Here is a 57391-nt window from a genome sequence, read left to right as displayed (position 1 = left end):
GGCGCAGCCATTTATCCGGGCTTTGATCAGAAATCATGATCTCGCAGGTAATGGCTTTTGCCACAGGCTGGGGTAATCTTTGCTGATACAAAAAGGGAGTGAACACCATGATGGCATTTCGTGGTTTACTGATCGTTCTGTTTCTGACCATACTGGTCTATACGGGAAGCGTTATTTCCAATCATGGTATTGGGCTTATTCCCGTTTTCTTTGGCGATATGGCAAAGATGGCCTGGCCGGGCCAGTTCAATCTGGATTTCATGTGCTTTCTTGTTCTGTCGGCGACATGGCTTGCTTGGCGTCATCATTTCTCTGCGATTGGTTTGCTGCTTGCCGTGATGGGTGCATTTGGTGGAATGCTGTTCCTGAGCGCCTATCTTTTGTGGCTGACATTCCAGACCAACGGAAACATACGGGAAATCATGCTTGGTGCACAGCGCGCGTGAACGTCCTTACAGATACTGACTGGCAATGCTGTTGACATCCACCCGGGCTTTCAAGCGACTGGCCAGCAGATAAGTACCGCCAAATTTACGGTGTAGATAAAGCGAATCGATTGGCGGTAAGTGCGCAAAATCCCGGTCCTTGCGCACTTCCAGGCCTTTCTCGCGTAATCGCTCTGCAAGGTCTGTGCTGCCGAAATCGAAAGGGCCAGTCTGACGCTGTGGCTCAAGGCCAATCTCGAAAACTTCTGCCATCAGTTGTTGATGTGCCAAATCTGTTGCTTCATCGAAAAAACCGATATCAATGGCAGCCCTTTTGATGGCTTCATGGTCACGATCGTGACCTGCGACCATAAGCTGCCGATATTTCCCGGCAAAAGCAGGATCAATCTCGCGTGTTGCGCCAAAATCCAGAAGGACAAGTTGTCTTGACTCCCGGTCATAACGGTAATTGGCAAAATTCGGATCAGTCTGCATCAGGTTGAAGTCGAACATCTCCCGGAAGACCAGGTTGATCAGTAGTGTGACGACATGGTCGCGCTCTTCTTGCGGGGCGTCAGTCAGGCTTTCCACGGGCACTCCCCCAACATAGTCCATGGACAAAACGTTTTGTGTTGTGAGATCTGCGTGGAAGGTTGGCACCTGATAATCCTGCGCGCCTTCCAGAAGGTCGCCATATCGTTTCAGGTATGCGCCTTCGCAAATATAATCCGCCTCTTCTTTCAACTGGCGTTTTGCCTCCGTCAGGAGCGGTGCAACATTTACGCCCTGTGGCAGAACACCAGCCATCCGGATAAGGGTTGCCAGGTTGTCCACATCGCTGTCGATGCTTTCACGAACCCCCGGATATTGAACTTTTACGGCCAGATCGCGGCCATCGCGGGTCTTGGCCCTGTGTACCTGGCCAATGGATGCAGCAGCAACGGGCTTCACATCAAACCGCGAAAAATTTCGTAACCAGTCCCGGCCCCAACTGTCGCTCATCACGCGGCGCAGCTGCGCGGCGGGCATTGGTTCAGCAGAGGCGCGCAGGCGAGACAGGACGTCCGCAAGTTCTGGCGGTAGCAGCTCACCGGCATCCATAGAGAGAAGCTGGCCAACTTTCATCGCGGCCCCGCGCAAATTTGCCAGCTGGTCGGCGACCTTTCGGGCATTTGCAGGTGTGAGCAACAGATCGGACATGGCAGGGCGGTCCCCGCGGGCCAGTTGCTTCGCCCCTTCAACAGCCATGTTGCCAGCTATGCTGCCGGCAAGGCCGGTAAACCGGGCAAGACGTGACAACCGGTGGCTGGGCACTGCACTGCCGTTATCTTCATCATGCTCTGCCATGGGGAAATATCCTGCTCTGCTTCAAGGATGATATAGTTATGGACGCGAATAATGACAGCCTGGCGTCAAACCCGGGGCCTGACCCTAGCCAACGGGGCAAACTGTCGTAAAATGGAAAAATTCAACAGGGAGAGTTTAATGATCCGTTTTTGCGTGATTATGGCCAGTGCACTGATGGCATTTTGTCATGTTGCTGCAGCGCAGGTTGCCCGACCGCTGAGCGACGCTGACGCACAAGCCTATTCCCGTATCTTTGAGGTGCAGGAAACCGGGCAGTGGCTGGAAGCGGATCGGTTGATCGGGCAGCTCTCTGACAAGAGCTTGATGGGGCATGTACTCTATCAACGCTATATGCATCCCACGGCCTATCGTTCTTCCTTTGCAGAGCTCAAGCGCTGGCTTGATGCTTATGCTGACCACCCGGGGGCTGACGCGATTTACACGCTGGCGACAAAACGTCGCCCGTCCGGCGCAGCGCGTCCTTTGCGCCCGACACCGCGCCGCTGGCGCACGCAGGATGATGAAGAGCGCTGGCTCCACCCGACAGTGAAGCAGGATTATGCGACAGCAGCAAATCTGGCGGAGGTCAGGCGGATAGAAAATTATATCCGCTTCCTGAACAAGGATGACAGGCCAACACAAGCGCTGAATTATATCAATGCGGGCAGATACAGGAGCCAGCTTTCCACAGCACAATATGATCGTATCCGCTCATGGATTGCAGCATCCTATTTCTACAATGAAAAAACCGGCAAGGCGAAACAGATTGCCACCGATGTTGCACAGCGCAATGGCGATGTCGCTGTTCTAGCCTACTGGATTGCAGGCCTTACCCATTGGCGTGATGGCGATCATGCCGTTGCTGCAGACTTTTTCGCGCGCATGGCATCCGTACCATATCAGGAGCCGGAACTGCGCTCTGCTGCAGGTTTTTGGGCAGCGCGCGGGGCGTTGAAAACAGGGCAGGTTGATAGCGTTATACCGAATTTGGAGATCGCAGCACAATATCCGTACACATTCTATGGACAGCTTGCCCTGGCTCAACTCGGCCGGAAGGCCAGTATCAACTGGGCCTCACCAGCATTGACACCGTCTGACTGGGCAGACCTCTCGCGGCGAAATGATCGTGTAAGACGGGCTGCTGCGCTAGCGCAGGCCGGGCAATACAGCAAGGCGCAGGAGGAGTTGCGCTGGGCCCATGGTGAGTTGAGTGATACGGATGATGTCGCGCTGATGGCTGTCGCATTCGATTTGAACTTATGGGCGGCACAAGTTACAATGGCATTGGCTTCGGATGCTGAACGGCCTGAAAATTTCCAACTACAACCAGGGCTTTATCCAGTACCTGATTTTGTCCCCAATGGCGGTTTTACCATTGACCGGGCTTTGCTGTTTGGTTTGATCCGCCAGGAAAGCAAATTCATGACAGATGCGCGCAGTCGCGTTGGGGCCGTTGGTCTGATGCAGTTGATGCCACGTACAGCAAGCTATGTTTCCGGTGATCAATCGTTGCAATATCGATCAGGGCGCAGCCGCCTGGCAGATCCCGGCTATAATATGCAGCTGGGTCAATCCTATGTGGAGAGCTTGCTGACGCGGTACACGGACGGGGATCTTTTCGATATGGCACTTTCCTATAACTGGGGCCCGGGAAATCTGCGTCGGTTCAAAGCGTCTTCCGGTATTACGGATCAACTCCTGCTGCTTGAATCAATCCCCAACCCTGAAGCGCGTGACTTCGTCGAGCATGTCATGACCAATATGTGGATTTACCGGGATCGTTTCGGTCAGCCAGCACCCAGCCGGGATGCGGCGGCGGCTGGACAACAGCCATTCTATCAGCGTCTGGATTAGTATAATTCCATTGTGAAGCTGATGAAACTCATAGCAGGGCTTCAATGGCGCCGGTCAGCGTTTCTGACATGGGTTCGACTGAAGAAGTGAAAGCCTCTACCGGATGACCATCACGCCCGATCAGATATTTGTGGAAGTTCCAGCGCGGGGCACCCTTTTGTGAGCTGATCCATTGATAGAACGGGTGTGCGTTGCTGCCAGTGACGACGGTCTTCTCGGTCATTGGGAAATTGATGCCGAAGTTTGCTTCACAGAATTTTTTGATTTCCTGTTCTGAGCCTGGTTCCTGCCCGCCGAAATCATTCGAGGGTATGCCGATGACGACCAATCCATCATCTTGATATGTTTCCCAAAGTGTTTGCAGCGCGTCATACTGATGCGTGAAGCCGCAACGTGAGGCGGTGTTGACAAGCAGCAATACTTTGCCTTCGTATTGAGCCAGGGGCATATCTTCCCCATACAGACTGACAAAGGAAAAGCCATAGGCGTTGCTTTCGCTTTCAGCTGAAACAGGACCGACTGTCACCGGGATCACGCAGGCCATCATGATAGCGATCCATTTTCTCAGCATGGTCAATCTCCTTTGGTTGGGTATGAGTATAGGCGGTTGTCCTGCCCTCGGCTATCCCGCTTTCGGTTTCTCCGGACTGCGATTTGTGCATGACATTGCGCCGGGCACAGCCCAGTCTGATAATCAAACAAGGTATGTCTGAGTGAACCCACGTCTTTATATCCTGCCGCTGGCACCTTTCGCTTTTGGGACCAGCGCATATGTTTTTACTGGTCTGTTGGAGCCGATGGCGTCAGACTTGGATGTCAGTATCGCTGCTGCCGGGCAGTTGCAGACCGCTTTTGCCGTGGCCTGTGCCATCGGTGGGCCGATGCTGGCAAGAATGACAGGTCAATATGATCGGCGCCTGTTGCTGGTGACGGTCATGGGCATTGTCTTGTTGACAAATATCGCTTCGGCGCTGGCGCCCGGGTTTTCCTTTCTTGTTGCCGCTCGCATTGCTGCCGGCTTTCTGGGGGCGTTAACGGTGCCGTTGGCGTCGATGATTGCCGTCGGGCTCGTCGCGCCAGAAAAACGGGCGAGCGCTCTTGCGATTATTTTTGCGGGCAACACGATGGCGTTCCTTTTAGGCGTACCACTGGGCAGTGTGATTGGTGATCTGTTTGGCTGGCGTGGTTCATTTTGGTTTGCGGCCTGCATATCGGCGATTGTTCTGGCAGCTATAGCGGCTTTTGCCCCGAGGGTGCCGTTACCGCCGCCGCCGCCTGCGGGTGCTTTCAGGATGGCACTCTCTGGTGCCAATTCGAAACTGATGCTTCTGACCCTTCTTGCTTTTATTGCGACTTTTACAACTGTTGCCTTTGTTGGGCCGGTTGTGACCCTGAGTACAGGGCTGACAGGTGGGGCGATTGCGGCAATGCAGGTGTTTGTTGGGCTCGGTAGTATCGCTGGCCTTGCCTTGGGCGCGCGGCTTGCCGGGATGGCAGCCCGGAAGACCATCGCCGTTCTTGCAGCTGTTATAATCGCGACACAGATGATTTATGTCATGGGGATGAGGGCAGATTTGGGTGTCATCGACATCCCGCTTTTCGCACTGGTTACCGTGTTCAGCGCCGGGGCGCTGTTTGCCATGGCGCCAATCACGCAGGTTCGCCTTGCCGCGGCGGCCGGCCCGGCGGCAACTGTCGCCTTTGCGCTAAATGGTTCAATGATTTTCCTCGGCCAGGGACTGGGAGCAGCCCTTGGCGGTAGCGTCATCGCCTTCTCGAGTCTGCCAGCAGTAGGATATGCTGGTGCGCTGGTTGCGTTTTCGGCCCTTTGTCTGGCGCTGACATTATCGAATGACGCTGATCGTACCTAAAAAACTTGCCCGCATGTATCGGGAGAAATTGGCTCACAACAGGAATGAGGAATGACCAGAACAGCTTTATCCCAACAACAGGAAAAATTCTTCACCGCTTTGCGCAACGGCCAGTGGGAGATGCCACCGCGGTTGAAAAATCTCGGTATTCGACCGGATTTGTGGCTCAAGGAAGTAAGTTACGGACGTACACTGTATGAATGGCCCAATGAGGGGCAACGCGATATTGAAGGCGCGCGTGTTTTTGGTGGCTGGATCGCAGGCTTCTCTGACCATATTGTATCCATGACCATGGCAAGTGCCCTGGAAGATGGGGAATGGTTCACAACAACAGAACTAACAACACGGATGTTTCGCCCCATGAAGCGCGGATTGATCCGCATCGAAGGGCGGCTCATCAGTCGTGGGCGCACGACCGGGTTTGTTGAGGCGGACTGGATAGACGAGGAAGGGCGCTTGGTGGCAAAAGCGGCTGCCGCAAAGGCCATCCGCAAGATGGAAGAATTGGGTGCGGATCAGTTCCTGAAGCAGTAAAATGCCATGATCTGAATACCAACATGAAGAGTTGAATATGAGTGACGACATGAAAGATGCTTTTAACCAGATGGCGCCGCCTTTCGCGAAATTGCTTGGAATGAAAGTGACCAACGCAACCAGGGAAAGGGTAGTGGCAGAATTGTTCGTCTCTGACGAGCTGACGACCGCAACGCCGATTCTTCATGGTGGTGCGATTATGGCGCTTGCGGATAACCTGGGCGCAATGGGCACGATCCTGAATCTGCCAAGTGGTGCCACGACAACCACGATCGAAAGTAAAACGAATTTAATGGGAAGTGTGCCTGCCGGTGAAATCGCTTATGCTGACGCTACGCCTTTACATATTGGGCGCTCGACCCAAGTATGGCAGACCCGGGTTACGCGTGAAAACGGTAAGCTCGCTGCTATTGTCACTCAGACCCAGATGGTTAAGTTGCTGGGGTAGTCAATTGGTTTGGCCAAGCGTTGCCAAGGCACCCGACAAAAGCACTTTATAATTTTCATTGCTGCTTACATCCGCATTCACATAGATTGCCATGGCAAAGCCGCGTAGGTTATGTCTCTTGGCAAGACCCTCCTGAGAAAAGAAGACATCCCCCCAACTGTCGAACGGCGCAGGTGCTGTAATAGTTTCAAACCATGCCGTCCATTCTGTTTCGGTGATCAGTCCGCGGCGTGCGGCAAAAAGGATTGGCCGCGCCAGTCGTTCCGGCTCCCCGTATAGGTAAAAATGCTCGTTTGAAGCCATAATCTGGGCACCGATAGTATCGCGTATCTGCAGAATCTGTTTCCGGTCCAGCGCGTCATTGAGGGTCAGTTGCATCAACAGGTCTGCGCCGTGGGCGACACCATGTCGCCAGCCTTCGTCTTCATCAAACCCGCGATAGTCTGTGATGTCACTGATATAGGCAGTGGCCTCATCAATCAGAACCTGGCGCTGACCCGCTGTCAGGATATCGTCTATTCGGTCTGCACGAGCCACTTCAGATAATACCAGTGCGGCGAATGGTCGTAAAAATCCGTCTGTATCCGGCTCATTTATCTTCTCGATCAGTGTCTTGCCGACATCAACAATCTGCGCAGCTGAAATGCGTTTTTCGCGCATGAGCTTTGACAGTCCTTCATATCCGATCTTGTCACGCAGATCAGGGTCCGGGTGGCCAAGGCAGGCGATGAGATCCATAGCCAGAGTTTGATATTTCGCTTCATTCTCAAGGGTGAATTCGGCTTCACGCAATGCCATCACGGATGTTTTATCCATCCCCAGAGGAGAGCAGGCAGGCGCTTCTGTGGCCATTGCGGGTGAAAATGTGCAGGCAGCCAGCGTTATGGAGGCGAGATATTTTTTCATTTTTTCCCTCATTTCCTCATCAGTTTAGCTGAGGGGGGTGAAGCCGCGTAGTTACAGAGAGGCAAGGCTTATTGTTGACAAAGAAACAGTTGCTAGGTAAACAAAATATATGGGAATTGAAAAAAGCGACTGGATGCAAGCGTGGGTCAACCTTATCCATGCCGGGACCTATCTGCGTCAGGGGCTTGAGAGAGCCTTCAGAGAGGAACTCGGTATCAGTCTCTCCGAGCAGGATTTGCTCAAGCAACTGAGTGTCAATGACGGAGTGTTGATGTTGTCTGAGCTTGGCGACCGGATCTATTTTTCCAAAGCTGGCATCACGCGAATGCTCGACAGACTGGAGAAAAGAGGTCTGGTCAGACGCCAGGAAGTGCCCGGCAACAGGCGTTCATTAAGTGCGGTGCTGACGCCAGCGGGCAGGAAAACATTCGAACAGTCCAGAGAAATACTGTCTGTCTACGTAGAGAAGTCTCTATATGATAAGCTGGACGATGAGGAGATTATTTCTCTGAAAAATAACCTCACAAGTTTGCTGAAAGCACATGGCGTTTTTGATGGGCAACAACGTCACCTGAAAGGTGAGAAGCAGAACAAGCCATGAGCATACGTATTTTAACGCTGACTTTTGCGCTGTTACTCGTGATGGTAGGGCTCCTGCGGTTATCTGCATACGCACCTTCAATTCTGAGTGCTTATGCAGAGTATGCCACTTTCCTCTACATCGCCGGCACCATTTTCTTTGCCGTTGCGTTGGGTCGGCCAGGTGTTTCCATGCAGCGGGTCGGGTTTTTTCGCCCACCTGAACTGCGTGATATTGGATTGGCGGTACTTGGCGTCCTCATATTACAGGCCAGCGGCGCATGGCTGGGGCCTGTATGGGGGGAGCTTTTTGGCGCAGGGCGTGATCTGGGCCGCTTTGATACTGTGAGTGGAGACCTCGGGGTATTGCTGTCTGTATTGTTGCTAAGCTGGACTGTCGCAGCTTTTGGGGAAGAAATTACCTTTCGTGTGGTGCTTATGCGGGGCATAGCGGCGTCGCTTGGGAAAGGGCGCGTGGCGATGCTGCTGGCGCTTGTCCTGCAGGCAGTCGTGTTCGGATTCGTGCACATCTATCAGGGCCCCGCAGGTGTTGCGAGTTCAACCATCAGTGGTTTGGTCTTCGGTGCATTGGTGCTTGCGCCACGCGGCGCGATCTGGCCGGCTGCGCTGGCACATGGGTTTAATAACACAATCGGCCTGCTTGCCCTTTACCACGCGCCGTAAGGTCGGCCTGTAACCTGAGTAGAGCCAGACTCTACTCAGTGACATCGACCCGACGCAGATTGTCATCGGAGTTCCGTTCCACCAGCTTGTTGTAAGGGTCAACACCAGCATAAAGCGGCCTTTCCGATACGGTAAACCTGAACTCGTTGGTGCCTGAGACGATACGCTGTTTCTCGAAGGTCAGAATGTGATCTGTGCCGTCATAGACGTCACGCAGGTTTTCTGAGAACAAGCCAACATCAATCATCATGTCGAGCGGGACTTCTTCTTCCTGACCCTGATCATCGGCTTCAAGTTTGCGCGCTTCGATTGTCAGTATCACGTCCCAGTTGCCATCAGCTTTTTGCGTTGCACTGGCTGCATCAACGCGCATGTCCCATAGCATGATTTTCTCAAAAAGGTCTGTGATGAGCTGTTCATGCTCAGGCCCTGCTTCCTCGCGCAGGATTTTCAGATAATCGACAGATCGGGGGTAGGGATCGGATTTGTAGGCCCATTCCTCAAGCATCCGGGCGAGAGAACGATTGACCACGTCTTCGCCGATATAGTCTTTCAGAGCATACATCACCAGCGAGCCCTTGCGGTAATGGATATAGCCCTGATTTTCGACACGATAGAGCGGCAGTTCGGCGCGTGCTTCTACACCACGGTTGCGCAGATAGGAATCCAGCTCCCATTTCAGGAATCGGCGCATATGTTCTTCGCCATAAGCCTTTTCCATCACCATCAGGGCTGAATACTGAGCAAATGTCTCAATGAGCATGGTAATGCCCTGCACATTTGCACCAGACAGCTGATGCCCCCACCATTGGTGAGCCATTTCGTGTGACGTGACATAATAAACATAATCTATGTTTCGCGGGTCACGCAGATCGGCGATGAAGCCGATACTCTCTGAATACGGTACAGTATTCGGGAATGATTGTGCAAAGGTGGCGTATGCTGGAAATTCCAGAATGCGCATCTGTTTGTACTGATAATCGGAGAACGCGTCGGTGAAGTAGTCGAAGGAGTCCTTCATGGATTCCATCATACGCTCGACATTATAGCCATGTTCCGGGTGATACAGTACCTGCAGGTCTACATCGCGCCAACTGTCCTCGGCAACCTCATATCGTGCGGATAGGAACGAATAGAAATTCTGTATTGGCGCATCCATGACATAACGGAAATAGCGACGACCATTTTCCGTCCACTCTCGCTCAAGATAGCCGGGGGCCATCGCGATCTGGTCCGGCACAGTGGAAACTGTTGCCGCAAAGCTCACCCAGTCACTGTCGCCGCGCAAGGCATTGGTTGACCATTGGCTTTCATCCTCAAGTTTCGGAATCCGGTCCTGATCCGGTAAGCCGCGCTGGCGACGCTGTTGCCGGTTACCCAGAAACTTGCCCGGATTGATGCCAATGCCTGGCAGGCTCTCCCCGCTGGGGATGAAGGTGCCATTATAGTTTGTTGTCGTCTGGTTGCCAGCATTACGGAAACCCGGATTGCGATTCTGGATTTCTGCCATAAAGGTCAGCTGCTCGCCGAGTTGCATTGGCCTGTCGGTTGTGAACACATAATGGTTCATACCGCGATCATCTGTCGTCAGGCGCGCACCCTGCATCTCCTGCGAGATAACTCTTGCGCCCCAGGCATAATCAATATGGATTTCATTGATCGGTGCGTCGGTTTTGTTCTCAAGCACATATTCCATGCGGACATCATATCCGCGCTGATACGGGAAGATATCTAGCGCCACATCCACATCTGTGATCTTTGGCTGTGCTGATGTATCAACACTGCCCCAGGCTCGTTCATAGGCTTCTGCCCGGTCTCGACCCATCTCCGATGTGACATACGCGTTTCTGATATGCGTGTTGTTGTAAATCCAGGCACCTGTAGCAACAAATCCGACCAGCGCCAGTCCACCGAAAATTGCTGCACCGCCCCGGAACTGACCGGGCAAACCGGCAACGCGCTTGCCGATGGTTTCAAGGGCACCGCGACTCCACAACATGTAAGTCAGCACAATGAGAAAGACCGAAAAGAAACCCCAATAGAGGGTCCACCACGCTGTGATGCCGAGGTAATGACCATAGGCATTCATATCGGAGTAAGGCCCACCGGGGATCGCACCCGGAATGTAGAGATTGTCCTCGAATCCGAGATTGAACAGAACCAGCGTACCGATGAGATATACCAGCATGGCGATCATACCGGCCCAGCGATTGTTGAAAAACACCTGTGCAAAAATGGCGATGACCGCAAGAATGGTGAAGCCAGCCATGAAGTCCACGCCAAGGCGCAGGGCATACTGACCAATCTCAAGATTATCATACCCCATGCTGAGTTGCACCAGAATGGCCGTCAGCATACTGGTGATGACCAGCGCTGCGAGCACGAGTACCATTGCCAGAAATTTGGACAGAACGAAGACCCAGTTGGGGGCCGGGGTTGCGTCTATGATTTCCGAAAATTTGACAGAACGCTCGCGCCATACCAGTTCGGCTGCATAGTAAATGGCGATAATCAGGGGCACGATGGAAAAAGCGCCCAGCAGTACATCGACCATTACCCGGGTGATCGGATAGGAGGGGGTACCGTAAATAGCGCTTAGGTTCATCAGGCCGCCCAGGCTGTTGAAAATGCCAAGGGCCAGCAGCACCCAGAACGCAATGTTCCGCACAACGCCCATCGTTTCGAAGCGGGTCCGTCGCCAGAACTGGTAGCGTGAGGTGCCAGCGGAAAAAGCAGGTGTCAGGGTCGGTAGATGGACGGCAGTCGGTACAAACAGTTCCTCTGCACTGCCGGGCTTGCCCTTGCGCTTGATCAGGGAGCCGGAAAAGCCATTGGGAAAGGCAAAGACATTCAGCAGTAAAAGCGCAATGCCGACTGTTATCCACAGCAGGCGGTTCTCCAGCATGATGCCTTCAAGAGCAGGCACCTGTGTGTTCCGCTCAAACGCCGTCCAGTAGCGCGTTACTTCGCCGAATGCCTGAAGTCCCAGCGGGTCCAGCAGGGCGGTGATGCGCACCAGTTCCGGATCATTCACCAGAGCATTGCCGACAAAGTAAACGATCAGAACACCGACCAGTGCCACATAAGTGGCGATGGTTGAGCGCGTGAAATTCGCCACAGAAAACAGGATCATGCCGACAATCAGCATATTCGGCACACCGAAGAGCAGGAAGATATAGAAGACCTGACCCGGATTGAACGGGCCGACTGTTTCTGGGTCAAGCCAGGGCATGACTGAGCCGAGCAGAAAGAAGACCGGGACGGCAGCAAAGGCGAGCATTGTCACAATGTAGCCGCCGACAAACCGTGCCAGCATGAAAGTGCGCCGGTTCACGGGAGTGGCACCAAACATTTCCTCTGTCACGAAACCCTTGTCACGCAAGATGCCTGAGGAAAGGAACGCGGTTGGAATAATCATCCCGAACAGGCTCCAGATGAGCATGTTCAGTGAAGCCGCATAAGGCGAGTTGACATTGACTGCCCCGGTGCCGCCGACAGAGACATTATCCAGCGTCACGCCACCGAATGTCAGCAGGCCGAAGATCAGAAAGATTGCGATGAAAACCGGGCCACGCATCTGGTAGCCCAGTTCGAAGCGGAGGATGGATCCAAACATGGTTGCGCCCCCCGACCTAACGGCCCGCCGGGGCAACAGGCTCTATCGCACCGCGGATGATCGCGAAATAAACATCTTCCAGTGTCGCGGGAACCTGTTCGAAGCCGTCACCGGGGTCACCCTCTGCAAAGACATGGATCACGGTATTGCCGGACATGAGCCTGGTGGAGATCACGGCATACCGCTCCTGATAGGACGGCAGGTCAGCTTTCTTGATGACCTTGCGCCAGATGTTTCCATCCACGTCGGCAATCCACTCTGCCGGTGTCCCTTCAATCATGATACGGCCCTTGTTCATGATCGCCATGCGCTGACACAGGTCCGCCACATCTTCAACAATATGGGTAGAGAGAATAACAACAACATTCTCACCGATTTCCGACAGAAGATTGTGGAAGCGATTGCGCTCTTCCGGGTCGAGACCGGCTGTGGGTTCGTCTACAATAATCAGCTTGGGGTCACCGATCAGTGCCTGCGCAATACCGAAGCGCTGGCGCATACCGCCGGAATAGCTGGACGGCGCTTTCTTGCGCACATCATAAAGGTTGGTCTGCCGCAGCAGCTCCAGCACAAGTTCTTTGCGCTCTTTGGCGTTTGTAATGCCTTTGAGGGCGGCCAGATGGTCGAGCAGCGCCACTGCTGAAATACGCGGATAGACACCGAAATCCTGTGGTAGATAGCCGAGTTTCTGCCGCAGGCCTTCCGGGTTTTGCAGCACGTTCAAGCTATCGAACCCGATAGCGCCGCTATCAGGTTTCTGAAGGGTGGCGATTGTACGCATCAGGGTAGACTTGCCGGCGCCGTTCGGTCCCAGGAGGCCATACATGCCTTTCGGGATGGACAGATTGACACCATCCAGCGCCCGCACACCATTGCCATACGTCTTCGTCAGTCCGGAAATTTCAAGCATCCCGCCAGCCCCTCAACAATTCTTAAACGCCCCAAGTAGCTGATTACGATATAGTGTCGGCTCCCGGGTGACAAGCAGGAAGCCGTCTGGACAGCCAAAAGTTAATGTTTGCGAGGGTTTTGCAGGGCTTTGTCATCGAATATGCGCCAGCAAACGACATTTCATCGCAGTGCAGCAAACGGCAGTTGCCCCTTGTGATAACCCGTGCTAGACCCCGCGGAAATTCAGGCGCGGCGTTGCTGACAGGCAAGGCCGCGTTTTTGAAAGATGTGAAGTTTCAGTGGGTTAGCTCTTTTTGGGGGCGATGCATTGAAGCGGATATTCAGATAGCCCAGTGCGCTTTATTCTGGCGCACACCACACTAAATAAGACGATACGGCCACCCCGGCTGTGATTGGACGAACAAAAGATGGCAGGCAAAACAAGTTCAGCCGGAGCGGAGATAGGCGGGCGATACGCTGCAGCCCTGTTTGATCTGGCTGCTGACGAAAAAGCCCTCGACACAGTCGAGAAAGACCTTGTTGATCTCTCCACTGCGATAGATCAGTCAGACGATCTGCAGAACCTCATCAGCAATCCGCTATTTGCGCGTGAAGACAAGCAGAAAGCAATCATGAGCCTTCTGGACGCCGGCAAGGCGCACGCCTTCATCAGGAATGTGGCAGGGCTGATGGCTTATAATGGGCGCCTTTTCGCGTTGCCGGCCATGATCAAGGCTTTTCGCAAACTGGCAGCTGATGCCCGCGGTGAGGTCAGTGCCGAAGCGATAACGGCAGTGCCTCTCTCTGATGAGCAGGTGAAGCGCCTGCGCAGCGAAATTGAGGCCAGTATCGGCAAGGGCGTCAATCTTGAAACCAGAACTGACGAAAGCCTGCTCGGCGGTCTTGTCGTCAAAGTCGGGTCGCGCATGGTGGACACATCCCTGCGCACCAAACTCACACAACTCAAAATGTCCATGAAAGAGGCGTAGAAACAAATGGAACTCGCAGCAGCAGAAATTTCCTCGATCCTGAAGCAGCAGATCAAGAATTTTGATCAGGATGCGCAGGTTTCAGAAATCGGTCAGGTGCTCTCCGTCGGTGACGGTATTGCCCGTGTATATGGCCTTGATAATGTTCAGGCCGGTGAAATGGTCGAGTTCGCCAATGGCGTAAAAGGCATGGCGCTGAACCTCGAGACAGATAATGTCGGTGTCGTGATCTTCGGTGAAGACCGGGATATTAAAGAAGGCGATACAGTCAAGCGGACTGAAACCATTGTGGAAGTGCCGGTTGGCAAGGGCCTGCTTGGCCGCGTGGTTGACCCGCTGGGTAATCCGATTGATGGCAAGGGGCCGATTGAGGCTGCTGAGCGCCGTCTCGTGGATGTGAAGGCGCCTGGCATCCTGCCGCGTAAATCAGTGCACGAGCCTGTTCAGACAGGCATTAAGGCGATTGACGGCATGATCCCTGTGGGTCGTGGGCAGCGGGAATTGGTTATTGGTGACCGTCAGACAGGCAAAACAGCCATCTGTGTCGATACTATCCTGAACCAGAAAGATGTGAATGCGTCTGCTGCAGATGACTCAGGCAAGCTGTTCTGTGTTTATGTGGCGATCGGCCAGAAGCGTTCCACGGTTGCCCAGATTGTGAAAACGCTGGAAGACAATGGCGCGCTGGAATATACCATCGTTGTAGCGGCGACGGCTTCCGAGCCTGCACCTTTGCAGTTCCTCGCCCCTTTTGCCGGTTGTGCCATGGGTGAATTCTTCCGCGATAATGGCATGCACTCACTGATCATCTATGATGATCTCTCGAAGCAGGCTGTGTCTTATCGTCAGATGTCCCTCTTGTTGCGTCGTCCTCCAGGGCGTGAAGCTTATCCGGGTGACGTTTTCTATCTGCATTCCCGCTTGCTGGAGCGTGCAGCGAAACTGAACGAGGATAATGGTCTTGGCTCAATGACGGCTTTGCCGATCATTGAGACGCAGGCGAACGATGTGTCTGCCTATATTCCAACCAACGTGATCTCTATTACAGACGGTCAGATATTCCTCGAAACCGATCTGTTCTATCAGGGCATCCGCCCGGCTGTGAATGTTGGCCTTTCCGTGTCGCGTGTTGGTTCTGCCGCGCAAACAAAGGCGATGAAACAAGTGGCTGGCAAGATTAAGGGTGAGCTTGCCCAGTATCGTGAGCTTGCGGCTTTCGCCCAGTTTGGCTCGGATCTTGATGCCGCGACCCAGGCGACATTGAACCGTGGTGCTCGCCTGACGGAACTGCTTAAGCAACCGCAATATTCTCCGTTGCAAATGGAAGAGCAGGTCGTTGTCATTTATGCCGGCACGGCAGGTTATCTGGATGGTATTGCTGTAAAGAACGTAGGACGTTTCGAAGAGGAACTGCTGCGTCACGTACATGGCGACCACGCCGACTTGCTCGCAACAATCCGTGATGAGAAGAAAATGTCAGATGAGTCTGAAGCCAAGCTGAAGGACATCCTGACCAACTTCACGAAGAACTTTGCGTAAGGAAGCCAGATGGCGAACCTCAACGAACTGAAAATCCGGATCCGGTCGGTCAAGTCGACGCAGAAGATCACCAAAGCCAAGCAAATGGTTGCCGCAGCCAAGCTGCGCAAGGCAGAGGAAGCGGCCACCATGGCGCGTCCCTATGCTGAGCGTATGGAGGCGGTGCTGGCTAATCTTGCCAGTGGAGTTGGTGACCTTTCAAATGCGCCAAAGCTTCTGGCAGGTAATGGGTCAGACAAAGTCAATCTCTTGATCGTGGCAACAGCTGACCGTGGTCTTTGTGGTGCCTTCAACACCAATATTGTGCGCAAGGCGCGTGAAGCGATTGTGCGCCTTCAGGGTGAAGGCAAACAGGTCAAAGTCATCTGTATCGGGAAAAAAGGTCGGGACCAGCTGAAGCGACTCTACGGTGAATTGATTATCAAGACCGTTGAACTTTCCGAGGTCAAGAAAGTCGGCTTTGCGAATGCCAAGGAAATTGCAGACGATATTCTGTCGCGTTTTGATGAAGGCGAATTCGATATTGCGCATCTGTTTTTTGGCAAGTTCAAGAATGTGTTGACCCAGGTGCCAACTGAACTCCAGATCATCCCGGCAAAAGCACCAGAAGATGCGGATATGCCTGATCTCGCTGGTGCTGTGTACGAGTATGAGCCGGATGAGGAGGAAATCCTCAAAACATTGTTGCCGCGGTATGTTGCTATACAGATGTTCCGGGCACTGCTTGAAAATGCGGCCTCTGAGCAGGCAGCCTCCATGACAGCCATGGACAATGCGACGCGCAATGCTGGTGAAATGATTGATGATCTCACATTGCAGTTCAACCGGGCGCGTCAGGCCAAGATTACGACCGAGCTGATTGAGATCATTGCCGGTGCAGAGAGTGTTTAGGAATTTGAGCGGCTGTTTCGGCAGCCACGAAATGTAAGGAAGAAAAAGAATGAGTGGACAACAAGGACGTATCTCCCAGGTCATCGGGGCGGTCGTGGACGTTGAGTTCGACGAGAATCTGCCAGCCATCCTGAATGCGCTGGAAGCTGATAACAACGGCAACCGTCTGGTGCTTGAAGTGGCCCAGCATCTTGGTGAAAATACTGTGCGGACCATCGCGATGGACTCGACCGAGGGTCTGGTGCGCGGGCAGAAAGTAACAGATACCGGCTCAGCGATTTCCGTGCCAGTTGGTGAGGGCACGCTTGGCCGCATCATGAACGTGATTGGCGAACCTGTGGATGAAGCAGGACCCATTGCGCACGATACCAAACGTGAAATTCACCAGCTCGCACCTGAGTTTGTTGAGCAATCTACAGAATCCGAAGTTCTGGTAACGGGCATCAAGGTTGTTGATCTGCTTTGTCCATATGCCAAGGGCGGCAAGATTGGCCTGTTTGGCGGTGCCGGTGTTGGCAAGACAGTTCTGATTATGGAGCTCATCAACAACATCGCCAAAACGCATGGTGGGTATTCCGTGTTTGCTGGTGTCGGCGAGCGGACCCGTGAAGGCAATGACCTTTACTGGGAGATGATCGAATCGAATGTGAACAAGGACCCGAAAGCCAATGGTGGGTCACCTGAAGGTTCAAAAGCTGCACTGGTCTATGGCCAGATGAATGAGCCTCCAGGCGCGCGTGCCCGTGTGGCCCTGACAGGTCTCACCGTTGCCGAGCACTTCCGTGATCAGGGTCAGGACGTTCTGTTCTTCGTGGACAATATCTTCCGCTTTACCCAGGCCGGTTCCGAAGTATCGGCGCTGTTGGGCCGCATTCCATCTGCTGTGGGCTATCAGCCGACACTGGCAACGGATATGGGTGGTTTGCAGGAGCGTATTACAACGACAACCAAAGGGTCGATTACATCCGTACAGGCTGTTTACGTGCCAGCCGATGACCTGACTGACCCGGCACCGGCCACATCTTTTGCGCACCTTGATGCGACAACCGTTCTTAACCGGGCGATTGCGGAGAAAGGGATTTATCCAGCGGTTGATCCGCTTGACTCAACGTCCCGTATTCTTGACCCGCGTGTGATTGGTGAAGATCACTATCAGGTTGCCCGTGACGTACAGGGTATTCTGCAGCGTTATAAATCCCTGCAGGACATCATTGCCATTCTCGGCATGGATGAGCTGTCTGAAGAGGACAAGCTGGTTGTTGCCCGTGCACGGAAGGTTGAACGCTTCCTGTCGCAGCCATTTGACGTGGCTGAGGTGTTCACTGGCTCACCGGGCGTTCAGGTGCCGCTGGAAGATACTATTCGGGGCTTCAAAGGGCTTGTGGCCGGTGATTACGACCACATGCCGGAAGGTGCTTTCTACATGGTTGGCTCGATTGATGAAGCCATCAAGAAAGCCGAGAAAATGGCAGCAGAGGCCGCCTGATGATGTATTGGCGGCAGACTTTCCTTATTGTGCTGGCTGCCGCCATGCTTTCCGCCTGTGGCACAGGTGGGTTCGCCTATCGCGCCAAGCCGCCTGCGTTACCGGCGATACCGCCGCAGGAAGTTTTTGTAACCGCCGTGAGGGATATCTGTTTCAGTTCACTTGAGCGTAACATTTCCCATGCTGCGTTGGCGGAAATGCGCGGGTTTCAGGCTTTTAGCGGGGCTGGAGAGCAATACCGCAAAAGCCCGGATGAAGTTTTTTACAACGCGGTCTTTACGTCAGCGCCTGTACTGGTTGCCATCAACGAGAAAGCGTCAGAATGCTCTGTCATTGCGGTGCGTGGTAATTACAGTGAATTGAAGTATCTGGCTGAGGTCGAGATTGCGGATTTCAGCGATAAATACGGTGCAAATGCGCCGGATCATATTGCGTTCGTTGGTAATGATATAAAGCAGACTTATGCGCTGAAATTTACGCTGCTTTCTGACAGTGCTGTGGATGCTGAGGAATAGATAAGATCATGGTAGAAAAGTTGAAATTCAGTCTAGTCAGTCCTGAGCGGGAGCTTGTTGCACGAGAAGTGGAGCAGGTCGTTGTACCGGGCGCTGATGGTGACTTTGAAGTCTTTGCAAAGCACGCCCCGATGATGTCTACCATGCTGCCAGGTATCGTCGTTGTGAAGGACGGTTCTTCAGAAGATCGTATTTTTGTGCGCGGTGGTTTTGCTGATGTCACTCCAGAAGGGCTTACCGTGCTTGCTGAACAGGCGATCCGTGTGGAAGACCTGAAAGGTGACCTGCTGGGTGAGCAGAAAAATGCAGCCAACAATGATCTGCAAGCTGCACAAACGCCAGAGGAAAACCTCGCCGCGCAGCGCGCTATAGAAGTTCTTGGCCGCCTGTAATTGGCGCGCAGAATAGCTACTCAGTTGGTTGCTTTCAGCCAGTCTGACAGTGGCTGAAAAGATTCAGCCACTTCGGCATATACACCAGCCTTGAACGGGATAATCAGCCCCGGCGTTTCCTGCAGTTCACCCCAGCGCCAGTCAGAAAATTCCTTTTCTTCGTGTGCATCAAGATTGATTTCGCTGTTCTTGCCTTCAAACAGCATGGCGAACCATTTTTGACGTTGGCCCATCCAGTTTCTCTTTTTCCGGCTGCGATAGTCTTCAGGAAATGAGTAGACCAGCCAACCCGGCGTACAGGCAAGAAGCCGGACCGATTTAACGCCCGTTTCTTCATATAATTCTCTAAAGGCTGCTTCGCGCGGATGCTCACCTTCATCCATGCCGCCTTGGGGCATCTGCCAGGCATATTGGCTGTCGGTGTCATTGCGATGGCCAAGCCAGACCTGACCTTTTCGGTTGAACAGGCAAATGCCCACATTGGGTCTGTACTGGTCGAGATAGTCAGGCTGCTTCATATCTTTGCTATTGCAGCATCGAGGAGGCCGGAGCAAGCATGATCCCGCGTTCCGGTAATGATTTCGCCCAGCGGCTGATCTGCGCCAGAGATTGCTCTGTAGCGTAAATCTTGACCAGCGCCGCGCCTGTCTCTGTCGCCGTGGCTTCGATGACCTCAAAGTTGATGCGGTCGGCTGCCTGATCCGGGCTGACGAGAAAGTCCGCTCGTGCCCGTGTGAGGCCACTTGACGTGAAGGTGCCGGCGTCAATTTCGCTGTCCCCGAACATGGCCAGACCGGCTTGTTGCAGTTGCGTGTAAACAGGATTGATGGCTGTGCGGTTGGCGGAGAAGGATCCACCGAGATAATTTGTGACAGCAAAATAGCCCTGAAAACGGGACAGGATCCAGTCGAGGCGCTGCTGGTTCTCAGCGGCGCTGCGGGAGCTGAGCAAAGCTGCAGGACCGAGCGCTTCGATGGGCACGCCGGTTGCCTCCATGGGCAGTTCCAGTACCAGTTCATGGCCCGCATCACGGGCCTGTTGCGACCATTGTGGCAGGTCCCTCGCGTAAGGTGCGAAGGCCAGGGTAATTTCCGGCGGCAGGTCGTTGATTGCCTGCGCTGTCAGGCTGGTAGAAAGGCCAAGGCCCGCGACGATCAGAGCTACGCGCGGACGTTTTTCCGGGTCATTGAAACTGCGGCGATAATATCGTGAGGCTTCTCGCCCATCAGGCGCAACAGCCGGATAAAGGCCGTTGGCGCGGGTGACACTGAGGGCAGGGTCAGGCTCTGGCGGTGCTGCCCCTGTTGGGGCGGGAATGACTGGTTTTGCAATCTGCACCGTCCTGGCCGTGGAGGTTTCTGGCAGGTCTTCCAGCATGATCACCGTGGCGCTGTCTCCTTCAAGAGCGACCGCATCCTCAGGCGTGGCGACGCTGGTGGTGATTATCGGCGGCGGCGAAGAAGCCGCTGTTGGTTCAGCGCTGGCGTTGTCTGTAGCTGTCGGTGTGACACCGATCGGTTCCTGCAACAGGCTTGCGGTGCCTGTTTCCAGGCGGTCAATGCGCGCGAATGTCTCCGGCTCTCCGTCAAGGGAAAGCACGGTTTCAGGTGGCTGGGTGAGGCTGTCACCAAACACCATCACCGCACCGACAATGCCAAAGATTGCGGCAAAAAGACCAATCCAGGCCCAGGTAAGACGGCTCAAGCCATTTTTTTTGCGTGTTTTCATCTGCGTTCTGCCAAATCATCCGTCGCACAGAGTTTATTGGGGAATGGTTAACGATCACAAATTCTCTGTCCTGGTCTTGAGACTCATCTCGACAGACATAAGTTTTGCAGGGTAACCTGTTGAAAAAGCATAGAAACAAAAAATGACAGAAGAAACGAACCAGACCGAAGTTGACCTCGCAGATCCGCAAAGCACCGCCGGTCTGAAGCCTGAAAAAACCCCTGAAGCAGTTAATGCTGGCGGATTGACGGAAACGGCTGAGCGCCGCGAAGAAGAGGCCGCTGAAGAGCGCCGCGCCCTGGAGGCGCGTAAATCACAGCGCAAGATTCGGGCAAAATCGAGGACCACCGTTCTGGCGCGCCTTCTCAAGACACGCAGTCGGGTCAACAAGAACACGATTGCCATTGAGGAAGCTGACGGCAACACCGTGACCTATGAGAAACTGCTGCAGGGTGTCTTTGCCCTTGGCAGTGCTTTCCGGCGTCATACGGCAAAGGGGGAAAATGTCGGGGTGCTGATGCCAACCAGTGCAGGCGGTATCATCGCATTCCTCGCCTGTCAGGTCTATGGCCGTGTGCCCGCGATGTTGAATTTCAGTGCGGGGACAAAAAATCTTTTTTCTGCTCTGCGCACGGGAAAAATAAAAACGATCATTACAGCTCACAAGTTTATTGAACTGGCTGAGTTGCAGGACCTGGTCGAGGAATTAAAGACCAAGGCAGAGATTATCTATCTCGAAGACATACGCGAAAACCTTTCCACGCTGGACAAAATTTGCGCTGTGGTCGGACCGATATTCCCGGCTCTTGTGCGCAGGCCGCTGGACCCCGAGCAACCGGGTGTCGTTCTCTTCACATCAGGCACGGAAGGGGAGCCAAAAGGTGTTGTCCTCAGCCAGCAAAATCTGGTGGCCAATGTCGAACAGATCAAAGAACATGTGGAGCTTGATCCAGGCGACATCATTTTCAATCCCTTGCCGATCTTCCATTCCTATGGATTGACTGCAGGAGCTTTATTCCCGTTGCTCGATGGCAAAAAGCTTGTGCCGTATCCATCGCCCCTGCATGTGAAAATCGTGCCGGAAGTCATCCGTAAAACCGGCGCGACAATTATTTTTGCGACAGACACTTTCCTGCACCGCTATCTAAAATCTGCGCAGGAAGGCGCGTTGTCTTCCCTGCGCTATGCCGTGTGTGGCGCAGAGCATGTGAAGGATGAAACACGGGCGCTGGCCCGCTCCCGTTTCGGTTTCAATGTGCTGGAAGGGTACGGCATGACCGAAGCGGCGCCGGTTGTCGCTGCCAACCAGCCAGGCGACATCCGCCCTGGCACGGTGGGCAAACTGCTGCCGGGTATTGAAACAAAACTTGAGCCTGTAGACGGGCTGACAAGTGGTGGCCGCCTGTTTTTGCGCGGCCCCAACGTCATGAAAGGCTATCTGAAGCCGGATAACCCGGGGGTGATCGTGCCTTTGGAAGATGGCTGGCATGATACGGGTGATATCGTACATATTGATGGCGGCGGCTACATGTCTATCCGTGGCCGGGTCAAGCGCTTTGCCAAACTTGGCGGCGAAATGGTCTCGCTCGCCGTTGTTGAAAATTGCGCCTCCGTGGTCTGGCCAGACTTCCTACATGCAGCAGTCATCCTGCCTGACCCGAAAAAAGGTGAGCAGATCATCCTGATGACCGAATGTCAGGACCCGGACAGGTCACTTCTTCTGTCATGGGCACAATCACATGGCGTGCCGGAACTGGCAGTGCCGCGTAAAATCCTGAGTGTCGAAGACATTCCAACCCTTGGCTCAGGCAAGGTTGACTATGTGCTGCTTACGAGCATGGCGAAAAAGAAGCTGGCTGAAAGCCAGAAGTAACGACGACCTGACCTGTCAGCTATCAACCTGTAGCAGGACCCGCCATATTCTAGCTATTGTTCGTTTCCCTCCTGCGCGCACAAGGTTGCCTGTCGCGCATGGATGAACACCTGCCAGCATCATTCAGGGGTATAATTTACCGCTGGATTGAACTTGCATCCGCCAGATACTGTGTGAATTCTGTGCCATCGGCGAGGATATCAAGTGCGCGTTGCAGCTGGCAATCTTCCTCTTCCTCACACAGGATCGGCTCAACAAAGAGAGATGTGTCATTTTCATCCGTCTCTGTCGTCACGTCTGCATCGCCGCGAATTTCTGCAGCGAGTGCGCCTTGAAGATCACTTTCACTGCGGGCTTCAAGAGGCTCTTCCTGATCCGGGCGCGTTATTTCCAGCACAATGTCTGGCATGATGCCAAGTGCCTGAATGGAGCGACCGGATGGCGTATAATAACGCGCCGTTGTCAGGCGCAGCGCCCCGCTAAGGCCGTTTTGCAGAGGCAATACAGTCTGTACAGACCCTTTGCCGAAAGTCTTTGTGCCGACAACCAGACCACGATTGCGGTCTTGTACAGCGCCTGAGACAATTTCAGAGGCTGAGGCTGATCCTGCATTGACGAGGACAATCAGCGGGCGCCCGTCAAGGATATCGCCGGGTGTGCCAAGCTCGCGCATGGTGTTCTTGGCGCGGCGGCCACGGGTGGAGACAATTTCACCACCTTCTAGGAAGGCATCGGAAACTGCGACTGCCTGATCCAGCAACCCGCCGGGATTACTGCGCAGGTCAAGCACCAGGCCGCGCATGCCACCCGGAATTTCCTTGTCCAATGCTTCGATGGCATCGACCATTTTCGGGTAGGTTTGCTCTGTAAACTGAGCGAGTCGGACATAGCCGAAATTGTCGCGCTCGACGCGGGAGACTACCGGGTTGACGGTGACTGTATCGCGCACCAGTGTCAGATCAATCGGCTCGCGCACATCTTCGCGCAGCAGCTTCAGGTCAACGGAAGTGCCACGTGGCCCTTTCATCAGGGCGATGGCATCGGTCAGGGTCATGCCGAAAACGGCCTGTCCATCAATTTCATAGATCAGATCATTGGTCTGCATACCGGCGCGGTCAGCTGGCGTATCGTCAATCGGAGAAACAACGCGCACCAGACCACGGCCACGGCCTTCATTGTCCATGGTTACCTGAATGCCCAGACCGGCAAATTCGCCGCGTGTCTGTTCCTGCATGGTTTGCAGGTCTTCAGCGTTGAGATAGCTGGAATGCGGATCAAGGCTGTTCAGCATCCCGTCAATGGCCCCTTCAATGAGATCGCCATTATCGGGCTCCACTACATAATTCTGGTTCACCTGGGTGATGACATCGCCAAACAGATCAAGCTGGCGAAAGATGTCCGGGCCAACGGTCGACCGGGCAAAGCCACTTGTCATCAGAATGGCGGTGATGGCACTGCCGGTCAGGGCAGAAGCAGCGATAACGGAAAGCGATGTCTTTCTGTTCGGTGACTTCCTGTTTGTCGTCTGGCGTGCGTGCCGGGCTGATTTCTGATGACGGGCTTTTTGATCGACCATACGAACGGACCTTTTCTCGATTTTTCAGACTGGAATACTTGCATGACCTTCCGGCTTCTGCAAATGCCCAATCCCGCTATTGTGTTGAGGATGGACATTAAATTTTGGGTAAATTCGGTTAGAATTCAGCCGGTAAGACTCCCCGTGAACCATTTGGCCGGATCCAGCGGCTCGCGATTGCGCCTGATCTCGAAATGTAACTCTTCACGCTCATTGGCATCGGACATGTAACCAATCGGCTCACCGGCATTTATCTGCTCTCCGGCTGACACTTCCAGACTGGCGATGCCCATCATGATGACATGGTAGTTTTCCCCCACATCAAGGATGAAAACATTGCCAAGGCGGCCAAGGCTCTCGGCAAAAACGACCTTGCCGTTGAAGGGGGAGGTGACAATGGCGCCGCCGCGGGTTTCGATGCGCAGCCCTTCCAGGGCTTCGCCATCTGCCTGACTGCCGAATTTGCGGGTCATGCGACCTGAAACGGGCAGAGGCAGCTTGCCCCGTGCCGCGCTGAACTGGCGCGGCAGTTCATTATAGATGTTGAGATCAGGACGGCGCGCCAGACTTTCGCCGGAGATGGCAGGTGTGTTTGCCGAGGGGCGCAGGCGCGGCACGGGCAGGGCGTCTTCAGCGTTTGCGCGTTCGTTCAGGCGCAGCAGCAACTCGCGGATCGATGTCGCTTCCCGGGCAAGACGTGTGTTCTCTTCTTCAAGCCGGGCGAGAGTGTCATTGACTTCCTGAAACTCGCGCTGCTTCTGCTGGAACTGGTCTTCAAGTATCTGGCTGCGGGCATCCAGTTCGTCGTAAGATTGTAACAGCGTGGTGCGCTCATCGCGCATCTGGCGTTGCAGCAAGGCATTCCTGTCGATAACGGACTGCAACTCGTCAACTTTGACCTGAAGGTCCGGTACTGTACCGGAAAGGGTCATGGCAGCACGGGCAGCTTTTGCCGCATCGCCGGGCGAGACTGCAAGAGCAGGCGGTTTTGAGCGCTCAAGTGATTGCAGCGCTGCCAGAATGTCACTGATTTCGCGCTGGCGCGTATCCAGATCCTGCTGCACCAACAGGGCTTCAGTTTCCAGGTCTTCCAGTCGGCGTTCGATGCGGGTCGCGCTGGTTTCCGCTTCTTTCAGGGAGTCTGCGCTTTCGATAAGTCGGGCGCGCAGACCGGCAAGTTCCTGCTCGCGTAAGGGAACGATCTGCTTCATCTCCTCAGCGTTGCGCGTGTTGTTTTCCAGCTGCGCTTCAATTTCTTTCAGGCGCTGCTCCTGATCTATCTGTTGAGGCAGGGCCAGGGCATGAGCCGGCGCGGCGACAAGAAGGCTCAGGGCATATGGCAGGAGTGATTTCATTATCTCATCATTGGTCAGATTCTCAGTCTCTGTGATAGGGATGTTTTCCCAGAATGGTGGCGGCGCGATATAATTGTTCCGCCAGCATTACCCGCACCAGCATATGTGGCCAGGTTGCCTTGCCAAATGAGATGGCTCGTGCCTTCGAGCTACTGACCAGATCAGAGACGGCAGGGCCATGCCCGTCAGCCCCGCCAATCAGGAACCATGTGGTACTGGCACCATTGTCTCTTTCAATAGCGATCATCTGTGCCAGATCCCGGCTGCCGATGGTCTTGCCGCGTTCATCCAGACAGATGAGCGTATCGCTGGGGGTAACCGGGGTCAGAAGATGTTCAGCTTCCAGCGCCTGACGCTTTGTGCGGGGCAATGATTTGCCAACTTCTATTTCGTTTATCCGGATGCCTTTCAGGCCAAGCTGCGCGCCGATGCCGTTGAAGCGGCGAGAATATTCGGACACAACTCATGCTCCGGCCCCTTTTTCAGGTAGCCGACAGCCCCGATCGAAACCTGCATATGCCCTAATGACTTGCCGGCTTGGTGACTTTACCCGGTTCAGCGAAGGCCTCTGGCGACCAGATTCGCTCAAGGTTGTAAAAGTCGCGCACTTCCGGACGGAACAGATGGACGATAAGGTCGCCTGTGTCGATGAGGACCCAGTCACAGGCAGGCATCCCTTCAACAGAAGGGCTGCCATGTCCCTTGTCCTTGATTTCCCGCGCGATGTGATCGGCAAGCGCACCCACATGGCGTTGTGATCTGCCTGAAGCGATAATCATCGCGTCAGCCACATCCGACTTTCCATCAAGGTTGATTGAGATGATGTTTTCGGCCTTGTCGTCTTCCAGCTGTTTAAGGACCATATCCCGTATTTTAGCTGCATTTTTTTTGGCCGCCAGGTCGTCATATGAACCAGCAATGTTCGACCCTGTTGAAACTTTGCCATTACTGGCTGTTGCTTCGCTGGACTGAGAATTCAGCGCCATCCTCCATTTACAACGCGGACACAAAATCGCCGCCGATAACAGATAACACTTTTCGCAGCAAAAGTGAACGGTTGTTGCGTCGTCATGGTCAAACAGATCGTGCGCGATTTTAGCGGCTGGCAAGCAGTGCCTTCCAGTCCTGATTGGATTGCCGGATCGCTGTTGAACTCATCTCATTATAGATATGGGGGAAGTATATCCAGGCAGGTGCTGACAAGTGCGCCAGCCGGGCCGCCGCCTCCACGGGATGCCGATACTGATCCATGGTCTGGGCCGCAGGGGAGCGCAGGCAAGCTATGGTGTGGCCCGGGCGATTGAAAACCGCTAGTGGCACATTGGCGGCAATCAGTCGCCAGTCTTGCCAGGTATGAAAACCGGCCAGATTATCTGCGCCCATCATCCAGACAAAACGGGTCTTCGGGAAACGGCTTTTCAGAGACCGGATGGTATTGGCCGTATAGGTCAGGCCGTGGCGGGCTTCGTAATCACTGATGAGGATGCGCGGATGGCTGGCGCAGTTGCGGGCCGCCACCATGCGGGCCTCAAGGCTGGCATAGTCTGCCCCCCGCTTTTGCGGGTTGCCGGGGGTGACAAGCCACCAGACATAATCCAGATTCATGCGTTGCAGGCCTGTCAGGGAGATTTGCCGATGGCCGTCATGGGGCGGGTTGAAGGAGCCACCCAGAAGGCCGATGGTCAGGCCATCAAACAGGTTGCGTGTCGCCCGCATGCAAAAACCCTTCATCGCAAGACAGCGACTTATCATGTAAGATTCTGAAAAGACAACGCTTTGCCAGGCGCGTGTTTGACGGCGTTTGCAGGATCAGTCACAAGGCCCTGAATTGATCAGGCCCAAAACGAGGTGGAGTAACAGATGGTCGTTTTACTGACGGGTGCTGCCGGGTTCATCGGCTTTCACACCGCGAAAGGGCTGTTGGCGCGCGGCGACAAGGTTGTCGGTATCGACAATCTGAACGCCTATTACTCTACAGACCTCAAGCAGGGACGCCTCAAACAGCTTGAAAGTCATCCTGATTTCACCTTTGTTCAGGCAGAGCTCGCTGAGGCAGATGCGCTTGCCAAGGCTGTGGATGGCAAGGGCATCAGCCGCATTGTGCATCTGGCGGCACAGGCGGGGGTGCGGTATTCAATCGAGAATCCGGCCGCCTATGTGGCCTCCAATCTGGTTGGTCATGCCAATATGCTTGCGCTCGCGCAGAAGCTGGAAGTGCGGCATATGGTCTATGCTTCCTCGTCTTCAGTTTATGGTGGCAACCGCAAGACACCGTTCAGTGAAGGCGACATGACGGACGACCCGGTGTCTTTTTACGGGGCCACAAAAAAATCCAATGAGTTGTTGGCCAACTCTTACGCCCGGCTGTACGGCCTGCCGTTAACGGGCCTGCGGTTTTTCACCGTTTACGGCCCGTGGGGGCGGCCCGACATGGCCTACTGGATTTTTTCAGAGAAAATCCGGCGACAGGAGCCCATCAGAATTTTCAACAATGGCCGCATGGGGCGTGACTTTACTTATGTTGATGATGTGGTGAGCGGTGTTCTCGCTGCGCTCGACAAATCGGCCGTGCTCTCTGGCATGGCTGTCCCCCATCGAGTTTACAATATCGGCAATGATCACCCGGAAGAGTTGATGAGCCTTGTGCATCTGGTGGAAAAGGGGATGGGCCGGGAGGCCGAAAAAGAGTACACTGAAATGCAGAAAGGTGATGTGGTTCATACGTGGGCAGATATTTCACGCGCCCGTTCAGAGCTGCGCTATTCGCCGACAGTGCCCCTTGAAGAGGGTATTGAAGAATTTGTGAAATGGTACAGGGCGAGCAGTTTTTGCCCATAAAATTACCCGTTGCCTGTTGTATTCACGGGAGCATCCTGCAAAGACCACCGGCAGGAGATATCAAGTGGCTGAAAATTCACCAGCTCAGAAATTGTCCCATTTACAGGACGCGTACCTGCGTATCAGAAATGAGACATCCTGCCTGGCAGAGGGCCTGACAGACGCAGATGCGACAGCCCAATCCATGCCGGATGCAAGTCCGTCAAAATGGCATCTGGCCCATACAAGCTGGTTCTTTGAAACTTTTGTCCTTGTACCACATATCCGCAATTACACTTTGTTTAATCCGGATTACAATTTTCTGTTCAATTCCTATTATGAAGCGGTTGGCGCACGACACCCGCGCCCGTCACGTGGTTTGCTGACCCGTCCCTCACTGGATGACATAAAAGCCTATCGCAATCATGTGGATGAAGCTGTGATGGCCATCTCTGGCGAGGCTGTCAGTAGCCAGATAAGTACGCTGCTTGAGCTTGGCCTGCACCATGAACAGCAGCACCAGGAACTTTTCCTGACGGATATTTTGCATCTCTTCGCGCAAAACCCCCTGAAGCCCGCATATCGTAACCCGGTGCCACTTGAAGTTATCAGGGAAGATGGCCCGCCAGATATTGTCTGGCATCAGTTCGCTGGCGGCGTGGTTGAGACGGGCGATCGCGGTGACGCATTTGCGTTTGACTGCGAGCGCCCGCGCCATGAAGCGCTGCTGCGGCCTTTCGCTCTGGCAGGGCGAGCCGTCACGAACGGCGAATGGCTAACCTTTATGCAGGACGGTGGATATGCGACTGCCAGTTTATGGCTGGCGGATGGCTGGGACGCTGCCCGGAATAGCAACTGGTCTGCACCTTTATACTGGCATGATGCTGATGGGCAGTGGCAGCAAATGACATTGCGCGGCTTACAGCCAGTGGACCTAAATGCACCGGTTGCGCATATCAGCTATTATGAGGCTGATGCTTTTGCGACATGGTTTGGCGCGCGGTTGCCAACAGAACATGAATGGGAACATGCCAGCCATTCAGTTGAGAGTGACGGCAATTTTGCTGACAGTGAGCGCTACAGGCCTCGTCCGCAAACGCGGCAGGGGTTGGCCGGTATGTTCGGGGATGTGTGGGAATGGACGCAAAGTCCGTTTACTCCCTATCCGGGTTTCAGGGTTTCGGGTGGGGCCGTCGGGGAATATAATGGCAAATTCATGAGTGGCCAGATGGTGCTGCGCGGTGGCTCCTGCGTGACGCCACAAGGGCATGTTCGGCCCACATACAGAAATTTCTTTCACCCAGACAAAAGGTGGCAATTCTCCGGGCTGCGGCTCGCCAAAGATTGCTAATTCATTATGCTGAAGAAAAAACAGCTTGCCGACTCGGCCAGTGATGACTTTGCCGAGGATGTGTTGCGCAGTCTCAAAGCTGATCCGCCATCCATATCAAGCAAATGGTTGTATGATACACAGGGTTCTGCCCTGTTTGAGGACATCACGCAGGTCGAGGATTATTATCTTACGCGGACGGAAGCGGCCATTTTTGATGAGGCTTTTCCAGCGCTGGCAGCGATGTTTGGTCCCGGTATGGCCGTGACAGAATTTGGCAGCGGGGCAAGTATCAAAACGCGGCGCCTGCTCAGTGCCCTGGCACCGGATATTTATGTGCCCATTGATGTGGCTGAGGAATTTCTACAGGACGCTGCAGAAGATTTGCATACGCTATTTCCGGAACTGGAAATCATTCCGCTTGTCGCTGACCTGACAGCCCCCTACGAATTACCGGCTGCGTTTACCCGCAAAAAACGTCGGCTTGGATTCTTTCCCGGGTCAACGATTGGCAATTTTCCTGAAGATGTTGCTGCCCGGTTCCTGCGCGGTGCCCGGGAAGCTCTGGGTGATGGAGCACATCTCTTGATCAGCGCTGATCTTGTCAAGAAGACAGAGTATCTCGAGCGCGCTTATGATGACAGCGAGGGGGTGACGCAGAAATTCACCCTCAACCTGCTGGAACGCATGAACAAAGAGTTGGCAGCAGACTTTGACATTGCCAAATTCCGCCATGTCTCAATGTTCAATACTCAAAAGAGCCGCATAGAAATTTATATTGAATCGCTGGCAGATCAGGCGGTTGAAGTCGCCGGAGAAACATTCGCCTTTGTAAAAGGCGATCGTGTGCGCACAGAGTATTCCTATAAATATACACCCGGCAGCTTTGCGCAGCTGCTTGAGAAATCCGGGTGGCATCTCAAGCAGACATGGATGGATCCAAAGGGCTGGTTCGGCGTCTTTCTGGCCAGCGCCTGACCCTTATTCTGCCTTACCGGCACAAGTTAGCGAAGTTACGCGAAAATCACGCAATGCGACGCGCGTAGGCATTCAGCCTTCAACTGCCACAGATGGTCGGCCGATAGAGTGATAATCAAAGCCGTTTTCCGCCATATAGTCCGGTTTGTAGACATTGCGCAGGTCCACAAGGATCGGGCTTGAAAGGAGTGATTTCAGTCGCGCCATATCAAGTGCTCTGTAGGCATCCCATTCTGTGATGATGGTGGCAAGGTCGGCACCTTCAAGGGCATGGTAGGGCCCGTCACAATACATGATCGTGTCGCCAAAATGTTTCCTGGCCTCTTCCATCCCAGCCGGGTCATGGGCCCTGATTTCTGCACCAGCTTCAATCAGGGCAGGGATAATATCCAGAGAGGGGCTGTCACGCATGTCGTCCGTATTAGGCTTGAAGGTCAGGCCGAGCACCGCGATTGTCTTGCCTTTAAGGTCACCACCAGCAGCTGTCTTGATGCGCTCTGCCATGGCTTTTTTACGACGATCATTGATTTCAACAACGGCCTCGACAATTTTCGTTGGCGCCTCGAATTGTTGCGCTGTGCGCACGAGGGCCAGCGTATCCTTTGGAAAGCAGGAGCCGCCATAGCCTGGACCCGCATGAAGGAACTTACCACCGATGCGACCGTCAAGGCCGATACCTTTGGCGACTTCCTGCACATTTGCGCCCACTTTTTCGCAAAGGTCAGCCATTTCATTGATGAAGGTGATCTTGGTCGCGAGGAAGGCGTTGGCCGCATATTTGATCAGCTCAGACGTCACGCGGTTGGTAATGACCATGGGCGTTTCATTGATGAACAGGGGGCGATACAATTCACGCATCACGGCAGCGGCGTGATCATCTTCTACGCCGCAGACCACGCGGTCCGGGCGCTTGAAGTCTTCAATGGCAGCGCCTTCGCGCAAGAATTCTGGATTGGAGGCGACGGAGAAATCGATCCCTGCCTTCAGGTCCTTGCGTTCAAGGGTGATAATGTCCTCAACCTCGGCCCCGGTGCCGACAGGCACGGTCGATTTGGTGATGACCACTGTGTAGCCCTGCAGCAATGTCGCAATTTCTTCTGCTGCCGCATGGACATAGGACAGGTCCGCGAAACCGTCGCCGCGACGTGACGGTGTGCCAACGGCGATGAAGACGGCATCGGCACCGGGCACAGCCGCCCCGAGATCCGTGGTAAAGGATAGCCGTTCAGCTGCGACATTGTCTGCCACCAGTTTTTCCAGACCCGGCTCATAAATCGGGATCTCGCCTTTTTGCAGGCGGTCAATCTTGCTTTCGTCTTTGTCGACGCAGATGACCGTGTGGCCAAAATCAGAAAAACATGCGCCGGAGACCAATCCAACATATCCGGTTCCGATCATCGCAACACGCATGGGCTTACTCCTTCATTCTGAGCCATTTAAGTGAGGGGTTCCTTACGCGCTTGTTTTCCGTTTGACCAGCGTTGCTGTCGTGCAGATGGCCATGAAAAAGCAGCAAAAAACACGTGTGAAAGTTTGCAGTGCTGCCGGGCAACCTGTAAAGGGACGCGCAACTTTGAAAAAATAAAAAAGTGTGGTTTGGAGGATAATAATGGATGGAGCGGCGCTAGGTGCCGAGCCCTTGCTCGGTGATATCGGTTTCCGGAATCTCAAAAAGACATATCTCAACTTGAAAGAGCCCGCGCTTTACGAGCTGTCCGTTCAACGCGGAGAAGGCGAAATTGCCCTGCATGGGCCTCTTGTCGTGAAGACAGGCAAACATACCGGACGCTCCGCCAAGGATAAATTCATCGTTCGTCACTATGCGTCTGAAGGCAATATCTGGTGGGACAATGCAGCGGAGATATCGCCAGAGCAGTTTGACGCGCTGAAAGAAGACATGATTGCCTATGCTGAAGGCAAGGAACTGTTCGTGCAGGACCTTTTTGGTGGGGCCGACCCGCGCCATCGCCTGAGTGTCAGGGTGGTGACCGAACTTGCCTGGCATTCCCTGTTCATTCGCCATTTGCTGCGCCGACCTGATGTAGGAGAACTCGAGCAATTCCAGTCCGGTTTCACAATCGTGAATCTGCCGGGTTTTCAGGCCAACCCGGACCGTCATGGCACTAACGGGGATACCGTGATCGCCTGTGATTTTGACCGACGGACAATCCTGATTGGTGGTACGTCCTATGCGGGCGAAACAAAAAAATCCGTCTTCACCATTTTGAATTATCTGTTGCCGGAAAAAGGCATCATGCCGATGCATTGTTCGGTCAATGTGGGCAAGCAGGGCGATTCAGCGATTTTCTTCGGCCTTTCAGGCACGGGTAAAACGACCCTCTCGGCAGACCCGAATCGTGAACTGATCGGTGATGATGAACATGGCTGGTCACCATATGGTCTGTTCAATTTTGAGGGGGGCTGTTACGCCAAGATGATCCGTCTGTCAGCTACGGCAGAACCGGAAATCTTTGCGACGACACAGCGTTTCGGGACAGTGCTGGAAAATGTGGTGATGGACCCGGTCACACGCACGCTGGATCTTGATGACCCGTCACTGGCGGAAAATTCGCGCGGGGCCTATCCGATTGAGTTTATTCCAAATGCCAATCTTGACGGCGTGGCGGGGCATCCCAAAAACGTCATTATGCTGACGGCAGATGCTTTCGGGGTCATGCCACCGATTGCCCGGCTCACCTCCGCGCAGGCAATGTATCATTTTCTTTCCGGCTTCACGGCCAAGGTTGCGGGAACAGAAAAGGGACTTGGCAATGAGCCTCAGCCAACATTCTCAACCTGTTTCGGCGCGCCGTTCATGCCGCGTCATCCCTCTGTCTATGGCGACTTGCTGGGCAGGCTGATTGAGGAGCATGACGTAACCTGCTGGCTGGTCAACACTGGCTGGACAGGTGGGCCTTTTGGCGAAGGTGAGCGGATGCCAATCCGGGTGACGCGGCTTCTGTTAAACGCCGCACTGGATGGTTCCCTCAATAACAAAGAGTTTCGCACTGACGAGACATTCGGCTTTGAAGTGCCGCTTGAGGCGAACGAAGTGCTCGCCAAGACACTGAACCCGCGCGAGACGTGGAAAGATCCGTCCGCCTATGATGCGCAGGCGGCGAAACTGGCCGGCATGTTCGTCGAGAATTTCGGCAAATTTGAAGCCTATGTCAGCGACGAGGTAAAAGCCGCCGCACCGCGCGTCTGAATTTGATGCGCGGCATCAAACTGCCATTAGGGCCGGGAGCACTTGTTGCTGCTGCGTTTATTGGACCGGGTACAGTCACGGCCTGCACAGTAGCAGGGGCGAGTTTTGGTTTCGCCCTCGTCTGGGCGCTCGTTTTCGCAACGGTTTCTGCCATAATTCTGCAGGAAATGTCTGCCCGGCTGGGTGTTGTCTCTGGCAAGGGGCTGGGTGCCGTCCTGATACAGACATTTCCATCGCCTGCATTCAGATATGCGGCCATTGGGCTGGTGCTATCGGCGCTTTATATCGGCAATGCAGCTTATGAGTCCGGTAACATTGCGGGCTCAGCGCTTGGTCTGGCAACGTTGCTGGAACAAACGGGCCTCCCGTTTGAGGTCTATGTCGCGGTTACGGCCTTGATCGCAGGCATTCTGCTCTGGCGGGGTACGTATCGTGTGCTGGAGCAATGCCTGATAGGCTTGGTGCTGATTATGGCCCTGTCTTTTCTGATTGCGGTCTTTGTCGTCAGGCCCGATCCTGGGCCGTTCCTCGCCGGCTTGAGGCCCTCGATACCAGCGGGCAGCCTCACCCTTGTGCTCGCCCTAATCGGTACAACGGTTGTGCCTTATAATCTGTTTCTGCACGCCGCTGCGTCACGCGGGCGCTGGCAGGGCGAAGATGCTGTGGGGCAGGCCCGGCGTGACACATTTGTATCTGTGGGCCTTGGAGGGCTCGTCTCCATTCTGATCCTGTCCACAGCGGCGGCGACTGTCTTTGGCAGCGGTCTTGTGGTTGAAAATGCCGGTGACATGTCTCGTCAGCTGGAGCCAGGCTTTGGATCGGCTGCGGCTGGACTGGTCGCTATTGGTCTTTTTGCTGCCGGCCTATCATCTGCAATCACAGCGCCGCTGGCGACAGCTTACGCGGTAAGCGAATGTTTCGACCTGAAAGGCGGCAGCAAGGCACGGACTTTCCGGTTGGTGGCCCTCAGTGTTCTGATTGTTGGCACGGTGGTTGCCCTTTCCGGCATCAGGCCAGTTGCCGTGATTCTTTTTGCACAGCTCGCCAACGGCTTGCTGTTGCCAATCATCGCGGTCTTTCTGCTCTATGCCATGAACCAGAGGACAATCCTTGGCGAGAAGGTAAACTCTCTGACGGCCAATATATTGGGCGGACTGGTGGTTCTCGTGACATTCCTGATTGGCGCACGACTCATCTGGCTTGTGATCGCGCGCCTGACAGGGGGGTAGGGGATTATCCCCGGCTATCTTGCATTCATAACAGGACGGATATTCTGCTGTACTGTCCGGGCGTCATAGGCATTGGGAGAGTTTGGCTTGTCGCCTTCGCCCATGATGATCTCGAGGATCCGGACGCTCTCCGTAGAGGATTGCCCGCCGCCAAGTCCGATCCCGATTCCAACGCCAACACCGCTGCCATAACTGCCGGTGGAGCCACCGACCCTGACGGAAGATCCGGTACCGTTTCGCCTGGCACTGTTTTCTGTATCGGCACTGACAATCTCAAACCAGTCATAGCCATTGGAAAGTGTCAGCTCTGCGGCCCGCAACAAGGCGTAATCACTGGCAACGCTGGAATTTTTCGCGCGATAGCTGATCCGGTAGCGGTTGCTTTCAATCGCTGTGTCACGATAGCCGTAACTTCTGTCAGAACCGGCCTGCTGATAGGCTGGCACCGTGCTGGCACACGCCGCCAGGGCCAGGGCGGCAAAGCCTGCGATAAAGGGACGAGGGATGGGCATAATGAAAACTCCTCTTCAAATGTCTGGGTCCTATAGCACGAATAACGCGATAAGTCGAAATCACGTGCCGTTGTGTGTGTCCTGTCAGGTGCCGAAGACGCGCGGCGCGATGAAATAAACGGCCAGTGTTATCAGAATAATCCCGATGGCATTCAGACGCAAACCAACAGCGGCCATCTTGCGGATAGGGACATGGCCCGTCGCGAAGACGATTGCGTTGGGCCCGGTCGCGATGGGCAGCATAAAGGCACAGCTTGCCGCCATGGCAGCCGGGGCTGCGAGTAGTAACGGGTTCATCTCGCCGCCTGTGGCAATGGCACCGATGACGGGCAGCAGGGCGGAAACAGTCGCCACATTACTGGTCAGTTCTGTGGCAAAGATCACGAATATCACCAGTGTGAGCATGATGAGGATCAGGGGCAGCGTGGCGACGCCGCCCATCTGGTCACCCAGCCATGCCGCAAGGCCCGTACCGCTAATCGCGCTCGCCAGGCTGAGACCGCCGCCGAACAACAGCAAGACGCCCCAGGGAATCTGCTCGGCTGTTTGCCAGTCCAGCAATGCGCCGCGCCTTTTCCTGTCGCCGGATGGCACGAGAAACATCAGGATGGCGCCTGCAATCGCGATGACATGATCCGTGAACCCCGCAAGCGGCTGTACGCCAAATAGCTCAAGGCTGTTCAGCGGGCGCCGGAACATCCAGAACAGGGCGATGGTCAGAAAACAGACAAGAACCCGGAATTCAGGTGTGCTCATGCGCCCAAGGCTGCTGAGCCGCTCACGCACAGCTGCTGCGCCAGCAGCCCCTGAGCGCACTTCCAGTTTCAGTCCCCAGCGGGTCAAGACCAGCCATGCGGCCGGCAACATAAGGGCGACAACCGGGAGGCCAAGCATCATCCACTGGTCAAAACTGATAGACAGGCCAAACTGGTCTTCAAGGTAGGAGATAACAATCAGGTTGGTTGGCGTGCCCACCGGCGTGCCAAGCCCGCCGATTGATGCGCTATAAGGAATGGCCAGCAGGATCGCGAGGGTGAATGGCGCATCCATGTCATCGCCCAGAACCGAGCGGGCGACTGACAGCGCAATCGGGGCCAGCATAATGGTGGTGGCCGTATTGGAAATCCACATGGACAAGAGGGCTGAGGCCAGCATGAAACCGCCGATCAGGGCTGCCGGATTGCTGCCCGCGCGTGCCACAATATTGAGGGCAATGCGCGTATGCAGGTTCCAGCGCTCGACCGATTTGGCAATGATGAAGCCCCCCATCAGCAGGATCACAACACGGTTGGCATAACCGACAGCAGCTTCGCTGATCGGCATCACGCCTGTGGCCGGCAGCACAACAAGCGGTAGCAATGCCGTGACAGGGATCGGGATCGCCTCGCTTACCCACCAGACAGCCATCAGGACAGTCAGGCAGGCCACGACCCATCCGGCCTGTGACAGGCCTTCGGGGGCGCCCAGCGCATATAATCCAACGGCCAGCAAGGGCCCCAGAAAAAGCCCGATACGCTGTGTCAAACCCTGCGGGACTCCCTCACGCTGATCTGCTGACATTCAAACCCTCCTCTTTATTGGACCCTAACATATTCCGTTACATTGAGAATGTTCGGAAATGTGTTTCCGGTTCAGGCTGAGCGGGTGAGGCTCGACATCGGGCGGGAGGGCGGCTAGGGAGATGCCTGTTCATGCGCCCTCTCTGAAAAGGAATTCCTCATGCGACCATCTGGCCGGGCTTTTAATGAAATGCGTTCCGTGACGCTGGAACCGGGATATGCCAAACATGCCGAAGGTTCCTGCCTGGTCAAATTTGGCGACACGCATGTGCTGTGCACTGCAAGCTGGGACGAGAGCACGCCCCCATGGTTGCGTGGCGAAGGGCGCGGCTGGGTGACGGCGGAATATGGCATGTTGCCGCGTTCGACCCATTCACGGATGCGCCGTGAAGCAAAATCCATCAGCCAGTCCGGTCGCACTCAGGAAATTCAGCGTCTTATCGGGCGCTCCCTGCGTGCGGTCGTTGATCTCAAAAAACTGGGCGAGCGGCAGATCATGCTTGATTGCGATGTGATACAAGCTGATGGCGGTACGCGGACAGCCTCAATTACCGGGGCATTTGTGGCGCTGAAACAGTGCCTGAACTGGGGTGTTGAGCAGGGCATCATCAAAGAGCTGCCGTTGACGGACAGTGTTGCGGCTATTTCCTGTGGCCTGGTTGGAGGCGCACCTGTCTGCGACCTTGATTATGCAGAAGATTCAACAGCTCAGGCAGATGCCAATTTCGTTCTGACTGGTTCAGGTGGCATTGTTGAAATTCAGGGGACGGCAGAAGGCGATCCGTTTACGGAAGAGCAATTCATGGCATTGCTGACACTCGCCAAAAATGCCTGCACGGACCTGAAAACCATCCAGGCAGAAGCGCTCTGACCTGCGTGTTGCCGGTGCTGGCATTGAGGCTGAAACGGCTTTAGGATCGTCCAATGACTGAGACAGAACAGCTGAGCAAGGCAGAAATCCGGCGACGTGGCCGGGTCGTTGCCCATGCGAAGAAATACAATCACATCGTGGATCAGTTGATCCTGGAGCGTGCCAAGAAGTTGAGCCGCAGCCGCTGGTGGCCGGTATACCGGATCGTGCTGAATAAATTGCTAGGCTATAAGCGCGCTGTACAGATGGTGGATGAGGCGGGTAATTACCCGGCGATTGATGCTTTTGAATATGTCAGCGAGATGCTGGACATGAACCTCGATATAAGCGGTCTGGAACATGTGCCGGAAGATGGCGCTTTCCTGATGGCACTGAATCATCCCTCGGGCATTGCGGATGGTGTCGCGATTTACGACGTGCTCAAACAGAAACGTCCTGATATGACGTTCTTTGCCAATGAAGATGCGGTGCGTTTGAATCAGCACCTGAAAGACATGATTATCGCTGTGCCCTGGCGCCAGACAGACAAGTCACGGGCCAAATCGCGCGAGACGCTGGTCAATACGGCCAAAGCATTCAGGGCCGGTATGGCGGTTGTTCTGTTTCCGTCCGGACGGATTGCGTTCATGGATGAAAACAAGGTGCTCACGGAGCAACCCTGGATGAATACTGTCGCGCAGTTACCGAAAAAGTATGAGTGTCCGATCCTGCCTGCACACATGGTCAGCCGGAATTCCTGGCTTTATTACTGGTTCTGGAATGTAAATGAAGAATTGCGTGACATGACGCTGTTCCACGAATTGCTGAATAAAAAAGGCAGAACCTTCAAGATCACGATTGGCCCGCCTATCCAGCCTGACGATCTGCCGGAAGATAATGACGTGGCTGCGGCTGCCTTGCGTGAATACATCTCCAAAGGCCTGCCTGAAGGCAAGGTCTGTGCAGATTACAAGGATTTCAAGGCCGGGTAGAAAATCTTCCTAGCGTGGGAGAACCTGCCCGCGGCCCGTGATGTCCTGACGCACGCGCGGGGCACCGCCATAGGTCACGATGCCATTGCCCAGCACATTTGCTGTCAACGTCGTTGTCGCGGTGACGTTAATAGTGCCGCCACCACGGATCGTTGCCTCAATATCCGCCGCTTGCAGATCAAAGGCATTTATCGTGCCGCCAGCTGTTACGGCGGCAGTCAGTTTCTGCTGTGCCTGAAAGCCGGCGGAAACATTGATAACACCGCCATTTTCAATTTTCAGGTCCGTCGCATACGGCACGCGCACTTCAATGATGCGGCGTGCATTGCCACGACAGGGGCGTTTGCATTCTATCAATAGATTGCCATCATCAGTGTACATGGCAACAAGATCACCTCCCTGAACAACAGTGGCTGACCAGGCGGTTGAGGGGCGGACTGTAACTTCGCCGCCGCCGCGCAGAACAAGCGTTGAGAAGGGAGAGAGCTGGATCGGTGATCCCTGCCGGAATGGAAGGTTATCCTTGGCGACAACTGCTGTCATGGCCATCATCAGTATCAGGCCGACCAGTCCACCTGCGATCCGTGCAAAAACCATGTTTCCCCTGCCTCTCGTTGTTTACCGCGGGCCGATAGAGCCGCCGCCGATTGTGCTGCGGCTGATATCTGCCGGCGTACCGTCATAGACGATGCTGCCGCCTCCGACGATCGCGGCGCTCAGATCACCTGACACATTTACCTGAATTGACCCGCCACCTGTAACTGCAGCATTCACGTCAGTTGCGCGAAGGTCGAAAGCCTGTAGCGCGCCGCCACCGACGACTGCTGCGTTCAGTTCGGACACACTGTCAAAGCCATCCGCGATCGTGATCGAGCCGCCGCCCGCAACAGCGAGGTTGGTCATAACGCCACCGCTGGGTGCTGTGACTTCAATAATGCGGGTGATGTTGCCGCGGCAGGGACGGGCGCATTCAATCTGCAAGGCATTACCATCCCTGAAAAGAACGACTTTCTCGCCCCCTTCAACCACCGTGACGGAATAACCGTCCCCGGGAGAAACAGTGACTTTGCCACCGCCTTTGACGGCAAGGCCGGTCAGAGTTGGCAGTGAGACGGCTGTACCTTCGGTGAAATTCAATCGGTCTTTGGCTGTTGCGGCCGGTGCCAGCATCAGAACCAACATTGCTGCCAGGGCAGCAGAAAAACGCATTAACATGACTCGTCATCCCTCAAGGTTTCAGGTTGCCCAACTCCGCTGAGGGATGGAAACAGGAATTAACCATCTTGTCAAAGGACGGTTTGGAGAGGTTCAGCCCCCGTCACTCCCATAGGTCATTTCCATGAAGACATCTTCGAGGTCCGCCTCAACGGTGGAAAGGTCTTTTACGCTGATACCTGCATCATTGATGCCGTTCAGGATATCTGAAACCGCCACGCAGCTGGGCTTGTAAGACACATAAAGATTGCCGTCATCGCGCAATTCTGCGGTGCAGGCGCCGCCCAGATCAGGGGCAGCAGTGATCTCATCCTGTGGTGTGATCATCAGCATTTTGGAGTCGAGTGAGGCTATCAGCGCTGACTTTGGCTGGCAGGTGACCACATTGCCGTGGTGGATAATGGCGATTGTGTCACACAATTCCTGTGCTTCTTCCAGATAATGCGTGGTGAGGATCACGGTCACGCCTTGCGCGTGCAGTTCCATCACCTGTTCCCACATCTGTTTGCGCAGTTCGATGTCAACACCCGCGGTTGGTTCGTCCAGGATAAGCACAGGCGGGGAATGAACCATCGCCTTGGCCACGAGCAGGCGGCGCTTCATGCCCCCGGAGAGCTGGCGCACATAGGCGTCGGCCTTATCTTCAAGGCCCAGCCTGCGCAGGATTTCCATGGTGCGGCGCTGTTCTTTCGGCACTCCGTAGAGCCCGGCCTGAATCTCCAGACCTTCCTTGGGTGTGAAGAAAACATCAGACGAAATTTCCTGTGGCACGACACCGATGGATGCGCGGGCCTGACGCGGGTTTTTGTCAATATCAAAACCCCAGATCGAAACATCACCAGCGGTTTTGTTCACCAGGCCTGCCAGAATGTTGATGAAAGTGGACTTGCCGGCCCCGTTCGGACCCAAAAGACCGAAAATAGAGCCTTGGGGGATATGCAGGTCGATTCCCTTCAGCGCCTCCTTGGGCGGTGACTTCTTGCTGCCGGCATAGGTCTTTCGGACCCCGCGAGCGGCTATGGCCCAGTTCTGGTCGCTGACATCGCGCGTGTTGTTGTTCAGGGACTGTCCGTCAGGCATCAGCTCTCTCTTTCCGCTTCCACGTATCAACGTCTCCAGCAGGCAGGTCAAGCTGGTGGGGCATTGGCTGAATGAACCCTATGGCTTGATTTGCGAACCGGTCTGGATGAAAAGGACCGTCCTGAACAAAGTGACGAGATTGCGTAATGGCTGACCTGACCGTGGACGTAGAACAAATTCTGGCCCGTCTTGGCGATGTACCAGAGGTAACATTTGTGGCTGATGCCCGTGTCGCCTGTTCCGGCAGTGGCGGCGCGCTTGGCCATCCCAAAGTCTATTACACGATTGGCGACGAAGGTTACGCTGAATGTGGTTATTGCGACCGTGTGTTCATTTACGCCCCTGACAGGGCTTAGTTGATCTGGTCATCAGATTTTACCACAATGGTCGGTAAAGCTTTCCGGGCTATTCTGTGCTGCGATTACAGGCTAACCTGAACAAAATAACAATGGGGCTGAAATGGGCAAGCTGGTCGGGTTTTTGGTAGTTTTATTTCTGGTATTTGCGGGAGGATATTTCCTGTTCTGGCCAACGGGCCTGGCACCTCAGGCTTGGGTTGCGCCGCAGGATGAGGGACTCACAGGGGATTTTGTGCCCAATGACCTGATTGCGCGCGCTCAAAAAATGGAGCTTTCCGGGCGTTACGGGCCTGAAGACATTGCCATCGGCGTTGACGGCTGGCTCTATACCGGCGTCAGTGACGGCAGTGTTATCCGGGTAGATCCGGCAACAGGTGACTTTGATATTCTGGCGATCACCGGCGGGCGCCCGCTGGGTGTCGAATTCGATGCCGGCGGCAATCTGCTCGTCGCCGACGCCTATAAAGGCCTTGTCAGTATTGCAATGGATGGCACCGTAACAATACTGGCAGATCAGGCCGGCGACGGATCAATTATCGGGTATGCGGATGATGTGGATGTGACGCCGGATGGCAGGATCTGGTTTTCTGATGCCAGCACCAAGTTCTTTCCCGGTGATTGGGGCGGCACGCTGGAAGCGTCTGTTGCTGAAATCTGGGAACATGCGGGTACAGGGCGTATCCTTTCCTATGACCCTGAGACCGGTGAAATGGAAACCCACATGACAGGCCTCGTGTTTGCCAATGGTGTGGCTGCTGACCCGGCAGGCCAGTTCATTCTGGTCAGCGAAACAGGTAAATACCGTGTGCTGAAATATTGGCTGGCCGGACCAGAAAAAGGCAAAACAGAAGTGCTGGTGGATAACCTGCCGGGCTTCCCGGATAATATCAATCCGGACAGTGCCGGCGGCTATTTTGTGGGGCTCGTGACGCCGCGCAGTGCAGATGTTGATGCATTTGCGGAAAAGCCTCTTTTGCGTAATATTTTATGGCGTATTCCGGGGTTTGAAGACGCCGCCGCGCCGCCCCCCTATAGTCATTTGATACGCATTGATGCCAATGGTAATGTCCTCGAAACGTGGCAGGATCCGGCGGGGTCTTATACAGATATCACCGGCGCTGTGCGTGGGGCTGACGGCTCGATATATGTCTCGAGCCTTCAGGAAGGCAGTATTGCGCATATTTCGCCGTGACTTTCTGTGTCAGGGCGCATACGGCACTTGGAATCGGAGCCGGACACTATAAATTAGATTCATGTCACTCCTGACCACCATAGATGATCGCACCCGGGAAATTTTCCGGCGGGTGGTGGAGGCATATATAGAGACCGGCGAGCCCGTCGGCTCCCGTACCCTGTCTCAGGCGGGCGGTCTCAATGTATCACCTGCAACAATTCGCAATGTCCTGTCAGACCTGACTGATATGGGACTGCTTTTTGCCCCGCATGTTTCCGCAGGCCGGATGCCGACCCAACAGGGATTGCGTCTGTTCGTGGACGGATTACTGCAGGTTGGTGATGTCTCTGAAGTTGAGCGCAAGGCGCTGGCAGAGCAGGAGGGGTCGGGTCGGTCAGCAGATGATATTCTGAGCGGTCTTGCCGCACGCCTTTCCGGCCTTACCCAGACCGCAGGCCTGGTCATGGCCACCAAGGGGGAGGCGCCACTCAAGCATGTTGAGTTCGTCCAGACCAGTCCGGAAAAGGCGCTGGTCGTGCTCGTCTCCGGCAATGGTGATGTGGAAAACCGGATCATCGACCTGCCGGTCGGCCTTCCGCCAGCTGCACTGATTGAAGCGGGCAATTACCTCAATGCCCGGTTGAAAGGGCGTACACTGGCAGAAGCCAAGTCTGTTATCGAAGGAGAAATTCTTGAGAGCCGTGCAGCTGTAAATGACCTGACGGCAGAGCTTGTGCGCAAAGGGGTGGCAGAGCTTGCAAGTGACGGGGCCAACCTGATTGTACGCGGTCAGGCACATCTTTTGAATACAGACAGTGAAGCAGACCTTGAGCGTGTCCGTATGCTGATCGAAGATCTGGAGCAGAAAAAGGATGTAATTGAGTTGATGGAAGCAGCGCGCGAAGGGCGCGGTGTGCGCATTTTCATAGGTTCGGAAAATCGCCTGTTTTCCCTTTCCGGATCTTCCGTTGTGGTCTCCCCCTACCGGGACGAAGGGGATAATATCATTGGTGTTGTTGGTGTTATCGGGCCAACCCGGCTCAATTATGCCCGGATCATCCCCATGGTCGATTACACAGCGGAAATTGTCACGCGCCTGTTGAAATAGCGCAGGTTAATGCGTAAATGGCTGTCCTTCCGAATTCATTGAGACATAAAGTGTGAGCTACGTATGAGCGACCAGACATCCAGCGAAGTTGAGCCGGAAACAGAAGCCGAAAATCCTGAAGAGGTGATGCAAGCCGCTCTTGACGGTTATGACGAACTCGACCCCGAGGCGCGCATCACGCAACTCGAGAGCGAACTGGAAGTGGCAAAGGACCGGATGATGCGCCTGGCCGCTGATCTTGAGAATACGCGCAAGCGCGCCGCCCGGGAAAAGACCGAGGCCAGCCAATACGCGATCAAAGGCTTTGCAGGTGATTTGCTCTCTGTGGCTGACAATTTCCAGCGCGCGCTCGAAAACGCGCCGGAAGATCCGTCTGCGGCCGGGCCGGATGTTCTTAAAGGGCTGATCAACGGGATACGCATGACCGAGAAAGAACTGCTCAGCGTTTTTGAACGCAATGGCGTGACCCGCATCTTCCCGGCAGGTGACCCGTTTGACCCGAATCTGCATCAGGCGATCGCCGAGGTGCCGGGTAATGGAGAGCCAAAGGGACATGTGGTGGATGTGGCGCAGCCGGGCTTCACTATAGGTGACCGGGTTCTGCGTGCGGCGATGGTGACAGTGTCAACAGGTGCCGGAGCAGCATAGCTGGCAGAACGCACATAATCTGAAAATACAACTGTTCACAGGCGACAACCTGTTTTGTTGAAGTCATTGATATTGCCTTCTGACGGGCTGCTGACGCCTGCAGGGCGGCCCTTGAATGTTATCCAATAACTCATCATACTTTCCCGCTGATATTAACAGAGGGATTGGACATGCGTTTAAGCAAGCGTGAGATGAAATATACACTCGGGTCAACCGTTGCACTGGCTCTGTTCGCATGCGCGAGCGGCGCTGCGGCGCAAGACGTTCCTATCATACAGCCTGGGGCACCAGGTGAGCCCGGCCGCGCCCTTTCTGCTGATGAAGCCGCGAAAGTGGCAGATACAAGATATACGGAAGATGACGTGCGCTTCATGCAGGACATGATTCCGCATCATTATCAGGCTGTTGAAATGGCGGCTTTGGTTGGCGATCGAACCAACCGTGCGGAAATTGTGGACCTTGCCGGGCGTATTAATGCCTCGCAGGCAGATGAAATTGCCTTCATGCAAACCTGGCTGCGCGATCGGGGTGAACATGCGCCAGATCCGATGAAACAACATGATGGTGAAGAGGGGCACGATCATCATCAGCACAACCACCACAAAACTCATATGGATCATGAGATGATGGGGATGGCGACTCCGGAACAGATGGAGCAGCTTGCAGCATCAGAGGGCGCTGCCTTTGACAGGTTGTTTCTTGAGCTGATGATTCCGCATCATGAAGGCGCTGTGCGCATGTCGCGGGATCTGCTCTCACAGTCAGGGTCGGCATATGACCCGGTGCTCTATGATTTTGTAAACGACATTATTAACGATCAGGATGCAGAGATCAGGCGCATGACGGCTTTGCTCGCCGGCCTGTCGGAAGACCCGCGCGTTGGTCTTGCTGCGGGTTTCCGCGATGCAGGCGAAGCAATCAGCAATCTTGAACTGGTTGCGACCCTGCCAAAACCGCAGGGCTTCTTTGACCCGGAAAACCCGGCTGGATTGCCGCCAATTATTGATCCGGATGAAGATGAAGAGGAAGATGAGGAAACAGCGACTGAATGGGGCGCGCGCTCTCCGCTGTTGAGTTTCTCCAATACTGACATGGCTTTTGTCGATGATACGCTGATTGTGGGCAATTATCATGGCTTCAACATCTACAAGCTGGATGAAGAAGGGTTGCCATCGTTGACGAGCTCTGTGGTTTGCCCCGGTGGTCAGGGTGATGTGTCGGTTGTTGGTGATATACTGATCATGTCGGTTGAGCAGACGCGTGGGCGTGTTGATTGTGGTCAGCAGGGCATTACAGAAGATGTAAGCGCTGAGCGCTTCCGTGGCCTGCGTATCTTTGACATCAGCGACCTGTCACAACCGGTTCAGGTTGGCCAGGTGCAGACATGCCGTGGCTCGCATACACACTCGGTTGTGTCCGGCCCGGGCCGCGACGGTAAAATCATCGTCTATAATTCGGGCACAGCTTCTGTCCGGGACGACGAAGAACTCGCAGGTTGCATCGGCGATATTCCCGGTGATGACAGAACGGCCCTGTTCCGCATTGATGTTGTCGAAATTCCTGTGGATGATCCGTCAAAGGCGCGCATTGTCGACAGCCCGGCGGTCTTCGCTGATCCTGAGACAGGTGCGCTTGCCGGGTTATGGCGTGGCGGCGATCATGGTGAGGATACGCAGGAAACCGAGATTACGGATCAGTGTCATGACATCACCGTCTTCCCATCTGCCAAGATTGCAGCTGGTGCCTGTTCCGGCAACGGCATTATCTTTGACATCTCAAATCCCCTGAAACCGCGCCGTATTGATGCTGTGGTGGATAAAGGATTTGCCTACTGGCATTCAGCCACATTCAACAATGATGGCACAAAAGTACTGTTTACAGATGAATGGGGCGGGGGTGGCCGTCCGCGCTGCCGTGTCCATGATCCTATGGATTGGGGCGCAAATGCGCTTTACGATATTGAAGACGGAAAACTTGAATTCCGTAGTCACTATAAATTACCCGCGCCGCAATCGGACGAGGAAAATTGCGTCGCGCATAATGGGTCCATTATCCCGGTGCCGGGCCGTGATATTTTCGCTCAGGCCTGGTATCAGGGCGGCTTGTCGCTGATAGATTTTACAGACTCCTCCAACCCGGTTGAAATCGGTTATTTTGATCGCGGTCCAGTACATCCTGAGCGCATGATGGTTGGCGGTTTCTGGTCCACATATTGGTATAATGGCCGCATCTACGGCACAGAGATTATTCGCGGACTTGATGTATTTGCCCTCAAGCCGAGCGATTATCTGACCGAGAATGAAATTGCCGCTGCGCTTCTGGCCGACCAGGGAGCCGTCTTTAATCCACAGCAGCAATTGCCGGTTACATGGCCCGCTGTGCCCGTCGTGGCCCATGCCTATCTGGACCAGCTAGAGCGTGGCAAAGATCTTTCAGCTGACCGCCTGTCTGCCTTGCGCATGATGGTTGACACACTCGAAGCAGGCCTCGCAGGCGAAGAGCGCAACACATCTCTTGCCCGCGATGTTCGCCAGACAGCGCGTGATTTGCGCCGCGTGGATGCTAACGGGCAGGCGGCGAAGCGCCTCGCTGCTCTGGCAGAAACCTTGCAGGAAATGGCCGATCAGCTGCGCTAATCAGCTAATACGCACGCCAAATCTTACAAGCCTTTGATCTGAGGCTTGTATAACCAGTGTCCGGACACGATTTTACTTGTGACCGGATACGGTTCTTGATGACAATGATCCGTATCACTGTTGCAATCGGAGGCATTGATCATGGCCACACGTCATCAGTCAAAGAAACCGAAGAAGACGCAATCCGTTGAAGTGCGCGTCAGCGAGGAAGACAAAAGCGCCTTTCTGGCGGCTTGCCGCGATGCAGGCCGACCTGCCAGCGAGGTTCTTCGGCGGTTGATGAAGCTGTTCGTGATCGTCCAACAACAGCGACGAAGGTACATTAAAATGACCAATATGAGTTTCCTGAAAACCGCCAGCGCCGGGCTGGCGACATCTGCCATTGCGCTTGCGATCGGTGCCAGCCTGCTCTTTGCCCCTGTGGCCAGTGCAAAAGGTCATCTCAACTACAAAATTTCCATAGAGGACGGGATCGGGGTGATTATCTCGCAAGGGAGCGTCGATCTTGATGAGGAGAAGATGGCAGAGCCGGTGACAGAGGCGCTTGGGGATGCAGTGCAATACGAACTGCGGGCAACGCCGTGCGCGCAGGTTGAGCAACCAGAATGTTTGCCCGGTCACGTATTCATTGAACTCGATGTATTGACTCGGTCCGATGCAGCTGAAGATGATCAGAATGCAGTCAGCCTGATTGTTAGAGAGGGCGATACTGCGTTGTTTGAGCGTATCCTGAAAAATGGCCTGACACTGACTGCTTTTCTGGAGCCGATGAATGCGCCTCTTGAGAACTAGGAGCAAATAAGGTTGTCAGCCTGCCGCCGGGTTAATCTTCATAAATCCCCTGTTAACCACGACCAGCGAGACTGCCGCGCGACATGCGGCAGTATCATTCTTCAGACAGCAAACGCTTTTTGCGGCGCCACTGGTTGGTTGCGGCCAGCTGGCTTGCCGTGCTGCCAGTTGGCGAGGCGCTGGCCGCTCCGGGACAGACAGTCTCGGCTCAGCACGCGCCAGAGATGGTGACACTTTCGGGTCAGCAGGCCCTGAAGGTTGCCGAGGAACTGCTCGTGAAGGAAGAGTATGACGAGGCAGAAGCTATTCTCACCCGCCTTGCCGCGGCTGACCCTGATAAAGTGGATATATATCAGGTGCGGTTCCTCACTGGCTTGCTGGCTGTCGGGCGAAAGGATTTCGTTGCTGCCGAGGAACATTTTCGGATTATTCTCGATCAGAAACCGGACCTCATCCGTGTGCGCCTTGAATTGGCACGCAGTCTTTATGAACAGCAGAAAGACGGCGCGGCGGCCTACCATTTCCGGTATGTGCTCGGCAATGGTCTGCCTGAAGAGACCAAAAAAATCGTGCGTCAGTTTCTGCACCGCATTGAAGCGCGAAAGGTATTTCATCTGCAGCTCGGCACTGCCATCGTGCCGAACAGTAACATCAATAATGGCCCGAAGGATGATACGGTTACAGTCTTCGGTTTACCGTTCCAGCTTGATGATGCAGCACAGAAGCAGTCAGGCACAGGGCTTTCCACATCTCTGAATGTCGCGGCTTTCCCAATACTTACGGACCGTTTGCGCCTTGAAACCCGGGCAGGTGCGCGGGTCGTGGATTATTCCAACGCAGACTTTGACGATGTTTTCATGTCCTTCGAGATCGGCCCGCGTTTACAGATGAAAAAAGCGAACCTCAGTGTGCTGGGGGCTTTTTCCAAGCGCTGGTTCGGGGGAGAGCGGTTTTCGCGCAGTCACGGGATGCGCATGGTGCTGACAACGCCGCTGTCGGATCGGATGCGGTTTTCCCTTCGCAGCTCTTACGCACAGGTTGATTACAGCAGTAATCCAGGCAGGTCCGGGCCGGTTTATTCCGGCGCTTTTTCTGTGCAGCGTGTGATGGACAAGCGCACCGTCGCAGGGCTGGGCTTTCAGGTGACGCGCGAGGAAGCAACTGCCAATAATCTCAAAAACCATCAGTACAGGCTGAATGGTTTCATCTCCCGTGAGTTGCCGTGGGGGATCACTGGGCAGGTCGCGCCTGATTACTATATTCGTGATTTCCAGAGTTCGTCGCGTCTGGATGAGACTTACGGCTTGTCATTTCGGGTGACAAAGCGGGACTGGCGGTATCATGGCTTTGCACCTGTCTTCAGCTATTCATATCTGAAGAACGTCTCGAACAATCCGTTCTTCAATTACGATCGCCATTCGGCTGATATAGGTGTGACCCGGAACTTTTAGACTGGGCAGTATTAATTCTGTTGCGATGCGGCTTCCGGGTTGGCCCCGAGGAAGCCACCAATGCCGTGTACGCTGCCATTACCGAATACCAGTGTCCCGGCAACTTCGTCTGCATCCGCCCCGAAGAAAGCCCCTTCAAGCTCGCCGGTAATGCTTGCATCAGAGCGACTGACGAAAGTGCCGAAAAACGTGTCATCGGTAATGTCGCCGGTGCCATCGAAGACATCATAGTCGAAGAAGTCGGATGTGCCGTCGATGCCTGTTTCACGAATGTCGGCGTCATAGACAAAGTCGAGAAGATTGGTGGTGAAATCAAAATTGAACGCAATCGAGCCGACCAGATCCTGTATATTGTTGTTCTGAAGGATATAGCCCTCAACAGTGGCTGTGTATGAAGCCGTACCGGATGTCGGTACCTCGTTCAGCGGGGTGCGTTCACCCCACACAGCGGCACCATAGGTTTCCTGGCCATTGCCAGCCGTCGCATCCACCCAAACGCCAAGTGTAGCATAGTTTGTTGTGCCGGCCCCATTGGTCAGGTTCAGATGAAAATACTGAACGCCGTTGGTTTCATAATAATAGAAGTCACTGTTTGTGATCAGATCGTTGACGCGGTCGGTGATAGCCGCCGCCAGGTCCTGCGCATTGGGATCCGTGGATTCTGACAGTTGTGCCATGAAGGCATTCACGGCACCCGGGTCACCAAAAAAACTGTCGATTGTGTCCTGATCAAAAAAACCACCCCAGATGTAAGGGTTGGAAGAAATGACGATCGCTTCATTGTTGAACTCAAAGCCAAGATCCACAGGGTCTGTCAGCATCACATTAAAAAAAGTTTCTGACATGGAAGAAACGCCTGAACTGACATCGAACCTGAACGTGTCATTATTGGCGTCGTAGAACATGGTGTTCCCATCATTGAAGAACCCACGCACGGACTCCTGAAAAACCAGTGCCTCCTGTCCGGTTGCCTGGTTCACCACCTGCCGGTTCACGGTGAGGGTCGTCGCGGCTACGTCGTAGGAGGCGCTGACGCCGTCACCACTACTCGGGTGAAGGTAGGATGTATCGGTCATGATGAGGTTGCGCGCCGGTGCCGGTGTGCCGTTGGTATCCAGAACCGGTCCCGGGTCACCAGGTGCACCACTGCCGCCGGAGGCACAGGCGGCAAGGGAGAAACAGGCAGCGGAAAGAAACAGGCGGCTGAAAATGGCGTTCATGGAACGAAACCTCGAAAGTGGAATAACTCCAGCCTGATTAGCAAAACGAGGTGAATGGAAGCTTAAGAGCTAATTTAGGCAGTTTTAATAAAGCCATCTTGTGCTTTATAAAGTGAATCTAAGGGGCGGGATTGACTGTACTAAGAACCTATACCTAGGGTGTGGACTCAATTGATCCAGCATTTTGCTGCGAAGAGATATATCATGTTGATGAAGTTCCTTCGAGATTTCTCGAACCGTGTAGCCAGCCGTCTCATGTCTTTCATTTTGTAGAAGAACCGCTCGACAATATTACGCATGGCGTAAAGGCTGGTGTCATGCGGGACCGGATTGCGCGCATTGGACTTGGCGGGAATAACCGCCAACGCACCTTCATCGGCGATATCGCGCCTGATCTTCGCACTGCCATAGGCTTTGTCCAGGACCATCGCCAGAGGCGGCATCTCCCAGTCGAGGAAGACATTCATCACCTGGCTGTCATGAACATGGCCGCCAGTGACCTCAATGCGCAATGGCCTGCCATTTTCATCTACGGCCACGTGAACTTTGCTTGTGCGACCGCCCCGTGAGCGTCCAATATCTTCCGCCAGTTCCCCCTTTTTGAGCCACTCGCTGCGCGGTGAGCTTTGACAATCGAGGCGTCTATGAAGATCAGACTGTCCTCACATTCTTCAGCGAGCGCATCGAATATGCCCTTCCAGACGCCGCGCTCGCCCCACCTGTTATACCGATTGTAAGCAGTCGTGTACGGTCCATATCGTTCCGGCAAGTCCCGCCATGGCGCGCCTGTGCGCAAAATGTAAAAGATGCCGTTCAGGATCGTACGATCATCTTTGCGCTTCGGGCCGCGGCTAACCTTTGGCAACAACGGTTCAATCACCGCCCATTCTTCATCCGACAAATCAAACCGCGCCATTTAAGACTCCCTTTCGGAAATCCCTGAATCACGCTTTGCACAAACAAATCAATCAGTTAAAGGTACAGACCCTAGAAGATGGTTTTAATTTTAAAGGGTGCTTCCGTGAAATTTTTTTCCGTCCCGCAAATAAAAAACCCGACAAGGCCAGATGCTGGCGATGATGCCGCGTTCCTCGACGGCGACGGGATATTCAAGCGTGTAGGCAATTCTGGCAACATGGCCTTCATGTATGCGATTCGCCAACATGTGGACTCAATCCGGCATGCGTCGGAGAGTAACCATGGCAACCCGGATGTTTTTGTTGTCGGGGCATCCAATCAGGTCAATAAGAATGTGACCCCATCGCTGGATATGCCGATGTTTCGGCAGAGCTTGCCAATTGTGCAGATCGGCTTAGGAGCGCAGGCACCAAATCTTGAGCATGACTTTGAGATGCAAGAAGCTACCCTGGCATGGATCGAGAAAATTCAATCTTTATCCCCGACTGATTATCCCAATATCTCAGTTAGGGGGATGTACACTTATAGTGTGTTTGAGAAATATGGTGTACATCAGAAAGCAGTACCACTGGGTTGTCCAAGCCTGTTCATTAATCCGGCTAAGAACCTCGGGGCGATAATCAAGGCTGGGCTTAAAACTAATTATAGACGCATTGGTACGGGACCGGGTAATCTCATGGCTAAGGCACAGCATATCGTGCCTCTGGAACGGTCGCTTGCAGAAATTGCTGAATGGGGTGGTGGCGGTTACTTGGTCCAGCATCCAAAGCAACTTTTCTCTTTATCCTTTGGAGATCGCAGTCAGATTGCTGAGGAAGATCTCGATCATATACGGGCCCGTATCAAGCCTCATTTAACAACAGACGAATTTTGTCATTGGTTCGCGGGCAATGCAAAATTGTTCGTTAACGTACCATCGTGGTTACATTATGCGCGCTCGCTTGATGCTTATGTCGGAATGCGTATTCACGGTACTATGCTAACGATCCAATCGGGCAAGCCAGCATTGTGCGTTGCTCTGGATTCTCGCCAGCACGAGTTGTGTCAGATAATGCATATTCCCCACATAGCAGCAGAAGAATTCTTTGATGGCGTAAACATAGGCAAAGTGACAGAGGTACTGGCCACACATGACTGGGACGCATTTGATGAAAATCGAAGGAATTTAAGCGGGAAGTATATCGAATTCCTAAATAACAATAAACTTAAAGAGACTGAACTTATAGCCCATCTAGCGGCATAAATTTCCACAATTTCCCCTGTCGCGAGTGGTTGAACCATGATGAACGCCTGCCTATATACCCGTTGAAGCTCTTGCCATCAGGCAGGGGCGCTGAAAATCAAATTGTTAAGTCTGGGGCCGATCGTCCGGGTGCTTGAAAAACGCATATCATGTGCAAAGGCTCGGCACTTCAGCCTGCTGTAAGGAGAATAAGACAAAATGGGTAAAATCATCGGTATCGACCTCGGTACAACTAATTCCTGTGTGGCTGTCATGGAAGGCAGCGACCCGAAGGTGATTGAAAACGCTGAAGGCGTGCGCACCACGCCGTCTGTGGTGGCATTTTCTGAAGATGGTGAGCGCCTGATGGGTCAGCCTGCTGTGCGTCAGGCCGTGACCAACCCGGAAAATACATTTTTCGCGATCAAGCGCCTGATTGGCCGTCCCTTCACGGACCCGACAGTCAAAAAAGATTCCAGCATGGTGCCGTATGCCATCGTCAAGGGCGATAATGGCGATGCCTGGGTTGAAGCGCGCGGTGAAAAATATGCCCCGTCTCAGATTTCCGCTTTCATCCTGCAGAAAATGAAAGAAACCGCTGAGAGCTATCTTGGCGAAACAGTGACGCAAGCTGTTATCACAGTCCCGGCCTATTTTAACGACGCCCAGCGTCAGGCGACCAAAGATGCTGGCAAGATTGCCGGCCTCGAAGTGCTGCGGATCATCAATGAGCCGACAGCAGCAGCGCTTGCCTATGGTCTCGACAAGAATGAGGGCAAGACCATCGCGGTTTATGACCTTGGCGGCGGTACCTTTGACGTTTCCATCCTTGAAATTGGGGATGGCGTCTTTGAAGTGAAATCCACAAACGGGGACACATTCCTTGGTGGTGAAGACTTCGATCTGCGCATTGTGGATTACCTTGCCGACCAGTTCAAAAAAGATAATGGCATGGACCTGCGCAATGACAAACTTGCGCTGCAACGCCTGAAAGAAGAAGCTGAAAAAGCCAAGAAAGAGCTTTCTTCTGCATCACAGTATGAAGTGAACCTGCCATATATCACGGCTGACGCTTCTGGTCCTAAGCACCTCAACCTCAAACTAACCCGTGCCAAGTTCGAGTCGCTGGTGGAAGATCTGGTCAAGCGTACGGTTGATCCATGCAAGGCTGCGTTGAAAGATGCAGGCCTCAGCGCCTCTGACATTGACGAGGTTGTGCTGGTTGGCGGCATGACCCGGATGCCGAAAATTCAGGAAACAGTGAAAAATTTCTTCGGCAAGGACCCGCATAAAGGGGTCAACCCTGACGAAGTTGTGGCTCTCGGGGCGGCTATTCAGGCTGGTGTTCTGCAGGGCGATGTCAAAGATGTTCTGCTTCTCGATGTGACCCCCTTGTCGCTCGGCATTGAAACGCTTGGTGGTGTTTTCACCCGTCTGATTGACCGCAATACAACGATCCCGACGAAAAAGTCACAAACCTTCTCGACGGCTGAAGATAACCAAAACGCGGTGACCATCCGTGTTGCGCAGGGCGAGCGTGAGATGGCAGCAGACAACAAGATGCTCGGCCAGTTTGATCTTGTTGGCATCCCGCCGGCACCGCGCGGCGTGCCGCAGGTTGAGGTGACCTTCGACATTGATGCAAACGGCATCGTGCATGTGTCTGCCAAGGACAAGGCGACCAACAAGGAGCAGTCGATCCGTATCCAGGCATCTGGTGGCTTGAGCGATGATGATATCGAGCAGATGGTGCAGGATGCAGAAGCGAATGCTGAAGCCGACAAACAGCGTCGTGAAACGGTCGAAGCCCGCAATCAGGCGGAAGCGCTGATCCATTCGACGGAAAGTGCCCTGAAAGAGCATGGCGACAAGATCGAAGATGGCGACAGGAAAGCCATCGAGGATTCCGTCACATCCATGCGCGAAATTCTGGACGATGAAAACGCCGATGCAGAAAAACTGCAGGGCGGTGTCCAGGCGCTGGCGGCTGCATCCATGAAACTGGGTGAAGCCATGTACAGCCAGGGTGAGGGCGATGTTGATGCACAGGCCGCTGCCGATGCGGCACGCGACGCAGCCGAAGACGCTGACATTGTTGACGCTGACTATGAAGAAGTCGACGGCGACAAAAAATAAACCAGCGGGAATCTGCTGAGAAATGTCAGGCGGCGCTAACCTCGACAAGAGGCGCGCCGTCTCGCAATTTGGCTTTCCCTCAAAAAGTGTTAGGTCGCTTTAGCTTATGGCACAGGATTACTATTCAACGCTGGGCATCTCGAAAGATGCTGACGAGAAGGCGGTCAAGTCTGCCTTTCGCAAACTCGCCATGAAATATCACCCGGATCAGAATCAGGGCGATGCTGAAGCGGAAAAAAAATTCAAGGAAATTGGCGAAGCCTACGAAGTCCTTTCAGATGAGCAGAAGCGTGCCGCTTATGATCGCTTCGGTCATGCAGCTTTCCAGAATGGTGGCATGGGGGGTGCTGGTGGCGGTGGTTTTAACCGTCAGGGTTTCTCGGCTGGCGCTTTTTCCGACATTTTTGATGATATATTCGGTGAGTTCATGGGCGGTGCCCGCCAGCAGGGCGGCGGACGACGCAGCCCCGGTCGCGGTGCAGACCTGAAACACGAAATGTCGATCAGCCTGTCAGAGGCGTATGCAGGCGTGAAAAAAACCATCACAGTCCCCTCATCGGAGGCATGTGATAATTGCGAAGGCTCCGGCTCTGAACCGGGGTCTGGTCCATCCACATGTGGCACCTGTCAGGGTCAGGGGCGTGTCCGGGCGCAGCAGGGTTTCTTCACGGTGGAGCGGACATGCCCCACCTGTAATGGTCAGGGCCAGGTGATCACTGACCCCTGTACTGCCTGTAACGGGCAGGGGCGCCTGCGCAAGGACCGCACGCTGCAGGTCGAAATCCCGGCAGGGGTTGAAGATGGCACGCGCATCCGTCTTGCCGGCGAAGGTGAAGCTGGTGTGCGCGGCGGTCCGTTCGGAGACTTGTATCTGTTTGTCTCTGTCGATGATCACGACCTGTTTGAGCGTGACGGGCCTGACCTTTATTGCATTGTCCATGTGCCCATGACGACAGCCGCCCTTGGCGGTGAAATAGAAGCCCCGACCATTGATGGCGGGCGTGTCAAAATAAAAATTCCGCCCGGCGCCCAGCCTGGCAAAAAATTCCGCCTGCGGGCTAAGGGCATGACCATGCTGCGCCGCAAGGGCACCGGCGACATGATTGTTGAGTTGATGGTGGAAACGCCGGTCAACCTGACAGTACGCCAGAAGGAACTGTTGCAGGAATTCTGTGAGGCTGGCGGCGATGAAGCCTGCCCGCAGTCCAAAGGCTTCTTCGCGCGTGCCAGAGAATTCTGGGACCAGATGAAAGACGCCTCATGACCGATATGTTGCGCATTGCTGTCGCAGGATGCGCGGGCCGGATGGGGCGCACACTGCTGCAGCTTGTTGAAAATGACGAGGCACTTTCCCTCGCAGGGGCGCTGGAGCATGAGGGCAGTCCTTATCACGGCAAACCATTATCCAGCCTGCTGCAAGGGTTGCCGGACAGTCTGACTGTCGGGGGGGCAATCAATGATCTTAATTCAAAGATTGATGTGCTGATTGATTTCACAACACCCTTTGCCACGATTGAACATATCGGCGATCTGGTCGAGCGAAGCATTCCCACGATCATCGGTACCACAGGTTTCAAGCCAGAGCAGTTGCGTGAAATAGAGGATGCGGCAAAGCATATTCCTGTTGTGCGCTCCGGCAATATGAGTCTTGGTGTCAATCTGTTGACGGAGCTTGTGCGCCGCGCTGCCGCCAGTCTTGGTGATGAATTCGATATTGAAATTCATGAAAGCCATCATCGTCACAAGGTGGATGCACCATCCGGTACAGCCTTGATGCTGGGTCATGCTGCTGCCAGAGGCAGGAAGGTGGAGCTTGAAGAGAAGTCAGTCCGTGTGCGTGATGGTATCATGGAGGAACGCGAAGCTGGCCAGATCGGGTTTTCTGTCACGCGCGCTGGTGGCATTGTGGGGGACCATCAGGTGCTGTTTGGATCAGAAGACGAGATCATTACGTTGTCGCACCGGGCAACAGACCGCTCGCTTTTTGCACGCGGCGCGCTGACTGCGGCCAAATGGGTGCAGGGGCGCAAACCCGGGCTTTATACCATGCGGGATGTTCTGGGGCTTAACTGAGCCTTAACCCTGTCTGTTAGTCCGGACTTAAAGGCCGGATGCTAGCCTGTGAAGCAAACAGCGGGAGACTTTTCATGCGCGACATCTTTATCGGTGCCATTCTGGTTGCGATCGTCTCTGCCGCCATGGTCAATCATCTGGATGGCCGCGCTACAGAAATAGTCTCGGCCCAGCAAGCTCCGGCAGAAATGGACAAGCCAGAAACGCCCAAAACAGGCTTTGACGGCCATGCTGATATTGTCAGAATACCACGTCGTGCCAATGGCCATTATTATGCTGATATCCAGCTCAATCGCCGATCAGTTGAAGTGTTGGTTGATACGGGGGCAAGCATTCTGGCGTTGCGCGACAGCGATGCCGCCGCTGCCGGTCTTTATCCGGCGCA

General features: G+C 54.4%; 53 protein-coding genes and 1 pseudogene (2 of these 54 cut by a window edge). 34 read left to right on the top strand and 20 right to left on the bottom strand.

Annotated features, from left to right (window positions below; all coding sequences use genetic code 11):
- Both RAL90_RS13250 and RAL90_RS13245 read left to right on the top strand, forming a co-directional pair.
- Positions 1-39 carry the final stretch of a fatty acid desaturase gene (locus RAL90_RS13250; RefSeq protein ID WP_306251405.1) on the top strand. It extends 834 nt beyond the left edge of the window, so only the last 39 of its 873 coding nucleotides appear in the window; the start codon falls outside the window, past its left edge; it ends in the stop codon at positions 37-39.
- A gap of 68 nt (positions 40-107) precedes the next feature.
- A complete protein-coding gene (locus RAL90_RS13245; RefSeq protein WP_306251403.1) occupies positions 108-446 on the top strand; it encodes a hypothetical protein in 339 nt (112 codons plus the stop codon).
- A gap of 6 nt (positions 447-452) precedes the next feature.
- Here RAL90_RS13245 and RAL90_RS13240 read toward each other — a convergent pair whose 3' ends face one another.
- Positions 453-1772, bottom strand: a complete 1320-nt coding sequence (locus RAL90_RS13240) for an AarF/ABC1/UbiB kinase family protein (protein ID WP_306251401.1) — start codon at positions 1770-1772, stop codon at positions 453-455.
- 138 nt (positions 1773-1910) lie between these two features.
- Between RAL90_RS13240 and RAL90_RS13235 the strand changes: the two genes are divergently transcribed.
- On the top strand, positions 1911-3626 hold the full coding sequence (locus tag RAL90_RS13235; protein ID WP_306251399.1) for a lytic transglycosylase domain-containing protein: 1716 nt from the start codon (positions 1911-1913) through the stop codon (positions 3624-3626).
- Positions 3627-3654: 28 nt separating this feature from the next.
- On the opposite strand, the gene RAL90_RS13230 is transcribed toward RAL90_RS13235, so the two are convergent.
- The gene (locus RAL90_RS13230; RefSeq protein WP_306251397.1) at positions 3655-4197 is read right to left on the bottom strand and encodes a glutathione peroxidase; all 543 of its coding nucleotides are present in this window, start codon (positions 4195-4197) and stop codon (positions 3655-3657) included.
- A gap of 142 nt (positions 4198-4339) precedes the next feature.
- Between RAL90_RS13230 and RAL90_RS13225 the strand changes: the two genes are divergently transcribed.
- The 3 genes from RAL90_RS13225 to RAL90_RS13215 are packed head-to-tail and all read left to right on the top strand — an operon-like array spanning position 4340 to position 6479.
- Positions 4340-5497, top strand: a complete 1158-nt coding sequence (locus tag RAL90_RS13225) for an MFS transporter (protein WP_306251394.1) — start codon at positions 4340-4342, stop codon at positions 5495-5497.
- Positions 5498-5548: 51 nt separating this feature from the next.
- Positions 5549-6031 (top strand): PaaI family thioesterase, encoded by a 483-nt coding sequence (locus RAL90_RS13220; protein ID WP_306251392.1) that lies wholly within the window; start codon positions 5549-5551, stop codon positions 6029-6031.
- A 37-nt stretch (positions 6032-6068) separates the two neighbouring features.
- Positions 6069-6479, top strand: coding sequence for a PaaI family thioesterase (locus RAL90_RS13215; protein ID WP_306251390.1), 411 nt, complete (start codon positions 6069-6071; stop codon positions 6477-6479).
- On the opposite strand, the gene RAL90_RS13210 is transcribed toward RAL90_RS13215, so the two are convergent.
- Positions 6480-7385 (bottom strand): DUF2785 domain-containing protein, encoded by a 906-nt coding sequence (locus RAL90_RS13210; RefSeq protein WP_306251388.1) that lies wholly within the window; start codon positions 7383-7385, stop codon positions 6480-6482.
- Positions 7386-7494: 109 nt separating this feature from the next.
- Here RAL90_RS13210 and RAL90_RS13205 point away from each other — a divergent pair, with 109 nt between their 5' ends.
- Positions 7495-7986 carry a MarR family winged helix-turn-helix transcriptional regulator gene (locus tag RAL90_RS13205; protein ID WP_306251386.1) on the top strand — a complete coding sequence of 164 codons (492 nt, stop codon included), beginning with the start codon at positions 7495-7497 and terminating at the stop codon, positions 7984-7986.
- A complete protein-coding gene (locus RAL90_RS13200) occupies positions 7983-8648 on the top strand; it encodes a CPBP family intramembrane glutamic endopeptidase (protein ID WP_306251383.1) in 666 nt (221 codons plus the stop codon). The genes RAL90_RS13205 and RAL90_RS13200 overlap by 4 nt, the downstream gene beginning before the upstream one ends.
- Before the next feature lie 31 nt (positions 8649-8679).
- On the opposite strand, the gene RAL90_RS13195 is transcribed toward RAL90_RS13200, so the two are convergent.
- On the bottom strand, positions 8680-12264 hold the full coding sequence (locus tag RAL90_RS13195; RefSeq protein ID WP_306251381.1) for a M1 family aminopeptidase: 3585 nt from the start codon (positions 12262-12264) through the stop codon (positions 8680-8682).
- 16 nt (positions 12265-12280) lie between these two features.
- The gene (locus RAL90_RS13190; protein ID WP_306251380.1) at positions 12281-13174 is read right to left on the bottom strand and encodes an ABC transporter ATP-binding protein; all 894 of its coding nucleotides are present in this window, start codon (positions 13172-13174) and stop codon (positions 12281-12283) included.
- Between the two features lie 409 nt (positions 13175-13583).
- On the opposite strand from RAL90_RS13190, the gene RAL90_RS13185 reads away from it, so the two are divergent.
- From RAL90_RS13185 to RAL90_RS13160, 6 genes are read left to right on the top strand one after another with little or no spacing between them, the layout of a single operon-like run.
- Positions 13584-14144 carry a F0F1 ATP synthase subunit delta gene (locus RAL90_RS13185; RefSeq protein WP_306251378.1) on the top strand — a complete coding sequence of 187 codons (561 nt, stop codon included), beginning with the start codon at positions 13584-13586 and terminating at the stop codon, positions 14142-14144.
- Between the two features lie 6 nt (positions 14145-14150).
- Positions 14151-15683 (top strand): F0F1 ATP synthase subunit alpha, encoded by a 1533-nt coding sequence (gene atpA / locus RAL90_RS13180; RefSeq protein ID WP_306251376.1) that lies wholly within the window; start codon positions 14151-14153, stop codon positions 15681-15683.
- 9 nt (positions 15684-15692) lie between these two features.
- The gene (locus RAL90_RS13175; protein ID WP_306251374.1) at positions 15693-16574 is read left to right on the top strand and encodes a F0F1 ATP synthase subunit gamma; all 882 of its coding nucleotides are present in this window, start codon (positions 15693-15695) and stop codon (positions 16572-16574) included.
- A 49-nt stretch (positions 16575-16623) separates the two neighbouring features.
- A complete protein-coding gene (gene atpD / locus RAL90_RS13170) occupies positions 16624-18060 on the top strand; it encodes a F0F1 ATP synthase subunit beta (protein WP_306251372.1) in 1437 nt (478 codons plus the stop codon).
- Complete coding sequence (locus tag RAL90_RS13165; protein ID WP_306251370.1) at positions 18060-18575, top strand: hypothetical protein; 516 nt, start codon at positions 18060-18062, stop codon at positions 18573-18575. Before atpD ends, RAL90_RS13165 begins: the two co-directional genes overlap by 1 nt.
- Before the next feature lie 8 nt (positions 18576-18583).
- Positions 18584-18967: a F0F1 ATP synthase subunit epsilon gene (locus tag RAL90_RS13160; protein WP_306251368.1), complete on the top strand. Its 384-nt coding sequence runs from the start codon at positions 18584-18586 to the stop codon at positions 18965-18967.
- A gap of 20 nt (positions 18968-18987) precedes the next feature.
- Here the strand turns inward: RAL90_RS13160 and RAL90_RS13155 are convergent, their stop codons facing one another.
- Together RAL90_RS13155 and RAL90_RS13150 are read right to left on the bottom strand one after the other, a co-directional pair.
- Positions 18988-19485: an RNA pyrophosphohydrolase gene (locus tag RAL90_RS13155; protein ID WP_306251366.1), complete on the bottom strand. Its 498-nt coding sequence runs from the start codon at positions 19483-19485 to the stop codon at positions 18988-18990.
- Between the two features lie 7 nt (positions 19486-19492).
- The gene (locus RAL90_RS13150; protein WP_306251364.1) at positions 19493-20695 is read right to left on the bottom strand and encodes a divergent polysaccharide deacetylase family protein; all 1203 of its coding nucleotides are present in this window, start codon (positions 20693-20695) and stop codon (positions 19493-19495) included.
- A gap of 142 nt (positions 20696-20837) precedes the next feature.
- Here RAL90_RS13150 and RAL90_RS13145 point away from each other — a divergent pair, with 142 nt between their 5' ends.
- Entirely contained in the window at positions 20838-22568 is a 1731-nt protein-coding gene (locus RAL90_RS13145) for an AMP-binding protein (RefSeq protein ID WP_306251362.1), read from the top strand.
- Between the two features lie 136 nt (positions 22569-22704).
- Here RAL90_RS13145 and RAL90_RS13140 read toward each other — a convergent pair whose 3' ends face one another.
- The 5 genes from RAL90_RS13140 to RAL90_RS13120 all read right to left on the bottom strand — a co-directional run bounded on the left by RAL90_RS13140 (position 22705) and on the right by RAL90_RS13120 (position 27215).
- Positions 22705-24144, bottom strand: a complete 1440-nt coding sequence (locus RAL90_RS13140; RefSeq protein WP_306251361.1) for a S41 family peptidase — start codon at positions 24142-24144, stop codon at positions 22705-22707.
- Between the two features lie 125 nt (positions 24145-24269).
- Positions 24270-25499, bottom strand: a complete 1230-nt coding sequence (locus RAL90_RS13135) for a murein hydrolase activator EnvC (protein ID WP_306251359.1) — start codon at positions 25497-25499, stop codon at positions 24270-24272.
- 22 nt (positions 25500-25521) lie between these two features.
- Entirely contained in the window at positions 25522-25959 is a 438-nt protein-coding gene (locus RAL90_RS13130) for a 23S rRNA (pseudouridine(1915)-N(3))-methyltransferase RlmH (protein ID WP_306251357.1), read from the bottom strand.
- A gap of 61 nt (positions 25960-26020) precedes the next feature.
- Positions 26021-26485, bottom strand: a complete 465-nt coding sequence (rsfS, locus tag RAL90_RS13125; protein WP_306251354.1) for a ribosome silencing factor — start codon at positions 26483-26485, stop codon at positions 26021-26023.
- Positions 26486-26594: 109 nt separating this feature from the next.
- Positions 26595-27215, bottom strand: a complete 621-nt coding sequence (locus RAL90_RS13120) for a nicotinate-nucleotide adenylyltransferase (RefSeq protein ID WP_306251352.1) — start codon at positions 27213-27215, stop codon at positions 26595-26597.
- Between the two features lie 144 nt (positions 27216-27359).
- On the opposite strand from RAL90_RS13120, the gene RAL90_RS13115 reads away from it, so the two are divergent.
- The 3 genes from RAL90_RS13115 (at position 27360) to egtD (ending at position 30624) form a co-directional block, all read left to right on the top strand.
- Positions 27360-28337: an NAD-dependent epimerase/dehydratase family protein gene (locus tag RAL90_RS13115; RefSeq protein WP_306251350.1), complete on the top strand. Its 978-nt coding sequence runs from the start codon at positions 27360-27362 to the stop codon at positions 28335-28337.
- Between the two features lie 64 nt (positions 28338-28401).
- The gene (gene egtB / locus RAL90_RS13110; RefSeq protein WP_306251348.1) at positions 28402-29667 is read left to right on the top strand and encodes an ergothioneine biosynthesis protein EgtB; all 1266 of its coding nucleotides are present in this window, start codon (positions 28402-28404) and stop codon (positions 29665-29667) included.
- Positions 29668-29673: 6 nt separating this feature from the next.
- Positions 29674-30624: an L-histidine N(alpha)-methyltransferase gene (gene egtD, locus RAL90_RS13105; protein WP_306251346.1), complete on the top strand. Its 951-nt coding sequence runs from the start codon at positions 29674-29676 to the stop codon at positions 30622-30624.
- A 72-nt stretch (positions 30625-30696) separates the two neighbouring features.
- Here the strand turns inward: egtD and RAL90_RS13100 are convergent, their stop codons facing one another.
- Entirely contained in the window at positions 30697-32034 is a 1338-nt protein-coding gene (locus RAL90_RS13100; protein WP_306251345.1) for a UDP-glucose/GDP-mannose dehydrogenase family protein, read from the bottom strand.
- A gap of 199 nt (positions 32035-32233) precedes the next feature.
- On the opposite strand from RAL90_RS13100, the gene RAL90_RS13095 reads away from it, so the two are divergent.
- Both RAL90_RS13095 and RAL90_RS13090 read left to right on the top strand, forming a co-directional pair.
- On the top strand, positions 32234-33832 hold the full coding sequence (locus tag RAL90_RS13095; RefSeq protein ID WP_306251343.1) for a phosphoenolpyruvate carboxykinase: 1599 nt from the start codon (positions 32234-32236) through the stop codon (positions 33830-33832).
- A gap of 5 nt (positions 33833-33837) precedes the next feature.
- On the top strand, positions 33838-35061 hold the full coding sequence (locus tag RAL90_RS13090) for an Nramp family divalent metal transporter (RefSeq protein WP_306251341.1): 1224 nt from the start codon (positions 33838-33840) through the stop codon (positions 35059-35061).
- Between the two features lie 14 nt (positions 35062-35075).
- Here RAL90_RS13090 and RAL90_RS13085 read toward each other — a convergent pair whose 3' ends face one another.
- Entirely contained in the window at positions 35076-35573 is a 498-nt protein-coding gene (locus RAL90_RS13085) for a hypothetical protein (RefSeq protein ID WP_306251339.1), read from the bottom strand.
- A gap of 84 nt (positions 35574-35657) precedes the next feature.
- Positions 35658-37133: an SLC13 family permease gene (locus RAL90_RS13080; RefSeq protein ID WP_306251337.1), complete on the bottom strand. Its 1476-nt coding sequence runs from the start codon at positions 37131-37133 to the stop codon at positions 35658-35660.
- A gap of 159 nt (positions 37134-37292) precedes the next feature.
- On the opposite strand from RAL90_RS13080, the gene rph reads away from it, so the two are divergent.
- Both rph and RAL90_RS13070 read left to right on the top strand, forming a co-directional pair.
- Entirely contained in the window at positions 37293-38003 is a 711-nt protein-coding gene (rph, locus tag RAL90_RS13075) for a ribonuclease PH (protein WP_306251333.1), read from the top strand.
- Between the two features lie 53 nt (positions 38004-38056).
- Positions 38057-38974, top strand: coding sequence for a 1-acyl-sn-glycerol-3-phosphate acyltransferase (locus tag RAL90_RS13070; protein ID WP_306251331.1), 918 nt, complete (start codon positions 38057-38059; stop codon positions 38972-38974).
- 9 nt (positions 38975-38983) lie between these two features.
- On the opposite strand, the gene RAL90_RS13065 is transcribed toward RAL90_RS13070, so the two are convergent.
- From RAL90_RS13065 to RAL90_RS13055, 3 genes are all read right to left on the bottom strand, one after another.
- A complete protein-coding gene (locus RAL90_RS13065) occupies positions 38984-39571 on the bottom strand; it encodes a GIN domain-containing protein (protein WP_306251330.1) in 588 nt (195 codons plus the stop codon).
- Between the two features lie 21 nt (positions 39572-39592).
- On the bottom strand, positions 39593-40189 hold the full coding sequence (locus RAL90_RS13060; protein WP_306251328.1) for a GIN domain-containing protein: 597 nt from the start codon (positions 40187-40189) through the stop codon (positions 39593-39595).
- A 93-nt stretch (positions 40190-40282) separates the two neighbouring features.
- Positions 40283-41269: an ABC transporter ATP-binding protein gene (locus tag RAL90_RS13055; RefSeq protein WP_306251326.1), complete on the bottom strand. Its 987-nt coding sequence runs from the start codon at positions 41267-41269 to the stop codon at positions 40283-40285.
- Positions 41270-41415: 146 nt separating this feature from the next.
- Between RAL90_RS13055 and RAL90_RS13050 the strand changes: the two genes are divergently transcribed.
- From RAL90_RS13050 to RAL90_RS13020, 7 genes are all read left to right on the top strand, one after another.
- Positions 41416-41625, top strand: a complete 210-nt coding sequence (locus tag RAL90_RS13050; protein WP_306251324.1) for a zinc-finger domain-containing protein — start codon at positions 41416-41418, stop codon at positions 41623-41625.
- Between the two features lie 103 nt (positions 41626-41728).
- A complete protein-coding gene (locus RAL90_RS13045) occupies positions 41729-42820 on the top strand; it encodes an SMP-30/gluconolactonase/LRE family protein (RefSeq protein WP_306251322.1) in 1092 nt (363 codons plus the stop codon).
- A 61-nt stretch (positions 42821-42881) separates the two neighbouring features.
- Positions 42882-43910 carry a heat-inducible transcriptional repressor HrcA gene (gene hrcA / locus RAL90_RS13040; protein ID WP_306251320.1) on the top strand — a complete coding sequence of 343 codons (1029 nt, stop codon included), beginning with the start codon at positions 42882-42884 and terminating at the stop codon, positions 43908-43910.
- Between the two features lie 63 nt (positions 43911-43973).
- Positions 43974-44558 carry a nucleotide exchange factor GrpE gene (locus RAL90_RS13035; RefSeq protein WP_306251318.1) on the top strand — a complete coding sequence of 195 codons (585 nt, stop codon included), beginning with the start codon at positions 43974-43976 and terminating at the stop codon, positions 44556-44558.
- Positions 44559-44728: 170 nt separating this feature from the next.
- On the top strand, positions 44729-47194 hold the full coding sequence (locus RAL90_RS13030; protein ID WP_306251316.1) for a DUF305 domain-containing protein: 2466 nt from the start codon (positions 44729-44731) through the stop codon (positions 47192-47194).
- 141 nt (positions 47195-47335) lie between these two features.
- The gene (locus RAL90_RS13025; RefSeq protein WP_306251314.1) at positions 47336-47986 is read left to right on the top strand and encodes a hypothetical protein; all 651 of its coding nucleotides are present in this window, start codon (positions 47336-47338) and stop codon (positions 47984-47986) included.
- Between the two features lie 83 nt (positions 47987-48069).
- Positions 48070-49437 (top strand): surface lipoprotein assembly modifier, encoded by a 1368-nt coding sequence (locus tag RAL90_RS13020; RefSeq protein WP_306251312.1) that lies wholly within the window; start codon positions 48070-48072, stop codon positions 49435-49437.
- Between the two features lie 11 nt (positions 49438-49448).
- Here RAL90_RS13020 and RAL90_RS13015 read toward each other — a convergent pair whose 3' ends face one another.
- Together RAL90_RS13015 and RAL90_RS13010 are read right to left on the bottom strand one after the other, a co-directional pair.
- Complete coding sequence (locus tag RAL90_RS13015) at positions 49449-50657, bottom strand: transferrin-binding protein-like solute binding protein (protein ID WP_306251310.1); 1209 nt, start codon at positions 50655-50657, stop codon at positions 49449-49451.
- Positions 50658-50824: 167 nt separating this feature from the next.
- Positions 50825-51573, bottom strand: a pseudogene (locus RAL90_RS13010) (IS5 family transposase).
- A gap of 105 nt (positions 51574-51678) precedes the next feature.
- On the opposite strand from RAL90_RS13010, the gene RAL90_RS13005 reads away from it, so the two are divergent.
- The 5 genes from RAL90_RS13005 to RAL90_RS12985 all read left to right on the top strand — a co-directional run.
- Positions 51679-52818, top strand: coding sequence for a polysaccharide pyruvyl transferase family protein (locus tag RAL90_RS13005; protein WP_306251308.1), 1140 nt, complete (start codon positions 51679-51681; stop codon positions 52816-52818).
- A gap of 198 nt (positions 52819-53016) precedes the next feature.
- A complete protein-coding gene (dnaK, locus tag RAL90_RS13000; RefSeq protein WP_306251307.1) occupies positions 53017-54933 on the top strand; it encodes a molecular chaperone DnaK in 1917 nt (638 codons plus the stop codon).
- Between the two features lie 106 nt (positions 54934-55039).
- Complete coding sequence (dnaJ, locus tag RAL90_RS12995) at positions 55040-56197, top strand: molecular chaperone DnaJ (RefSeq protein WP_306251305.1); 1158 nt, start codon at positions 55040-55042, stop codon at positions 56195-56197.
- Complete coding sequence (gene dapB, locus RAL90_RS12990) at positions 56194-57006, top strand: 4-hydroxy-tetrahydrodipicolinate reductase (protein WP_306251304.1); 813 nt, start codon at positions 56194-56196, stop codon at positions 57004-57006. The genes dnaJ and dapB overlap by 4 nt, the downstream gene beginning before the upstream one ends.
- Positions 57007-57080: 74 nt before the next feature.
- On the top strand, positions 57081-57391 hold the 5' portion of the coding sequence (locus tag RAL90_RS12985) for a TIGR02281 family clan AA aspartic protease (protein WP_306251302.1). 223 nt of this gene lie beyond the right edge of the window; 311 of the gene's 534 nt are visible here — the first part of the coding sequence; its start codon is at positions 57081-57083; the stop codon falls past the right edge of the window.

The sequence above is a fragment of the Parvularcula sp. IMCC14364 genome, assembly GCF_030758415.1.
GTDB lineage: Bacteria > Pseudomonadota > Alphaproteobacteria > Caulobacterales > Parvularculaceae > Aquisalinus.
This window is presented reverse-complemented; position numbering and strand designations above follow the sequence as displayed.

Bases quoted from the DNA above. Each gene is read 5' to 3' on its own strand.
- RAL90_RS13245 (WP_306251403.1), top strand. From the start codon at position 108: ATGATGGCATTTCGTGGTTTACTGATCGTTCTGTTTCTGACCATACTG.
- RAL90_RS13240 (WP_306251401.1), bottom strand. From the start codon at position 1,772: ATGGCAGAGCATGATGAAGATAACGGCAGTGCAGTGCCCAGCCACCGG.
- RAL90_RS13235 (WP_306251399.1), top strand. From the start codon at position 1,911: ATGATCCGTTTTTGCGTGATTATGGCCAGTGCACTGATGGCATTTTGT.
- RAL90_RS13230 (WP_306251397.1), bottom strand. From the start codon at position 4,197: ATGCTGAGAAAATGGATCGCTATCATGATGGCCTGCGTGATCCCGGTG.
- RAL90_RS13220 (WP_306251392.1), top strand. From the start codon at position 5,549: ATGACCAGAACAGCTTTATCCCAACAACAGGAAAAATTCTTCACCGCT.
- RAL90_RS13215 (WP_306251390.1), top strand. From the start codon at position 6,069: ATGAGTGACGACATGAAAGATGCTTTTAACCAGATGGCGCCGCCTTTC.
- RAL90_RS13210 (WP_306251388.1), bottom strand. From the start codon at position 7,385: ATGAAAAAATATCTCGCCTCCATAACGCTGGCTGCCTGCACATTTTCA.
- RAL90_RS13205 (WP_306251386.1), top strand. From the start codon at position 7,495: ATGGGAATTGAAAAAAGCGACTGGATGCAAGCGTGGGTCAACCTTATC.
- RAL90_RS13200 (WP_306251383.1), top strand. From the start codon at position 7,983: ATGAGCATACGTATTTTAACGCTGACTTTTGCGCTGTTACTCGTGATG.
- RAL90_RS13195 (WP_306251381.1), bottom strand. From the start codon at position 12,264: ATGTTTGGATCCATCCTCCGCTTCGAACTGGGCTACCAGATGCGTGGC.
- RAL90_RS13190 (WP_306251380.1), bottom strand. From the start codon at position 13,174: ATGCTTGAAATTTCCGGACTGACGAAGACGTATGGCAATGGTGTGCGG.
- RAL90_RS13185 (WP_306251378.1), top strand. From the start codon at position 13,584: ATGGCAGGCAAAACAAGTTCAGCCGGAGCGGAGATAGGCGGGCGATAC.
- atpA (WP_306251376.1), top strand. From the start codon at position 14,151: ATGGAACTCGCAGCAGCAGAAATTTCCTCGATCCTGAAGCAGCAGATC.
- RAL90_RS13175 (WP_306251374.1), top strand. From the start codon at position 15,693: ATGGCGAACCTCAACGAACTGAAAATCCGGATCCGGTCGGTCAAGTCG.
- atpD (WP_306251372.1), top strand. From the start codon at position 16,624: ATGAGTGGACAACAAGGACGTATCTCCCAGGTCATCGGGGCGGTCGTG.
- RAL90_RS13165 (WP_306251370.1), top strand. From the start codon at position 18,060: ATGATGTATTGGCGGCAGACTTTCCTTATTGTGCTGGCTGCCGCCATG.
- RAL90_RS13160 (WP_306251368.1), top strand. From the start codon at position 18,584: ATGGTAGAAAAGTTGAAATTCAGTCTAGTCAGTCCTGAGCGGGAGCTT.
- RAL90_RS13155 (WP_306251366.1), bottom strand. From the start codon at position 19,485: ATGAAGCAGCCTGACTATCTCGACCAGTACAGACCCAATGTGGGCATT.
- RAL90_RS13150 (WP_306251364.1), bottom strand. From the start codon at position 20,695: ATGAAAACACGCAAAAAAAATGGCTTGAGCCGTCTTACCTGGGCCTGG.
- RAL90_RS13145 (WP_306251362.1), top strand. From the start codon at position 20,838: ATGACAGAAGAAACGAACCAGACCGAAGTTGACCTCGCAGATCCGCAA.
- RAL90_RS13140 (WP_306251361.1), bottom strand. From the start codon at position 24,144: ATGGTCGATCAAAAAGCCCGTCATCAGAAATCAGCCCGGCACGCACGC.
- RAL90_RS13135 (WP_306251359.1), bottom strand. From the start codon at position 25,499: ATGAAATCACTCCTGCCATATGCCCTGAGCCTTCTTGTCGCCGCGCCG.
- rsfS (WP_306251354.1), bottom strand. From the start codon at position 26,485: ATGGCGCTGAATTCTCAGTCCAGCGAAGCAACAGCCAGTAATGGCAAA.
- RAL90_RS13120 (WP_306251352.1), bottom strand. From the start codon at position 27,215: ATGCGGGCGACACGCAACCTGTTTGATGGCCTGACCATCGGCCTTCTG.
- RAL90_RS13115 (WP_306251350.1), top strand. From the start codon at position 27,360: ATGGTCGTTTTACTGACGGGTGCTGCCGGGTTCATCGGCTTTCACACC.
- egtD (WP_306251346.1), top strand. From the start codon at position 29,674: ATGCTGAAGAAAAAACAGCTTGCCGACTCGGCCAGTGATGACTTTGCC.
- RAL90_RS13100 (WP_306251345.1), bottom strand. From the start codon at position 32,034: ATGCGTGTTGCGATGATCGGAACCGGATATGTTGGATTGGTCTCCGGC.
- RAL90_RS13095 (WP_306251343.1), top strand. From the start codon at position 32,234: ATGGATGGAGCGGCGCTAGGTGCCGAGCCCTTGCTCGGTGATATCGGT.
- RAL90_RS13090 (WP_306251341.1), top strand. From the start codon at position 33,838: ATGCGCGGCATCAAACTGCCATTAGGGCCGGGAGCACTTGTTGCTGCT.
- RAL90_RS13085 (WP_306251339.1), bottom strand. From the start codon at position 35,573: ATGCCCATCCCTCGTCCCTTTATCGCAGGCTTTGCCGCCCTGGCCCTG.
- RAL90_RS13080 (WP_306251337.1), bottom strand. From the start codon at position 37,133: ATGTCAGCAGATCAGCGTGAGGGAGTCCCGCAGGGTTTGACACAGCGT.
- rph (WP_306251333.1), top strand. From the start codon at position 37,293: ATGCGACCATCTGGCCGGGCTTTTAATGAAATGCGTTCCGTGACGCTG.
- RAL90_RS13070 (WP_306251331.1), top strand. From the start codon at position 38,057: ATGACTGAGACAGAACAGCTGAGCAAGGCAGAAATCCGGCGACGTGGC.
- RAL90_RS13065 (WP_306251330.1), bottom strand. From the start codon at position 39,571: ATGGTTTTTGCACGGATCGCAGGTGGACTGGTCGGCCTGATACTGATG.
- RAL90_RS13060 (WP_306251328.1), bottom strand. From the start codon at position 40,189: ATGTTAATGCGTTTTTCTGCTGCCCTGGCAGCAATGTTGGTTCTGATG.
- RAL90_RS13055 (WP_306251326.1), bottom strand. From the start codon at position 41,269: ATGCCTGACGGACAGTCCCTGAACAACAACACGCGCGATGTCAGCGAC.
- RAL90_RS13050 (WP_306251324.1), top strand. From the start codon at position 41,416: ATGGCTGACCTGACCGTGGACGTAGAACAAATTCTGGCCCGTCTTGGC.
- RAL90_RS13045 (WP_306251322.1), top strand. From the start codon at position 41,729: ATGGGCAAGCTGGTCGGGTTTTTGGTAGTTTTATTTCTGGTATTTGCG.
- hrcA (WP_306251320.1), top strand. From the start codon at position 42,882: ATGTCACTCCTGACCACCATAGATGATCGCACCCGGGAAATTTTCCGG.
- RAL90_RS13035 (WP_306251318.1), top strand. From the start codon at position 43,974: ATGAGCGACCAGACATCCAGCGAAGTTGAGCCGGAAACAGAAGCCGAA.
- RAL90_RS13030 (WP_306251316.1), top strand. From the start codon at position 44,729: ATGCGTTTAAGCAAGCGTGAGATGAAATATACACTCGGGTCAACCGTT.
- RAL90_RS13025 (WP_306251314.1), top strand. From the start codon at position 47,336: ATGGCCACACGTCATCAGTCAAAGAAACCGAAGAAGACGCAATCCGTT.
- RAL90_RS13020 (WP_306251312.1), top strand. From the start codon at position 48,070: ATGCGGCAGTATCATTCTTCAGACAGCAAACGCTTTTTGCGGCGCCAC.
- RAL90_RS13015 (WP_306251310.1), bottom strand. From the start codon at position 50,657: ATGAACGCCATTTTCAGCCGCCTGTTTCTTTCCGCTGCCTGTTTCTCC.
- dnaK (WP_306251307.1), top strand. From the start codon at position 53,017: ATGGGTAAAATCATCGGTATCGACCTCGGTACAACTAATTCCTGTGTG.
- dnaJ (WP_306251305.1), top strand. From the start codon at position 55,040: ATGGCACAGGATTACTATTCAACGCTGGGCATCTCGAAAGATGCTGAC.
- dapB (WP_306251304.1), top strand. From the start codon at position 56,194: ATGACCGATATGTTGCGCATTGCTGTCGCAGGATGCGCGGGCCGGATG.